At 40.3% G+C, this 45,545-nt stretch carries 36 protein-coding genes and 1 pseudogene; 27 read left to right on the top strand and 10 right to left on the bottom strand.

From position 1 onward, the window contains the following. The first annotated feature begins 108 nt into the window (after positions 1-108). The 5 genes from ACTRWE_RS13975 to ihfA all read left to right on the top strand — a co-directional run bounded on the left by ACTRWE_RS13975 (position 109) and on the right by ihfA (position 5,639). A complete protein-coding gene (locus tag ACTRWE_RS13975; protein ID WP_024603125.1) occupies positions 109-1,164 on the top strand; it encodes a DUF2066 domain-containing protein in 1,056 nt (351 codons plus the stop codon). Continuing rightward, a complete protein-coding gene (gene hda, locus ACTRWE_RS13970) occupies positions 1,164-1,874 on the top strand; it encodes a DnaA inactivator Hda (RefSeq protein WP_024603126.1) in 711 nt (236 codons plus the stop codon). The genes ACTRWE_RS13975 and hda overlap by 1 nt, the downstream gene beginning before the upstream one ends. An 82-nt stretch (positions 1,875-1,956) precedes the next feature. Next, on the top strand, positions 1,957-2,937 hold the full coding sequence (gene pheS / locus ACTRWE_RS13965) for a phenylalanine--tRNA ligase subunit alpha (protein WP_013464600.1): 981 nt from the start codon (positions 1,957-1,959) through the stop codon (positions 2,935-2,937). Positions 2,938-2,952: 15 nt separating this feature from the next. Then, entirely contained in the window at positions 2,953-5,340 is a 2,388-nt protein-coding gene (pheT, locus tag ACTRWE_RS13960) for a phenylalanine--tRNA ligase subunit beta (protein ID WP_350655048.1), read from the top strand. A 2-nt stretch (positions 5,341-5,342) separates the two neighbouring features. Continuing rightward, entirely contained in the window at positions 5,343-5,639 is a 297-nt protein-coding gene (gene ihfA / locus ACTRWE_RS13955) for an integration host factor subunit alpha (protein WP_008114070.1), read from the top strand. 41 nt (positions 5,640-5,680) lie between these two features. Here ihfA and ACTRWE_RS13950 read toward each other — a convergent pair whose 3' ends face one another. Beyond that, positions 5,681-6,478: a DUF2989 domain-containing protein gene (locus ACTRWE_RS13950; RefSeq protein ID WP_350655047.1), complete on the bottom strand. Its 798-nt coding sequence runs from the start codon at positions 6,476-6,478 to the stop codon at positions 5,681-5,683. Positions 6,479-6,650: 172 nt separating this feature from the next. Between ACTRWE_RS13950 and ACTRWE_RS13945 the strand changes: the two genes are divergently transcribed. From ACTRWE_RS13945 to ccoG, 10 genes are all read left to right on the top strand, one after another. After that, on the top strand, positions 6,651-8,093 hold the full coding sequence (locus tag ACTRWE_RS13945) for a glyceraldehyde-3-phosphate dehydrogenase (RefSeq protein WP_350655046.1): 1,443 nt from the start codon (positions 6,651-6,653) through the stop codon (positions 8,091-8,093). Between the two features lie 193 nt (positions 8,094-8,286). Next, on the top strand, positions 8,287-9,414 hold the full coding sequence (locus ACTRWE_RS13940; protein ID WP_350655045.1) for a M14 family metallopeptidase: 1,128 nt from the start codon (positions 8,287-8,289) through the stop codon (positions 9,412-9,414). Positions 9,415-9,788: 374 nt separating this feature from the next. Continuing rightward, positions 9,789-11,291, top strand: a complete 1,503-nt coding sequence (locus ACTRWE_RS13935; RefSeq protein ID WP_024603130.1) for an alanine/glycine:cation symporter family protein — start codon at positions 9,789-9,791, stop codon at positions 11,289-11,291. 123 nt (positions 11,292-11,414) lie between these two features. After that, complete coding sequence (locus tag ACTRWE_RS13930; protein WP_013464606.1) at positions 11,415-11,741, top strand: hypothetical protein; 327 nt, start codon at positions 11,415-11,417, stop codon at positions 11,739-11,741. 1 nt (position 11,742) lies between these two features. Next, entirely contained in the window at positions 11,743-12,024 is a 282-nt protein-coding gene (locus ACTRWE_RS13925; protein ID WP_008114080.1) for a YeaC family protein, read from the top strand. Next, positions 12,014-14,698, top strand: a complete 2,685-nt coding sequence (locus ACTRWE_RS13920) for a DUF349 domain-containing protein (RefSeq protein ID WP_350655044.1) — start codon at positions 12,014-12,016, stop codon at positions 14,696-14,698. Before ACTRWE_RS13925 ends, ACTRWE_RS13920 begins: the two co-directional genes overlap by 11 nt. A gap of 99 nt (positions 14,699-14,797) precedes the next feature. After that, a complete protein-coding gene (locus ACTRWE_RS13915; protein ID WP_350655043.1) occupies positions 14,798-15,352 on the top strand; it encodes a DUF1439 domain-containing protein in 555 nt (184 codons plus the stop codon). A 64-nt stretch (positions 15,353-15,416) separates the two neighbouring features. Continuing rightward, complete coding sequence (locus tag ACTRWE_RS13910; RefSeq protein WP_138563215.1) at positions 15,417-16,718, top strand: ABC1 kinase family protein; 1,302 nt, start codon at positions 15,417-15,419, stop codon at positions 16,716-16,718. 55 nt (positions 16,719-16,773) lie between these two features. Then, the gene (locus ACTRWE_RS13905; RefSeq protein WP_262977197.1) at positions 16,774-18,192 is read left to right on the top strand and encodes a sigma-54 interaction domain-containing protein; all 1,419 of its coding nucleotides are present in this window, start codon (positions 16,774-16,776) and stop codon (positions 18,190-18,192) included. Positions 18,193-18,345: 153 nt separating this feature from the next. After that, a complete protein-coding gene (ccoG, locus tag ACTRWE_RS13900) occupies positions 18,346-19,728 on the top strand; it encodes a cytochrome c oxidase accessory protein CcoG (protein WP_033102667.1) in 1,383 nt (460 codons plus the stop codon). A 44-nt stretch (positions 19,729-19,772) separates the two neighbouring features. Here the strand turns inward: ccoG and ACTRWE_RS13895 are convergent, their stop codons facing one another. The 3 genes from ACTRWE_RS13895 to ACTRWE_RS13885 form a co-directional block, all read right to left on the bottom strand. Then, positions 19,773-20,180 (bottom strand): hypothetical protein, encoded by a 408-nt coding sequence (locus tag ACTRWE_RS13895; protein WP_290156032.1) that lies wholly within the window; start codon positions 20,178-20,180, stop codon positions 19,773-19,775. A gap of 51 nt (positions 20,181-20,231) precedes the next feature. Beyond that, a complete protein-coding gene (locus ACTRWE_RS13890) occupies positions 20,232-21,146 on the bottom strand; it encodes a M14 family metallopeptidase (protein WP_024601173.1) in 915 nt (304 codons plus the stop codon). Positions 21,147-21,268: 122 nt separating this feature from the next. Then, positions 21,269-21,796: a helix-turn-helix transcriptional regulator gene (locus tag ACTRWE_RS13885; protein WP_013464615.1), complete on the bottom strand. Its 528-nt coding sequence runs from the start codon at positions 21,794-21,796 to the stop codon at positions 21,269-21,271. A 183-nt stretch (positions 21,797-21,979) separates the two neighbouring features. On the opposite strand from ACTRWE_RS13885, the gene ACTRWE_RS13880 reads away from it, so the two are divergent. From ACTRWE_RS13880 to ACTRWE_RS13865, 4 genes are all read left to right on the top strand, one after another. Then, positions 21,980-23,032: an RND family efflux transporter gene (locus ACTRWE_RS13880; RefSeq protein ID WP_253944044.1), complete on the top strand. Its 1,053-nt coding sequence runs from the start codon at positions 21,980-21,982 to the stop codon at positions 23,030-23,032. Beyond that, positions 23,033-26,107: an efflux RND transporter permease subunit gene (locus tag ACTRWE_RS13875; protein ID WP_462880152.1), complete on the top strand. Its 3,075-nt coding sequence runs from the start codon at positions 23,033-23,035 to the stop codon at positions 26,105-26,107. Beyond that, the gene (locus tag ACTRWE_RS13870) at positions 26,100-26,405 is read left to right on the top strand and encodes a DUF3240 family protein (protein WP_138626364.1); all 306 of its coding nucleotides are present in this window, start codon (positions 26,100-26,102) and stop codon (positions 26,403-26,405) included. The genes ACTRWE_RS13875 and ACTRWE_RS13870 overlap by 8 nt, the downstream gene beginning before the upstream one ends. Positions 26,406-26,525: 120 nt before the next feature. Further along, positions 26,526-28,799 carry an EAL domain-containing protein gene (locus ACTRWE_RS13865; protein ID WP_462880151.1) on the top strand — a complete coding sequence of 758 codons (2,274 nt, stop codon included), beginning with the start codon at positions 26,526-26,528 and terminating at the stop codon, positions 28,797-28,799. Between the two features lie 117 nt (positions 28,800-28,916). Here the strand turns inward: ACTRWE_RS13865 and iadA are convergent, their stop codons facing one another. The 3 genes from iadA to ACTRWE_RS13850 all read right to left on the bottom strand — a co-directional run bounded on the left by iadA (position 28,917) and on the right by ACTRWE_RS13850 (position 34,568). Next, a complete protein-coding gene (gene iadA, locus ACTRWE_RS13860; protein ID WP_013464620.1) occupies positions 28,917-30,083 on the bottom strand; it encodes a beta-aspartyl-peptidase in 1,167 nt (388 codons plus the stop codon). Between the two features lie 12 nt (positions 30,084-30,095). Continuing rightward, positions 30,096-31,499, bottom strand: a complete 1,404-nt coding sequence (gene yfcC / locus ACTRWE_RS13855) for a putative basic amino acid antiporter YfcC (protein ID WP_462880150.1) — start codon at positions 31,497-31,499, stop codon at positions 30,096-30,098. 141 nt (positions 31,500-31,640) lie between these two features. Then, entirely contained in the window at positions 31,641-34,568 is a 2,928-nt protein-coding gene (locus ACTRWE_RS13850; protein WP_350607895.1) for a TonB-dependent receptor domain-containing protein, read from the bottom strand. 350 nt (positions 34,569-34,918) lie between these two features. Between ACTRWE_RS13850 and ACTRWE_RS13845 the strand changes: the two genes are divergently transcribed. Beyond that, positions 34,919-36,619: a cyanophycinase gene (locus ACTRWE_RS13845; RefSeq protein WP_350607894.1), complete on the top strand. Its 1,701-nt coding sequence runs from the start codon at positions 34,919-34,921 to the stop codon at positions 36,617-36,619. Positions 36,620-36,709: 90 nt separating this feature from the next. After that, positions 36,710-37,261, top strand: a complete 552-nt coding sequence (locus ACTRWE_RS13840; protein ID WP_350607893.1) for a flavodoxin family protein — start codon at positions 36,710-36,712, stop codon at positions 37,259-37,261. A 58-nt stretch (positions 37,262-37,319) separates the two neighbouring features. On the opposite strand, the gene ACTRWE_RS13835 is transcribed toward ACTRWE_RS13840, so the two are convergent. Next, positions 37,320-37,913, bottom strand: coding sequence for a hypothetical protein (locus ACTRWE_RS13835; RefSeq protein ID WP_013464625.1), 594 nt, complete (start codon positions 37,911-37,913; stop codon positions 37,320-37,322). A 388-nt stretch (positions 37,914-38,301) separates the two neighbouring features. Between ACTRWE_RS13835 and ACTRWE_RS13830 the strand changes: the two genes are divergently transcribed. Continuing rightward, on the top strand, positions 38,302-39,795 hold the full coding sequence (locus ACTRWE_RS13830) for an acetyl-CoA hydrolase/transferase family protein (protein ID WP_013464626.1): 1,494 nt from the start codon (positions 38,302-38,304) through the stop codon (positions 39,793-39,795). Positions 39,796-39,834: 39 nt separating this feature from the next. Here the strand turns inward: ACTRWE_RS13830 and ACTRWE_RS13825 are convergent, their stop codons facing one another. Then, positions 39,835-40,194, bottom strand: a complete 360-nt coding sequence (locus ACTRWE_RS13825; protein WP_350607892.1) for a winged helix-turn-helix transcriptional regulator — start codon at positions 40,192-40,194, stop codon at positions 39,835-39,837. A 121-nt stretch (positions 40,195-40,315) separates the two neighbouring features. On the opposite strand from ACTRWE_RS13825, the gene ACTRWE_RS13820 reads away from it, so the two are divergent. From ACTRWE_RS13820 to ACTRWE_RS13800, 5 genes and pseudogenes are all read left to right on the top strand, one after another. Further along, positions 40,316-40,897 (top strand): NAD(P)H-dependent oxidoreductase, encoded by a 582-nt coding sequence (locus tag ACTRWE_RS13820; protein ID WP_109874855.1) that lies wholly within the window; start codon positions 40,316-40,318, stop codon positions 40,895-40,897. Between the two features lie 11 nt (positions 40,898-40,908). Continuing rightward, entirely contained in the window at positions 40,909-41,460 is a 552-nt protein-coding gene (locus tag ACTRWE_RS13815; RefSeq protein WP_010392826.1) for a redoxin domain-containing protein, read from the top strand. Between the two features lie 91 nt (positions 41,461-41,551). Next, the gene (locus ACTRWE_RS13810) at positions 41,552-41,800 is read left to right on the top strand and encodes a hypothetical protein (RefSeq protein WP_350607891.1); all 249 of its coding nucleotides are present in this window, start codon (positions 41,552-41,554) and stop codon (positions 41,798-41,800) included. A gap of 141 nt (positions 41,801-41,941) precedes the next feature. Next, a pseudogene (locus tag ACTRWE_RS13805) lies at positions 41,942-43,178 on the top strand (IS256 family transposase). Positions 43,179-43,315: 137 nt separating this feature from the next. Further along, entirely contained in the window at positions 43,316-43,858 is a 543-nt protein-coding gene (locus tag ACTRWE_RS13800) for a methyltransferase (protein WP_350608482.1), read from the top strand. Between the two features lie 17 nt (positions 43,859-43,875). Here the strand turns inward: ACTRWE_RS13800 and ACTRWE_RS13795 are convergent. Then, on the bottom strand, positions 43,876-45,545 hold a 1,670-nt coding region (locus tag ACTRWE_RS13795; protein ID WP_462880149.1), incomplete at its 5' end, for a putative bifunctional diguanylate cyclase/phosphodiesterase.

Raw genomic sequence — 45,545 nt, 5'->3', positions numbered from 1 at the left:
GAAAGTTCGACTTAATCAGCAGCTTTAGTCACTGTAAAAATATAATTTTGCTTTGTTAGTGGCTTTGATTTAGGATCAAAACAGTTTAAAACCAAGAATGATTTGCCTGTGTATAGATTATTAATTAGCGCCTTATCCATTTTCTTTTGTGTTTCTGTATCTGCAGTTGAAGTAACTGATCTATATCAAGATATTTTGGTCGTAGAAGATAAATCTCGTGATGCGCGTTTAGACGCTAGTCGCAAAGCGCTTCTTAACGTACTAGTAAAAGTGAGTGGTGATAAAAGTGCAGATGAAAATCAGATAGCACAGCAACGCACCAAAGATATATCTGATTATATGCTGAAATTTGAATACGATGAGCGTATTCCTGGAACGCTTAAGTTACTAGTTAAATTTGAAGCGCGAAAGATCAATGCACTAATAAAAGATCTTAATTTGCCTTTGTGGGGAGCTCAACGTCCACTGGTTGCCATCTGGTTAGGCATTGAAGATAACAGGCAGCGAGAGCTGGTTACTCAAGAGAGTTATCCTCAGTTAGAGCAACTGATTTACGACAAAGCAAGCCGCCGCGGTTTACCGGTTGTTGTGCCTTTACTCGATTTACAAGACAGACGGCTTGTTGGTGTCCCTGAAGTTTGGGGAAATTTTTCTGGGCCTGTAGAAGAGGCATCTAAACGCTACAGTGCTGAGCGAAGTATTACTGCTAGAATGTATCAAGCGTTTAACTCTGATAATTGGGTACTAGATTGGCGCTTTACCAATGATGAAATGTTTGAATCTAACCGTATCACTGGCTATAGACAGCAAATTGTTGCGCAAATGATTGATGATTTAGCACAAGGTTTAGCTGGTGAATATGCGATTGATCCTAATGCTTATTATGAGCAGCGTACTGCCAATTTAACTTTAAAAGGGACTGAGAGCTTTGTTGATATTGAATTGGCTAAGCGCCGCTTAATGAATCTAAGCGTAGTAACTCAAGCTGTTATTTTACGCAAAACACCCGATTCGGTTGAGTTTGAGCTTCATCATACGGGGACTGTGAGTGACCTTAAAAAAGCCCTTGGCCTGGATAACGCCTTTAAAGACTATGTTGATCCTCGTGCTTTTTATCACATAGTTGATGAGCAAAGCCTAGAGTATCAATGGGTTGTAAATTAATGCTAACTCAAGAGCCAATACAAATGGCATTGCCGGTTACTTTACCGGACGATGAAACATTTGCATCCTACTTTGGCGGTGAAGACTCACTCGAGGTAAATCATCTCAAAGATAGCTTTTCTAAGCTTGCTCACTCTTTTCAGTATACCTATTTGTGTGGCTTAGGAGATTCTGGTAAATCTCACTTACTATATGCCACTTGTATTCAGGCACAAGAGCGTGGCTTATCTAATATGCTGCTTTCCATGCGCGAGGTCATTCATTTTGGACCAATGGTTTTAGATGGGCTTGAAGCATTGGATGTATTGTGTATTGATGATGTGCACTTGGTAGCAGGCAATGATGCATGGGAAAAAGCGTTATTTAACTTTTTTAATCGCTTTAATGAGCCCAATAAAATGCTGGTAGTGACTGCCGATTTACTGCCTAACATGCTTAATATTAGCTTGCCTGACTTAGAATCCCGTTTAAAGTGGGGCACTACGTTTCAAATTCGTTCTATGAGTGACGATGATAAAGCACAGGCGCTGGTTAAGCGTGCAAATATGCGTGGGCTTGAACTGAGCGATGAATGTGCGCGATTTTTATTAACGCGTTTGAGTCGTGATATGCGTGCTTTATTGGATGTATTAGACAAATTAGATCACGCATCCATGGCTGCACAACGAAAATTGACTATTCCTTTTATAAAATCAACGCTAAAGCTGTAGTAGGTCTAGAATCTAGACCCTGCTTTCAGTTATCATTAGCTAACTAAATTGTAATCACCTTCTGTGAAAGATCAGGTATCGAATGAACTTAGAAAACATATTAGCGCAAGCACTTGAGGCGGTAGCCAGTGCAAGTGAAATCGCGCAGCTAGAAGAGATCAGGGTTAACTATCTTGGTAAAAAAGGCGAAATTACCAGCTTACTTAAAACGTTAGGTAAAATTGCCCCTGAAGAACGTAAAGAAGCAGGCCAAGTAATTAACCAAGCTAAGCAAGACGTGCAAGTTGCGATTAATGACAAGCGTGAATTGTTAGCAAGTAAAGCATTAGAAGAAAAACTAGCGGCAGAAACAATCGATGTAACTTTACCTGGGCGTGTTATGCCATCGGGTGGTTTGCACCCAGTAACTCGCACCATTGAGCGTATTGAAAGCTTCTTTGGTGAACTTGGGTTTGCTGTTAAATCAGGCCCTGAAGTTGAAGATGATTTTCATAACTTTGATGCGTTAAATATTCCAGAGCATCACCCAGCTCGCGCCGATCACGATACCTTTTACTTTAATCCTAAGTTGGTTTTACGTACTCAAACCAGTGGTGTACAAATTCGTACTATGGAAACTGAGCAACCGCCACTGCGTATTATTTCGCCAGGGCGTGTATACCGTAACGATTACGACCAAACACACACGCCTATGTTCCATCAGGTGGAAGGGTTGATGGTTGATACTGATGTAAGCTTCACTGAGCTTAAAGGTATTTTACATGACTTTTTACGTAACTTTTTTGAAGAAGACATGGAAATTCGTTTTCGTCCTTCATTCTTCCCGTTTACAGAGCCTTCAGCAGAAGTGGACGTGATGGGTAAAGACGGTAAATGGTTAGAAGTATTAGGCTGCGGCATGGTTCATCCTAACGTACTTAAGTCTGTAGGCATCGATCCTGAAAAATACACAGGTTTCGCTTTTGGTATGGGTGTTGAGCGCTTAACCATGTTGCGTTACGGCGTAAACGATTTACGTGCGTTTTTCGAAAATGACTTAAAATTCCTAAACCAGTTCCGTTAAGAGTGAAGAGATAAAATGAAATTTAGTGAAAAGTGGTTAAGAGAGTGGGTAAATCCTGCAATTGATACGCAAGCTCTTTCGGAACAGCTTTCAATGGCTGGTTTAGAAGTAGATGGCGTTGAGCCGGCAGCAGCCAAATTTAATGGCGTTGTGGTAGGTGAAGTGGTTGAGTGTGGCCAGCACCCTGATGCAGATAAACTACGTGTAACAAAAATTAATGTTGGTGGTGATGAACTGCTTGATATTGTTTGTGGTGCACCAAATTGCCGCCAAGGTATTAAAGTTGCAGTTGCCACTGTTGGCGCAGTGTTACCAGGCGATTTCAAAATTAAAAAAGCCAAACTTCGTGGTCAGCCTTCACACGGCATGTTATGTGCGTTTGATGAGCTAGGTATTAGTGAAGAAGGCGATGGCATTATGGAATTGCCACTTGATGCGCCTATTGGTGCCGATTTACGCGAATATTTAGCGCTTGATGACAACATTATTGACGTAGATTTAACACCTAACCGTGGCGACTGTTTAGGTATTAAAGGGCTTGCCCGCGAAGTCGGCGTACTTAACAGTATTGATGTAAATACATTAAGCATTCCAGCGGTAACCCCGACAATTGAAGACAAAGTATCTATTGAGTTGGTTAACGATGATGCCTGTCCTCGCTATTTAGGGCGTGTTATTAAGGGCATTAACCTAGACGCTGAGACGCCATTATGGATGGTTGAAAAGCTACGTCGTAGTGGTGTACGTTCAATTGATCCGGTTGTTGATGTGACTAACTTTGTATTACTAGAGCTTGGCCACCCAATGCATGCATTTGATTTAAATGCGATTGATGGTGGAATTAAAGTACGTAGTGCAACCCCAGGTGAAGAGCTGGTTTTATTAGACGGTAATACGGCTAAATTAAATGAATCGACATTAGTGATTGCCGATCATCATAAAGCGCTAGCCATTGCTGGTATTTTTGGTGGTGAGCAATCTGGCGTTACTGACAAAACAGCTGATATCCTGTTAGAAAGCGCATTCTTTAACCCTGTGGCTATTGCAGGACAAGCACGCAGCTATGGTTTGCACACTGATGCATCTCATCGCTATGAGCGTGGCGTCGACTTTGCACTACAACACGATGCCATGGAGCGCGCTACAGCGTTACTTCTGGAGATTGTAGGTGGTAACGCAGGTCCAATCGTTGAAGCTGTTGCTACAGATAAACTACCAAAAGTAACTGAAGTGCGTTTACGTCGTTCACGTTTAGACCGTGTTATTGGTCATCACATTGACGATGCTAAAGTAACCGATATACTTACGCGTTTAGGTCTTGATGTTAAATTTGACAATGATAGCTGGAGCGCTGATGTACCAAGCTACCGCTTTGATATTCGTATTGAAGAAGATTTAATTGAAGAAGTAGCACGTGTATACGGTTACAACAGTATTCCTAATGTGGCACCAACTGCAAAACTTAAAATGACCACACATGATGAGTCAACTGTTGCACTGAGCCGTTTTCGTAATGCGCTAGTAACCCGTGGCTATCAAGAAGCCATTACTTACAGTTTTGTTGATCCTAAAGCGCAAGCTATTTTACATCCAGAGTGTAACGCATTGGTATTGCCGCACCCAATTTCAATTGAAATGTCAGCGATGCGTGTAAGCTTAATGCCTGGCTTATTGGCATCTGTTGCGTATAACCAAAACCGCCAGCAGCCACGTATTCGCTTATTTGAACACGGCCTTAAGTTTATCAGCGATGAAAGCGCAGAAAATGGCGTTTACCAAGTGCCGGTTATTGGTGGTGTTATTACCGGGCTTGTGCATGGCGAACATTGGGTTGAAGAAAAACGTAACGTTGATTTTTACGACCTAAAAGGGGATGTTGAAGCATTACTTGCTATTACCAACGATGTTAGCCGCTTTGAAATTAAAGCCGAGCAATCAGATGGCCTTCATCCTGGTCAATCAGCCGTTATTTATGTTGATGGAAAAAAAGTAGGTTTCTTTGGTGCATTACACCCTCAGGCGCAAAAATCGTTAGATATCAATAACGCTACTTTTGTGTTTGAAATTGAAATGTCGGCATTAGAAAAAAGAAATTTACCGCAGGCTGTTGGGGTGTCTAAATTCCCATCAAATCGCCGCGACATCGCTATTTTAGTACAAGACAGCGTTAAAATAGGTGATATTTTAAACGTCATCGGAAAAGTTGGCGGAAATCAATTGGTTGACCTAAACTTATTCGATGTGTATAAGGGCAAAGGTATTGAGCCAAATTATAAGAGTTTGGCGATTGCTCTAACACTGCAAGCGGTTGATAGAACACTCGAAGAGAAAGATATCAATCAGGTAGTTGATAACGTGGTGGCCGCACTGGCCGAACAGTTTAATGCATCGTTGAGGGACTAGATATGGCGCTTACTAAAGCCGACATAGCTGAACACCTATTTGAAAAGCTCGGGATCAATAAAAAAGATGCCAAAGATTTAGTTGAAGCGTTTTTTGAAGAAATCCGCTCAGCGCTTGAAAAAGGCGAGCAGATTAAGCTCTCTGGATTTGGTAACTTTGATCTTCGAGATAAGAAAGAAAGGCCGGGACGTAACCCGAAAACGGGAGAAGATATCCCAATTTCAGCACGTCGCGTGGTTACCTTTAGACCGGGGCAAAAGTTAAAAACCCGTGTTGAAGTAGGCACAAGCAAGAAATAAACAAAAAGGCAGCGTAAGCTGCCTTTTTTGTATCTGTTTTATTATTTCCGGGGGGAAATAAACTTTCCTTGATCTATTTGCTGCAAAGTCTGCTCGGCTAACCTATCTAAACTCTCTAAATTCTTTCCTTGTGCTATTAATTGTTGCTCAATTAACAGTATATCAATATGTTCAATACCAGAGAGCTGAGCTATTTTGGCAAAAATATAAGCATGTTTATATTGTTGATGTTTATAAAACAGGCTGATCAAAGACATATATATTTCAGGGTTCGGTTCATTCTTGGCTTTATTCAGCGCTAGCGTGTTGTATAAAAAATTAATCGCTTTATCTTCATCAACCTTAATGTAATAAGACGCTAAGTAAAATTGCATCTCAGCACTTTGTTCAACTTCTGCAGTATGTTCTAAAGCGAGCAAACGTGTTAATGCACTTTCGTCATTGTTTCTTGACCAATGATAATAAAGCAAGCCCGGATGGCTGGTGTGTTTTGTCTGTTGATAAATCCGCGCCATTTCCCTCATGCTCGTTAAGTGGGCACGTCGGCGAGCCGTGGTTTTGCTTTTTAATTTTATGTGCTGAATGTTGGCTGCCAAAGCAATACATTGATTGTAATGCTCAAACGCTTTGAGTAATTGATATTTGTGCTCATCGGTATGTTGTAAAGATTCAAGGTGACGAGAAAAAATAGTATGTTCTCGCTGCGCTTTACAGTGACTATCTTGGTTAAGATCATTACACATGGCAGGCGATTGAACGCAAATATCTTCAACGGTTAAAGATTCTTCACAGCCTGTAAGCAAAATTGCAAAGGCGAGGGTTATGCGCTTAAAAGCCATCCGAGTCTCTCAATTATCAATAAAGTATTATTCTAGCCTAAACTTTAGTCTCTAACAGTGGAGAATAAAATGAGATTAAATTAGAATAGGCCTGCCCGAAGGAATGTGTTGCTCTCAAAATTCGATACATTCTTAGGCTATCCGTTCAAAATTGTTTAATTAGGTAAAAAAAATGACCTCATCTCACGAGTTAGAATACACAAGTAGCTGGCAAGAACGTCAAGATTACGCTGAAAGCATGCAACCAATTATTGGTAAATTGTACCGTAATCGTGGTATTGAAATCGCTGTTTACGGCCGTCCATTAGTAAACTCAAGCACTATAGATATTATTAAGTCTCACAAATCAGTAGCTCAGTTTGAAGGAACTAAACTTCGCCTACGTGAAAGCTTCCCATTCTTAGAAGCTATTAGCAAAATCGAATTAAATTCTGCCCGTATCGATATTGGTAAATTAGCATACAGCTATTTATACACAGATGCTGCGAATGGCCGTTCAGTAGAAGAGTTCGTTAAAGACGAGCTAGCTGAAATTGTTGATTCTGAGCCTAAAGCGCCACGTGACGTAGTACTTTACGGCTTTGGTCGTATCGGTCGCTTATTAGCACGTTTGTTAATTGAAAAATCAGGCCCTTATGCGGATCTAAACCTACGCGCTATTGTTGTGCGTGGTGGTAAAGACGGCGATTTGGAAAAACGTGCAAGCTTATTGCGTCGTGATTCTATCCATGGTCCGTTCAATGGTTCAATTACCATTGATAAAGAGCGCAATGCAATTAAAGCGAACGGTAGCTACATTCAAGTTATCTACGCTAATTCGCCAAGCGAAGTTGATTACAGCGCTTACGGTATCGAAAACGCACTTGTTGTTGATAACACAGGTATTTGGAAAGATGAAGCTGGTCTTGGTCAACACTTAGAATCTAAAGGTGCTGCAAAAGTATTATTAACAGCGCCAGCTAAGGGCAACATTAAAAATATCGTTTACGGTGTAAATAACCAAGATATTTTACCGGAAGACAAAATTGTATGTGCTGCAAGCTGTACAACTAATGCAATAACACCAACATTGAAAGCATTAAACGATCAGTTTGGTATTAAGAATGGTCACGTTGAAACAGTTCACTCATACACTAATGACCAAAACTTAATTGATAACTACCACAAAGCAGAACGTCGTGGTCGTGCTGCGGCACTTAACATGGTTATCACTGAAACAGGTGCAGCAAAAGCGGTATCTAAAGCATTACCAGAGCTTGAAGGTAAACTAACAGGTAACGCAATCCGTGTACCTACACCAAACGTATCGTTAGCTATCTTAAACTTAAATCTTGAAAAGAGCACGACGGTTGAAGAGCTTAATGCGTTTTTACGTGAAACAGCACTTCACTCAGACCTACGTGATCAAATCGATTACACAGCGTCAACTGAAATTGTATCTACCGATTTAGTAGGTAGCCGTTACGCAGGTGTTGTTGATTCTCAAGCAACCATTGTTGATGATAACCGTGTTGTACTTTACGTATGGTACGACAATGAGTTTGGTTATAGCTGTCAGGTAGTTCGCTGTATGCGCGACATGGCAGAAGTCTCATTCCCAAGTTTACCTCGATAAACACATGAGCAATTAAGAAAAGCCAGCACTTGCTGGCTTTTTTAGGTCTGAAGATTTTTAAAGTGAAGCGGTTATGGTACGCTTTATTAAATTGGGTACGCGTTTATACACTTTTAAAGTGCAGTGACACGTATTTACCTCTTGGCTAAATGCCTTAGTCAAAGACACACAGTTAACTAATAGGTTTGTTGTAATGAAAATCAGTAGCAATTTTGACAGTGGTAATATTAAAGTTATTGAAGCCACCGATCCGTTAAATATTCAGTTAGAAATTAATAAAGATTATCAGTCTGAGTTTTATCAGTGGTTTCACTTTCGTCTTGAGACAACGCCTTATCAATTTCATCAGTTAAATATTAATAATCTTGATAAGTCTGCATACCCTGATGGTTGGGTAGACTACCAAGCTGTCGCTTCATACGACCGTCAAACATGGTTCCGTGTACCGTCTTCGTATGAAAATGGCACATTAACATTTGAGCTTGAGCCTGAGTGCAGCAGCGTTTACTTCGCCTACTTTGCACCTTACAGCTACGATCGTCATTTAGACTTATTAGCATGGGCGCAAAGCCAAGAAATTTGCCAACTAGAAACACTAGGTCAAACGCTTGATGGGCGTGACATGAGCGTGCTTAAAATTGGTCAGCCAAGCGCCGATAAAAAAGTAATTTGGATCACTGCTCGTCAACACCCAGGTGAAACAATGGCAGAGTGGTTTGTAGAAGGCTTAGTACACAAGCTACTTGATGATGAAGACCCTCATGCAGCAGCGTTACTATCAAAAGCGGTATTTTATATCGTGCCAAACATGAATCCAGATGGCAGTGCGCGCGGTCACCTACGCACTAACGCTAAAGGGGTTAACTTAAACCGTGAATGGCAAACACCCAGCATGGAAAACAGCCCAGAAGTTTACTTAGTGCTTAATAAAATGCGCGAAGCCGGCTTAGACATGCACCTAGACATTCATGGTGATGAAGCCATTCCATATAACTTTGTTGCCGGTAGTGAAGGCATACCAAGCTATGATGCACGCCTAAAAGGCCTAGAAGATAGCTTTAAAGCCGCGCTTTTAACTATTACTCCAGAGTTTCAAGATACGCATGGCTACGATAAAGACGAACCAGGTCAAGCTAACTTAACAGTAGGTTCATCAGCGACAGCAGAAGAATTTAAAGCACTGACTTACACAGTAGAAATGCCATTTAAAGATAATAATGACTTACCCGATCCAGATTATGGTTGGTCAGATCGTCGTTCATATCAATTTGGACAAGATACTTTAGCAGCCATTGTTAATGTTGTAGACAACTTAAGATAAAACGTTTGTTTCAAAGGGTATCAATAATATTGATACCCTTTTTACTTTTAGCTAAACCAACCGCACCAAAAAATAAGAATCATTTACCCACCACAGCACTAAAACGTTTCAATACACCTTCTCGACAGATTTAATACCATATAGTCTAAATCAATTTGCACTTAGTTAAACCTTGTCTTAGCAGGCTCAATATAAATAAACAATAAGCTGTTTTGAAAATTAACTGTTAACAAGGTTGGGCACTTAAGTTAATATCGATTGAACAATAAGAAAAACGGAAAAGATTAACCCCTTATTTCGTAAAGCTTATGACAGGTATTCTGAGTAGCAGAGTATGGTAATTAATAATAATAAATATAACTGTGAGGATGTTCATGGAAGCTTTTGTAAGCGCCGTTAATGATGTTGTTTGGAGTGATGCACTCATCTATTTATGCCTAGGCGCAGGCTTATTTTACTCCGTACTAACTCGATTTGCTCAAGTTAGACATTTTAAAGAAATGTGTAAGCTATTATTTAGCCCTAACACCTCAGAAAAAGGAATTTCATCTTTTCAAGCTCTTGCTGTTTCATTATCTGGCCGAGTAGGGGTTGGTAATATTGCCGGTGTGGCAGCCGCAATTGGTTTTGGTGGCCCTGGCGCTATTTTCTGGATGTGGGTTGTTGCTTTTTTAGGTGCAAGTACTGCATACGCAGAATCAACATTAGGTCAAATTTATAAGTTAGAAGAAGACGGCCAATACCGCGGTGGTCCAGCGTATTATTTTGATCGTTGTTTAGGGCAAAAGTGGCTGGCTGTATTATTTGCTGTGTCGGCAATTATAGCGTGTGGGGTTTTCCTGCCGGGCGTGCAAGCAAATGCTGTGGGCAACGCATTCACTCAAGTATTTGGCGATGGCACTATGGTGTCTACAAGTTTTGGTGACGTAGGTAGTTTTAAACTGGTTGCGTTGGCCATTATTCTAATCGTTTTAGCGTTTATTATCTTTGGTGGTATAAAGCGTATTGCTAATTTTACGCAAATTGTAGTGCCATTTATGGCGCTTGGTTACATCGTACTGGCCTTAATTATCGTATTTTTAAACATAGACAAAGTACCAGGCATTTTCTCGCTTATTATTGGTGATGCATTTACAGCTCAAGCAGGCTTTGGCGCTGCAATTGGCTGGGGTGTTAAGCGTGGTATCTATTCTAATGAAGCCGGTCAAGGTACAGGTCCTCATGCAGCGGCGGCAGCAGAAGTTGATCACCCTGCACAGCAAGGTTTAGTGCAAGCTTTTTCTGTTTATGTTGATACACTTTTTGTATGTACAGCAACGGCATTAATGATTTTAATGACGCAGCAATACAATGTAGTCGGCACTTTGCCAGAAGGGCAGTTTATAATCCAAAATGTGGATGCGGCAACTGAAGTGGGATCAGCAGCATTCACCCAAATGGCGTTGTTTAGTGTATTCGGTAGCTTTGGAGAAGCGTTTGTAGGTATCGCTTTATTCTTCTTTGCTTTTACCACCATACTGGCTTATTACTTCATTGCTGAGACGAATATCGCGTACTTAAATCGCTACTTTAAAGGAAGTATTCCGCTTGTAGTGGTAAAACTTATGATTATGTTTATGGTAGCCTACGGCATGGTTAACAGTTCCGGTTATATTTGGACTATTGGCGACATAGGCGTTGGCTTAATGGCGTGGATCAACATATTGGGTATATTAGCCATTTTCTTTGTCGCTAAACCGGCCTTAACATGTTTGAGTGATTATGAAGACCAGAAGAAAAAAGGTGGCCAAATCACATTTGATCCCGTTAAGTTAGGGATTAAAAACGCCACCTTCTGGGAAAAGCGCCTTGAAAAGCAATCAAAAGACGCTGAATAAACAGACCCTAATAACCTAATATGAACTATTGGGTTAAATTCAAAAAAGACAAAGAGCAATAAAACAAGTACAATGAAAAGCGCCGAGAGGCGCTTTTTTTATGCGTAGTATGGAGAGAGATGTATGGCGATTATTCGTTGCCCCAAATGTGCAAAATCAATTTCAGATAAACATTCGCAGTGTCCACATTGCCAAAGTAACGTTGCTGAATTAAATGCCGAGCAAGTTCAACAACTTCAACGTGAGCAGCGAATTAAAAAGCAGCAAATGTTTATGAACCACTCCTTTTTAGCGCTGATCTTATTTTTAGGTGGCTTCTTTTGTTTGTACTTCCTACAACCTCAAGAAAAAACACTTCAGTGGTATGCGTATACCTCAGCGATAGGCATTGGCTGTATTTGGTACCTTATTAACCGTATTATTTTAGTGACTCTGAAAAAGAAAAAATGACATGAATATTGACAACTTAGTACAGAATATTACTCCAGAATTATTTGAGCGCCTACAATATGGTGCATCAACAGGAAAGTGGCCAGATGGCACACCTTTATCAGATGAACAAAAACAACAAACAGTCCAACTTGTGATGTTGTATCAAGCAAAAGTAGCACAATCAAACGAGCAGTTTACCATTGGTGCAGATGGAGAAATGATCCAAAAAACCAAAGCGCAACTACAAAAAGAATTCAAATCAGATAACGAAATAGCTAGGTTCAGTGAAAATGATCTTTAAACACCTTTTTACACCAAAATGGAAACACCCAAAGCAACAAGTTCGTTTAGATGCGATTGAAAAACTTGATGTGGCACGTGACGTAACAATTTTAAGCACCTTAGCCCTTGAAGACTCATCGGCTGAAATTCGTCGTAAAGCACTGCAAAAAGTAAACGACTTACCACTGTGGTGGAAAGCTTACAAACAAGATCAGGCATTGAAAGATGTTGCTGAACAACAAATCTCATCGGCTGTATTAAACAGTGAAAGTAGCTTGTCGGCGCAGATTAAAAATGAGTACATTGAACGCTTTGCACCGGTTAAAACCCTTGAAAAACTAGCATTTGCTGAAAAAGAATTGCAAGTGAGAGTTAAGCTATTAAAACGCCTAGCTAACCCTAAACTGATTGAAAAAGCCTTTAAAGAAGCAAACGAAGAGCTGCAAAAACAGTTAGTTGATTTAGTCATTACTCAGCAGTTAACTAAAGCACTGTTAAAGCATGCTCAAGGTGAAGCCAAAGTTGCGCTAGAAAGTCATCTTGAAAACGAGCGTTTAGCGCTTGAAATGCCATCGCAAGTTGAAAACGCAACCCGTGTTATTTTAGCCAAGCTTAATGCATTGCGTGATAAAAATGACTACGCCATTGTTGACTCACAAGCTGCAGAACTCATGGCGCAGTGGCAAGCTCTTGAATTAAAATGGCTAAGTGAAGAACATGTAAAAACCCTTGATGCTAAATATATATCAATTACCGATAAGCTTGATGCACACATTGCAACCTTAAAAGCGCAACATGAAATAGAGCAGCAACGCGTAGCGCAGCAACAGCGCCAAGTGTTAGCGTTAGCTACGTTAGAAGCATTAAGTGAAGAAATTGAAAATGCATTGCAACTTGGATTAGAAACCCCAGAGCAAATTCAGCAAGATTGGCTTAATGCAAAAGTAGCACAAGCAAAAGACACACTAGATAAAACGCAATTGATGGCTGATCAGCAATCAAAACAAGTGATTAATAAGCTTGAGCAACTATTTTTACAAGTAGCCAAGTTACCTGAGCTAACTACGGCGATCAAAGAATATAAAATTGCCTACAGTACGCTTATTGAAATAAAACCTGCAGAGCAACTTAGCGATTACGATCAACAGTTAACAGCGTTCAATGACACATTTAAAACTGCACGTAGTCACCTAAATGTACTTAGCACTGATTTACAAGCGTCATTCAAAACTCAGCTTAACAGCCATAAAAAGCAATTTTTAGCCGCAATGAGCGAACTCACTAAGCCGCTTGAAAAAACGCAAAGCCAAGCTAAACGCAAGGCACGTGATGTAAAACGTTTAATTGAAGAAGGGCGCTTTAACGTTGCATTTGGTGTATTTAAAGGCTTCGAAGAGTTATTTAATGCCCTAACTGAGAAATACCAACAGCCGCTGGTTAACTTAAAAGCAGACCTAGAAGCGCAATTAGCCGATGCTAAAGATTGGCAAAAATATGCGGCTGCACCAAAACGTGCAGCACTTTTAGAAGAAGTAACAGCGTTAGTTGATGAGCCGTGTAACGATCCACAACAGCGCGCTGATCAAGTTAAAGTACTTCGCAAGCGTTGGAACGAGCTAGGACGCCTTGATACAGAGCAAGAGAAACAACAGGGCAACGAGTTTGATGAAAAAATTGAGCTTTTATTTGCCCCTTGTCGCAGCTACTTCGCTGAGCAAGAAGTGCAACGTGAAGCAGCAAAAGCAGAGCGCGAGCAATTGATTGCTGATATGAATGCGCTGCATTTACAAGCAACTGATACGGCTGATTTAGATTGGAAACAACTAGAAAGCAACTATAACCGTTTGCAAAAAGCATGGCGAAGTGTGGGTAAAGTTGACCCGAAAACATACCGCGTATTAAACGAGCGTTATAAAGCAGAGCAGCAACAGGTTGTAGCGTCACTTAACGCGTTTCATAAAGGCAATGCCGCACTTAAAAATGAGCTCGTTGAACAAGCACAGCAATTATCACAAAGCGATAATTTAGCAGACGCTTGTCAACAGCTAAAACAGTTACAGCAACAGTGGCAAACCATAGGGTTTGCAGGCTTAAAAGCTGAAAACGCATTGTGGCAAAAATTCCGTCAGTTTAATGATGCAACTTTCACTAAACGAAGCGAAGAATTTGAACAGCAAAAACGCGAACAAAGTGAGTCAGATAAGCTGGCAACAACTGAACTGAATGAGCTTGAAGCAGCATTAAATAGTGTAGAAGGTAAAGCCCAATTACTTGATTTACAAACCAAAGTTAAAGGGTATACACAGTTTAAATCGTTAACCCCTAAAGTGTCTGCTTTGTTATCAGCCATAGATGAAAAGCTGACAGGCTTAGCGGCTAAAAATGAGCAAGCTAATTTAGATGCTTTATTTGTTGCACTTGAGAACAACGAGCCAGTCCCGAGCCAATTCAATGGTACCGTTAAAACAGCATTGAGCTGTGAGCAGCTGCTAACGCGCATGGAAATACTTGCGAGCGTAAGTTCGCAAAACTCAGCGCAAAGAATGGTAGAGCAAGTAGCCATGCTTGATGATAAGCACCGTGGCGAACACGCTGATTTAAATTATTATTTAAAGCAGTTATTAGCACTCAGCGAGGGTTCAGTCACAGCTGACACACTAGCAAGGTTAAAAGTTATTTTTGCTGTAAATTAAGCGCAATCACTTTTATCAACTAAAATGAAAAAGCCGCTATTAAAGCGGCTTTTTATTATGGCTACTTACTGCCTATACGATTAACCAATAGGGTTTTGCATGAAAATTTTTGTTTTTATTTCACTACTATTTTTAACTGCCTGTAACAGTACGCAGGGTATTTCGGTTTATTCATTTACAAATTCAGAGGTTGAGTCGTTACTAAATAAAGAGTTACCTAAATTAAGTGAAAAAGTTAGCCTGATGGGCTTACCTGTGCAGTTTGATGTGAATGATTTAAGCGTTAATATTGGCCCAGATAATAGTGATTATGTTTTATTAGGTGCAGATTCTAGCGCCGAGATTAATGCTTTTGCATTAAAGTACCCAGTGCGCTTAAAGCTGCAAATACAGGGTACCCCTTTTTATGACAGCGAGAAAAAAGCGGTATTTTTACGTAATGTTAAGTTACTCGACTCAAGCATTGATGCGGGTGGCTTTAAAGGTAATTTAGAAGTGCTGGATAACGAGGCCATGGATGTAATGAATGCCTTTTTAGCCGTTAACCCCGTTTATAAGTTAAATATGAAGGATCCTAAAATGGCATTATTAAGTAATTTACCTTTAGATTTAAAAGTAGTGGAAGGCGCTATTAAGCTAGTCCCTCGGTTATAATTTAGATCCAATAGGCGTAATAAAACGTATTAGTTGACCTTATTATTAATAGATTAGGTTAATTATGGCTAATGAGCGATCCGTTCCCACATCTCGACTTTCACGTTTTGCAAAGTTAGGCTCATTAGCCACTGGCGTCGCCACGAATATGTTAGTGGGCGGGGCTAAAAGTGCGCTTTCTGGTAAAGGCTGGGATAATAAAAGCTTATTGCTTCAGCCTAAAAATATTGAAAACCTAGCCACTCAACTCTCACACCTGCGCGGTGCGGCAATGAAGCTTGGGCAGCTGCTTTCAATGGATGCTGGCGACTTACTAACCCCCGAACTTGCTCAATTGCTGTCTTTATTGCGCTCCGATGCCAACCCGATGCCACACAAACAACTGGTTAGTGTTTTAAAAGAGCAGTGGGGAGAGGATTGGTTATCGCGTTTTTCTCATATTGAGCTTAGGCCGTTTGCGGCGGCGTCCATTGGTCAGGTTCATTTAGCTTATAAAGAAAATGGCGCGCAGCTGGCAGTTAAAATTCAATACCCTGGAATCGCAAAAAGTGTAGTGAGTGACGTAGATAACGTGATCACTTTACTTACCTTATCGCGGTTATTACCTAAAGAGCTGGATATTAAACCCTTAGTGGCAGAAGCCAAAGCACAGCTATTAGCCGAGGCCGACTACACTCGAGAAGCTGAGTATTTAGCACGTTACAAAAACCTGTTAGCAGATAACGCGCATTTCAAAGTCCCTAGCGTGTATCCCCAGCACAGTACTGCGCAAGTGCTAACTATGGAGTATGTAGATGCCAAGTCTATAGAGGGCATTACATATTTACCACAATCAGAGCGAAGTCGGGTTGCTGAGCAACTGATTGATTTATTTTTTAAAGAAATGTTTGTCTTTAATTTAATCCAAACCGACCCTAACTTTGCAAATTTTCATTACCAACCTGAATCACAAAAAATAGTATTATTTGACTTTGGTGCCACACGAGAAATTACCCCAGCACTAAGTAATGCCTATCTAGCTTTATTTAAAGCTGGTAGTAATAACGATCGTGAGGGGGTGCTCAATGCCGCCACCGATATTGGCTATTTTAAAGATTCGCTCAAAGACAATTACAAAGAAAAAGTGATTGATTTATTTTTAATGGCCTGCGAGCCACTGCGTTATCACGGCGAGTTTGATTTTAAAAACAGCGCGCTTGCTAGCAATATTAAAGATGCTGGCTTGCAGTTAAGTGCACAGTCGCAGCAATGGCATACGCCTCCTGTTGATGCGTTGTTTATTCACCGTAAGCTAGCGGGCTTGTATTTAATTGCAGCACGGCTAGAAGCAAAAATAGATATTAAGGCATTATTTAGCCATTACTAGGTGCTAAAGCAGGAGAGAATTGGCATAATACTCGCGATATTTCGCGAGGTCTGCAATGATAAAAAACTTTTTAAACGATCCTACTTTATTACTTAATGCGGTAGGTGAGGGCATATACGGATTTGATTTATCTGGTAATGCGGTGTTTGTAAATCCAGCGGCAGAGCGAATGACGGGTTGGACAGCCGATGAATTGCTGGGTAAAAAAATACATCAATATCATCATCACAGTCATGCAGATGGCACGCCTTACCCTGCCGATGAATGCCAAATTTACTGCACCATGTTTGATGGTAAACGCCGCGAGGTTAAAAACGAAGTATTTTGGCGTAAAGATGGCAGCGCCTTTGCTGTTGAATATACCTCCACGCCCGTTTATAAAAATAGCCAGCTTATCGGAGCCGTAGCCGTTTTTCGTGATATATCAGCGCAGCAGCGAACCCAAACCGCGCTCCAAGATGCTTTAGCGCAAGTAAAGCATTTAAGCGAGCAGCTCAAAGATGAAAACGACTACCTTACTGCCGAGCTAAATCAAGATTGGCAAGACTCAGGGTTAGTAGGGCGCAGTGATGTATTTCAACGTATGTTGCAGCAAATACAGTTAGTGAGCGAAACCGACAGTACGGTGTTGATACTTGGTGAAAACGGTACTGGCAAAGAGCTGGTGGCACGTAACTTACATAGATTAAGCAAGCGCAATGAGCAGGCGTTTATAAAAGTTAATTGTGCGGCGTTTACCCCTAGCTTATTAGAATCGGAGTTGTTTGGACACGAACGAGGCTCGTTTACCGGCGCAAATGAGCGACGTAAAGGGCGTTTTGAACTTGCTGATAAGGGCACTTTATTTTTAGATGAAGTGGCAGAGCTGCCGTTAGAGTCACAAAGTAAATTATTACGAGTATTACAAGAGCGCGAATTTGAGCGAGTAGGGGGCAGCCAAACCCTAAAAGTTGATATTCGTATCATTGCTGCAACCAATCGTAACTTGTGGGAAATGGTACAAGCAGGGCAGTTTAGAATGGACTTATATTATCGTTTAAACGTGTTTCCTATCAAAGTGCCAGCACTAAAAGAGCGAAAAGAAGATATACCTTATTTATGTCAAAACTTAATTGTGCAAATTAACAAGCGGCTAGGTAAGCAATTACAGGGGTTAAGTAACAAAGCTATTAGGCAACTACAAGCCTATGACTGGCCAGGCAATATCAGAGAGCTGCAAAACGTGTTAGAGAGAGAAGCTATTTTATCTACACAGCCCACACTGCAGTTAAGTCAGCCGCTAAAAGCTGGTAATGCGAATGCTGTTAACCCAACGCTTACACTGGATGAGGCGCAAAGGCAGCATATTATCTCCGTACTGATGTTATGTAACTGGAAAATTGCAGGCGAACAAGGCGCGGCAAATAAGTTGGGCTTACCAGAGAGTACGCTTCGCTCAAAAATGCGAAAATTAGCAGTGCATCGTACTCGTTAACTCGCGATATATCGTGTATGTCGTTAAATGTCGCGAATTTTCGCTTTGGTGTTATGTGTATAATCATTTAATATCAATAAGTTAAATTAACTTTCACTGTGGTCTGAAAGTTGCAAAATCGTACTTAATACCCGTCACTATTAAGTAAGTAACATGAAGTTTGATATTAAAGAAGAAGACATGATCATTAAGCCCTACAAAGAAGAAGGGCCGATTTATATACGCGAGCAAAAAGGGTTTTTTCAGCGTATACGCCGTAATTTAGGTTGGCTGCTAATGCTCAGCTTTATCGCCATTCCTTGGATTCAATATAACGGTCAGCAAGCGGTGTTATTGGATGTGGCCACCCAAAAGTTTACTATTTTTGGCCTAACCTTACTACCTCAAGACTTTATGATTCTCGCCATGCTATTTATGGTGGGGGCGTTTGCGTTATTTTTTGTGACTAATTGGCTTGGCCGTGTGTGGTGCGGCTATACTTGCCCGCAAACAATTTGGATGTTGATGTTCTCTTGGGTGGAACAACGTATTGAGGGGACGCGTAACCAGCGTATTAAGCTTGATAAAAGCCCATGGGATATTACCAAGTGGCGTAAAAAAATTACTAAGCACAGTGCATGGCTGGTTATTTCACTCTTAACTGCCACTTCTTTTTTAGCGTATTTTATTCCAGCTAAAACCTTATACCTAGAAATGGTTAATTTTGAATGGTCTGGGATCACCAGTTTTTGGGTGTTTTTATTTGCATTTTGTACCTATGGCAACGCAGGTTTTTTACGAGAAAAAATGTGTACAGTGGCGTGTCCGTATTCGCGCTTTCAATCAGTGATGTTTGATAAAGACACGCTGGTGGTAACCTATGATAGCGAACGAGGTGAAAACCGCGGTCCACGTAAACGTAAAGCCGATCCTAAAGCGCTTAATTTAGGTGACTGTGTAGACTGTAACTTATGTGTTGAAGTATGTCCTGCTGGGATTGATATTCGCAATGGACTGCAATATGAATGTATTAACTGTGGCTTATGTATTGATGCCTGTGACGATACCATGGATAAGTTTGGCTACGAAAAAGGCTTAATTAAATACGCCAGTGAAAAGCAAATGGCGGGGCAAAAAACTAATCCATTTAGGCTCAAGTTAGTGGGCTATGGCGCTTTAACTGCGCTGTTAATTATTTCTATGTTTGCTTGGATGCTACAACGTACGCCTATCGAAGCCTCAGTACTTAGAGACAGAAACGCACTGTATCGGGTAAATTATGAAGGGTTAGTAGAAAACCCTTATACACTCACCATCATTAACAAAACGCAGCAACCTTTGCATTATTCTATTTCAATTAGTGGGTTAGAAGGTGCGAGCTTGCAAAGTCCTAACGCTGTGTTGGTAGAGCCAGGGTTGATGAAAAGTGTTCCTGTAACGGTTACTGCCGATGGATATGATATACCCACGAAGGTGAGTAAGCTGCAGTTTAAAATTACCGCACAAGAGGACAATAGCATTTCAATTACTAAAGAGAGTCAGTTTTATAAAAACTAGCCCATTTGGTTTTTCGTTGACTATACCTCGGTCGTGTAATTGATTTACTCGGCTGAGGTAAGCTGACTTTTTATAAATGCCTTAGCGCTTGGCAAGTCATCAAACAAGCATTCTTGTAAATGAGCGTCACGGCCTGAGCTGTGCATAATACGTTGTAGTTGCCTTATGGCTATGGGAGAGGTGAGTATAAAGGCACTCATTATGCAATTATTTATCCCCATTGTTTGGCTAACATCGATCATATTTTTTTCAGCGTCAGGGGTGGCGGCCACAACGTCGGGCGAGTGGCTAATATAGCCCCAAGGTTGATGTTTAAACGTTGCAATGGTGTCTAACAGAGCGGCTTTAAAGTGATTTAATAACTCAGGGTTTAAGTTGCCTTTAAATTGCGCAATAACAATATTACCCTCAAGATAAAAACTGTAACTGCCGTAATTATTTTTAAATTCCAATAGCCGCTCCTTTGTCTGCACCTTACTATGTGCTGATGAATACCATAACTATTACTTATTAATAATGTAGTCCAACGCACCCGAAATTGCCGCAACTTGCGCTAATATGCACTCTTCAGGGTTGGCCGTTGCACTATCTGGGTAAACTTCCGTGGTTGTAACGTAGGTTGCATCAGATAACCCCATGCATAAACCTAACTCTTTTGCTGCATAGTTTATTACCCCAAATTGTTCTTGAGGTACACCAATTAATTGTTTATTTTCATCGCTTGGAGCGATGTGTGTGACCTTTTCAACACATTCAATAATAGCTTTTTGAAAAGCAGGCTCTGGTTTGTTGCTGTCAGCGACTAAATAAAAACCGTCTGGAATATTCCAATTAGTATTTACTTTACCTTCGCGCGCTGCAAGTGCAGGGCGAAATTCACTGTTATCTGAATCAGTGGTTTCATGCAAATCGATATGCGCGATTAAATCAGTATTTAAAGATTGCACATAATTCATTACCAATGCAGATTCTTGCGCTGGGCTGCCTTCATAAAAAGAACGGTTTGGATCAATTGCCTCTGGGTTCCAGCGGTTTATTGTTTCATAACCCCATGGGCTAATGCAGGGAGTAATCACCAGATTAAATTTCTCTGCGTATTGAGTTGCCAATGTTTTTGCAAACCTTAACGCACCGTGTACTCCGCTGGTTTCGTAGCCATGTACGCCGCCAGTGATTAGCACTGTGTGTTTATTTTTATCAAAGTGTTGGGTTTTTAATGCAAACAAAGGGTAACTGTTTTGAGCATAATTAAGTTCACCATATTGCTCTACAATAAGCGTATCTTTTAGCTCATTAATTAGCGTTAATACTTCATCGTTATAACTACGTTTAATTTTCTGGGCTTCAAGCCATTGGAGTTTATGATTGTTATTCCACTTTTCACCAGGATTGCCAATAGGGTAGGTACTGTTATTCATATTAAACCTTTACGTTGAATTATCTCTGCGGGCTATAGAGCGCATAGACCATAATGACGAAAATAAAGCGTTAGCTTAACGCTGACTAAAATAGCGCGCAAGTATATGCGATAGTCACTGCATTAGTTAATGGCTGAGCTTGAATGCGGATAGTGCCTTTGTTGCATAAAGTCTTCTAAAAACCATGCGGCAAACTCATGTCTGCCCTCTACATCGGCTTTACTATAGATGTCTGATGCTTGTTGGCGTACGGTTTTTTCTTTTGTGTTTCTTAGTGCGCTTATTTCTTTAAAGCTTAAGCCTTTAAGTAATAACATCGCGACTTCTTGCTCGCTACGAGTGAGTGTCCACTGAGAAAACTGCGTTTGTATAACACCACTGTATTGATGACGCGCGTCTTTCATTTCCTGCGATATGTTGTTTAACTGAGTCACAGAACTGTGTAATTCGCGCTTAAGGTTAATAATTTTTTTAGTTCGCGCGTTAATATCTTTAATTAAATACAGAGCACCCAAGGCAGAAATAATCACAATTAAGCTCTCAGTAAAAATATGCCACTGCGGCACCCCTAATTTTAAATCCATGATCACGTCAAAAAAATTTAACACCATGATCACCAATAGCGTTGCTGCGATTATTTTATCTCTCATTAAGTTCTCTAATATCAGTAGGTTAAATTTGCAATGGACATATGTACTGTACTGTCAAAATCAGGGTTTATAAGCATATTAAGGCGTTTGCCTGATGATTTAACCGTCTAAAAAAGTCATGGTTGATTCTATAAAATTAATCAAATGTGAACAAACTAAATGCTGTTAAATTTTACAAAAAAAATGCGTCATTTTTTGCGTATTCAATATACGTTATTTTTCTTCTTTACGGTGACTTTATTAACATTTAATCCTGTGTTTGCTTCGCAAAATTTAGCACCTGTAGGGCTTTCGTCACTCAGTGGTTTTGATGTTGAATTTGCGCCGATTCAAAAAACAGAGTTTATTAACGGGCAAAGTTTAATTGGTGAAGTTAATTTCAAACCTGGGGTCAATTATACGGTGCTGTTTGCGTTTGATGTACAGCAGGTTCGTTACTTATACCCTAACGGCCGCATGGTTGAAAAGGGCGCCACGATTGCAAGCGTTGAGGGCAGTGATGTACACCATTTTTTAGATGCCTATCAATCAGCAAAAGACATGCTCGCTATTGCTAAAAGCCATTACGACATAAATCAACAACACTTAAAAAACAAAATAATAAGAAGTTCTGAATGGGTTGAAATCACAAAAAGCTACTTTGAAGCCAAGCTAAATTTTGAACATATGCAACATCAAATGGCATTTTTAAACATTGATGATAATGAAAACGTGACCTTAGTGAGTCCAAAAACAGGCATTTTAAAACTCACTAATGAGTCGGGAAACCGTGTGATGGGTGACACCGCGTTTGATATTATCGATGCAAGTAGTATTCGCGTTAAGATTAAAGTTCCTCTTAGTTTTACCAACACGTTAGCGCATTTCAAGCTGTCACAAAGTTGCAGCTTAAATATTGAAAGCTATGACAGTATTGCAGATAAATACCATCAAATAGTGTGGGCGTCGCCAAGCTCAAATGAGTGCCAGCTTAGACTGGGGCAAACTATCAAAGTCACACCGGTAAATAAATTAACGGGCTTTAAAATAGCAAAGTCAGCGGTGTTTGAATTTGAAGATGTTAATTACATTGCTTTAAAGTCTGGCGATAACCTTGAGTTACTTCCGATTGAGCTCAAAGGTACACAAGGCAAAGACTATGTATTTACTGCTAACAAAAACCTAGATGATCAGCAGGTACTAATAAGCTCGGTAAGTGCGCTACAAGGTATGTTGCTTCACTTAGGGAGAGAGTAAATGTTAAACCTGCTTATTAAGTTTTCACTTACTCAGCGTTTGTTTGTGAGTATTTTTGTTATTGTTGCTATGGCCATTGGTGCTAAATCTTGGTTAAGTATTCCGGTGGATGCTTTTCCAGAAATATCGCCCACCCAAGTTAAAATAGTGTACAAATTACCCGGCATGAACGCCCTTGAAATAGAATCGCAAGTAACACGGGTGATTGAAACCGAATTACTGGGTATTCCGTCACAGCAAATGCTGCGCTCTACCACTAAGTATTCTATTACCGATATTACCATTGACTTTGAAGAGGGCACCGACATTTATTGGGCCCGTCAGCAAGTTAATGAGCGTTTATTAAATATTTTACCCACCTTGCCCAGTAATATTAGTGGCGGCATGGCGCCAATGAGCACGCCTTTGAGCGAGGTGTTCATGTTTACTATAGAAAGTACTCACTTATCGCTGATTGAAAAAAGAGAGCTTTTAGATTGGCAAATTCGTCCATTACTGCGCACTTTAACCGGCGTTGCAGATGTAAATAGCCTTGGCGGCTTTTCAAAAACCTATGAAATACTTCCCAATACTTTATTGATGCAACAGCATCAAGTCAGCTTTGATGAAATGAAGTTGGCAATCACGCAAACGAATCAAAACGGTGGCATAGGGCGCTTAGAAAAAGGCAACGACACCTTAATTCTGCGCACTGAGGGCAAATACACCGATATAACCGCCATTGAAAATACCGTGATTAAGTCCACTCAAAATAAGGTTATTCGGTTAAGTGATATTGCCACGGTACATGTTGGCAGTTTAACCCGTTATGGCGCAGTCACTAAAAACAGTGAAGAGGCGGTACAAGGGCTTATAATTGCGCTTAAAAATAGTAATACAGCGCAAGTTGTTGCAGATGTAAAAGATAAACTTCGCACCATTGAAGCGTCATTACCGCAAGGCACAAAAATTAATGTGTTTTACGACCGCTCTAACTTAATAAATACCGCAATTAGCACCATTACCAGCGCACTAGGCCAAGCAATTATTCTAGTAATAGTGTTACTTGCCTTGTTTTTAGGTGATATTCGCTCTTCATTGGTGGTGTCTTTGTCTTTACCTATGTCGGCATTGCTGACGTTTATAATGATGAAGCAGTTTGATTTATCGGCTAATTTAATGAGTTTAGGCGGCTTAGTGATTGCCATTGGTATGCTGGTGGACTCATCGGTAGTTATTGTTGAAAACATAGTGAATCGGTTGGCTAACAATCAGCACCTCCCTCGGCTGCATGTTATTTATCGCGCCTGTAAAGAAGTCGCGGCGCCAGTGTTCTCAGGCACAATTATTATTATTATCGTGTTTTCACCGCTATTAATGTTAACAGGGTTAGAGGGCAAGTTATTTACCCCAGTGGCGCTCACTATCGTGTTTGCCATGCTAAGTGCGCTGTTGTTGTCGTTAACGGTTATTCCAATTTTAGCCTCATTGTTATTAAAAAATGAACCCGTAACCCAGCCTAAAATGGTCACGCTATTACAAGGTTTTTATACTAAAACACTTGCCCAAGCAATTAAAAAGCCGGTGGCTATTAGTGTTATATCAGTTGCTGTTTTAGTGCTCAGTGGGGTGTTATTTCAGGGACTTGGTAAAAGCTTTATGCCCGTTTTAGATGAAGGCGACATTATTGTGCAACTGGAAAAATCGCCGAGTATTTCCTTGCAAGCCTCGCTGGATATAGATAAACAAATTGAAGCCACACTGTTAAAAAACACCCCAGAAATCGTACAAATTGTTGCCCGTACCGGATCCGATGAACTCGGGCTTGATCCTATGGGATTAAACGAAACCGATGTGTTTATGGAATTAGCGCCAAAAGATACGTGGCGTTTTGACTCCAAAGCGCGGCTAATCGAGGATATTCGACAAACACTTGCGCAATTTCCAGGGGTAAATATTGGCTTTACTCAACCAATACAAATGCGGGTATCAGAAATGCTCACCGGTGGCACCGGTGATATTTCGATTAAAGTATTCGGTAATGACATTGCGACACTTGCCTCATTAGCTGAAAAAATCACGGCACTTGCCACTAACATTGACGGAGCAAGTGATGTGCAAATGGCGCTTATTGAAGGGGGTAAATACGTAAATATTAAACTCATTCCTGAGGTTGCTAGTCAGTTTGGTTTAACCACCGAAGGATTAAGCGATTATTTAAAGTCGCAATTAGAAGGCTTACAGGTATCTGCACTGCAAGAAGGAAACCGCGTGATCCCTATTGTGTTTAATGCACAAAAAGGCGACAGCGCAGCACACTTTGAGTTATCGTCAATGAGCGCATTAAAACAAAAGCTAATTTTAATGCCCGACAACAGCCTACTACCACTTGAAGAGGTGGCTAATATTAGCTTTAAAACGGGGCCATTGTTAATAGAGCGAGAAAAAGCAAAGCGCTTTGCTTCTGTAAGCGTTAATGTGGATAACCGCGATGTGGTTAGTTATGTAAATGAACTGGAAGCTAAAATTAATAGCAGCATAAAGTTACCCAGTGGTTTTACCTTGTCGTTTGGTGGCGAATTTGAAAGCCAGCAACGTGCAACACAAAACTTGCTGGTGCTTATTCCTGTGGCATTAATACTAATTTTCATTATTTTATTTACCACGTTTAAATCCTTATCTAAATCAACGCTGATAATTGCTAATATTCCGTTTGCGTTAATGGGGGGAGTGATTGCCCTGTTTATTAGTAATGAATACCTGTCGGTGCCTGCATCGGTTGGTTTTGTTGCTTTACTTGGCGTAGCGGTACTCAATGGTATTGTGATGATCAGCTACTTTGAGCAAATGAAAATGTTTTCTGCCAATGTAACGCAGCGCATTTTAGATGGCGCAAGCAGACGCCTTCGCCCAGTGTTAATGACAGCCACAACCGCCATGTTTGGTTTACTGCCACTGGTATTTGCCACCGGCCCTGGCGCTGAGATTCAAAAACCATTGGCGATTGTGGTTATTGGCGGGTTAATTACCTCAACAATTACAACACTTTATTTATTACCTATCTTTTATGGTTGGTTGGAGAAAAAACATGGCTGAACAGTTACTTTTTACCCTAAATGTACCCACAAACATAAAAGATGACGTGGTTGATATATTAATTGGCATAGAGTGCATTACCGGCTTTAACTTAAAAAACATTGAAGGCTACAGTAAAGAGCACAGTGAATTTGACATTGCCGAGCAAGTAGAAGGGCATCGCAGCTTTTATCAGTTTGAGGTGCATATATTATTACCTGAACTTGCCATAGTAAAAACGGCGTTAAGCCCTGTTTGTAAGTACACGCCGTTAAAATATTGGGTTACGCCTATAGTTGAAAGCGGGCATATTGTTTAGCTTTTTGTATTAGGTTTATTTTATAAGCTACTTCAATTGGATTGATATTTGAGCTTATTTAATTGATCTTAACAACTTATCAATGTTTAATGAGGCGATATGTCTTAACTGATTTTTATTATGCACTTTCTCAATAAGTACTTCTTACTTAACGATCATCATACTGCCCATGATGAAGTCGCACACTGGCGGGTGAGTGCACTACGGATAATTTTAACTCTCGTTACTTTGCTCTGTTTTTTGGTCGTTTGTTATACATACACCCGCGCAATTGAATTTAACCTAATTTATATTGCAGTTATTACTATTAGTTTTTTCACTATTGCTTTTAGTCTTTTATTAGCAAGTAAGCGATTTTACACATTTAGTGCAAATGCACTTCTATTAACTATCGTTGCCGGTAGTTTATCAATGAATTTATTTTTAACTGACTTAGAGCTTGCCAAGGTGGGTTCTATGTTTATGTATTCATGTCCCATCATTGCTCTTATGCTACTCGGTTACAGAACGGCTTTGGCCTACGGTATTTTAAACATCATACCTTTTTACATGATTATTAATAATGTTGATTTATCCGGCTATTCAGGAATAGCAAGCCAATTACCAGAAGCTGACTTATATATTACAGGCCTGATATTTTTATTTTTTAATATTTGTATCCCACTTGCCACTGCGCGAACAATTGTTGCTGCCAAACGTTTAAACAAAACCATGTTAAATGCTAATAGCTTCCTTAAAGATAAAAACGAGCTTTATCGCACCTTATTTACTGAATCTAATAAAGCTAAAATTATTGTCGACGAAAATTTAGTAATTACAGATTTAAATCAACATGCTATTGAAATGTTTGGATTAAAAAACAGCTTGAAAGAAAAGGCTGTAAGAATTGATGGGTTATTCCCTGCACTTAATAGCAAAGAGTTAAATATAAAAAATCAAATCATAGAATATAAGAGTCGCTACTATAAGAGTAATTATCAGCAAATAGCAATGAGTACAAATTACCGAGTGTATGACTTTTATGATTGCACGCAAGAGCAGTTAATTAAACAAAATTTGTCTATGATGGAGCAAGAGAACAAACGTCTAAGGTTTAGAGACTCGCAAACGAAATTGCCTAATCGAGAGTGGTTTGAGATGCAATGCGATAGGTTAACGTCTAAATACCAAAAAGGGTTTTATATTGTCGTTACACAAAGCGCAAATAGTGAATATTTAAATTTAAAACTTAACAAAGCTGACTCGCAATCATTGTTAATTACTGCTTATAAGCGCTTAAAAGCAATGTCAGAGGGACCTTTGCTTTGTGCGTATATAGAAGGTGGCAAACTTGGCTTTATTATTGGTTCAAGCTCAAGTGAACAGCAAAACAAGTTATTAATACAAATTAAAAGCACCTTAGATCAAGCTTATGATGTGCTTGGTACTAATTACCAGCAATCATTTTTATTTGGTTTTGCTAAGTGTCCTGAGCATGGTGAAAATAGTGCGATTGTTCTTAGTAATGCGTGTGAGGCGCTTAAACTCGCAGACTATAACTCGCCATTTAATGGTTACAATCAAAAACAATCACAGGCCTTTATGGAAAAGTATGAAATTTCCATGTTACTTGATGAAGCTTTGCAACAAAATGATCTGTCAGTACATTATCAACCTAAAGTGAATGCAAAAGGTGAATGTATAGGGCTTGAAGCATTAGCTCGTTGGCATAGCTCTGTACTTGGCAGTGTATCGCCCGCTGTATTTATTCCTATTGCAGAAGAGTATAGAATGATTAGCCGATTAACGGACTTAATTATTCAAAAAGTCTGCGCTCAAATTGCCCAATGGGGTAAAGTTGGTTTGCCACTTTTACCCGTAGCAATAAACATATCTTTGCTCGATTTTAGCCAAGCTGATTTTATGTCAAAGTTGGTAAAATATTTGGCGGATTTTAATGTAAAACCGAATCAAATAGAATTAGAGCTTACTGAAACGTCACTTGAGGCTAACCAAGTTCACTCCTTAAAACTTATGCAAACTCTGCAAGATTGGGGGTTCACTATTACAGTGGATGATTTTGGTGTTGGATACTCGAATATTGCACGACTTGCTGATTATCCCATTGATAAACTTAAATTGGATCGCTCTTTAATAAGTAAGGTTACAAGCTCTACACGCCAAAAAAGCTTAGTTAAAGCCGTGCATGTGATGTGTGATGAACTTAATATTAAGTGTGTAGCCGAGGGAGTAGAAACCGAAGAACAGGTCCTAATAATGTCCGAAATGGGATGTAAAGAGTTTCAAGGCTATTACTTTTCTAAACCTATGAGTGCTCAGGTCTATGCTGAATATATAAATCAAAATGGTCTGCTTTTTACGACAAAAAACTTAGCTACGGCGAAAAGTAGCTGAATTTAACAACTAGGTTCTAGTGACCTTGTTGGATTGATATTTGTTTAAACTAGGGTAATAAACTCTTTGGTGTTAAATGCTGCTGAAATATCTCAGCAGCATTTTAGCTGTACTAGCTTATTCAAACACTCCTTTTATAACTGCATGGGTGTTTTGCACCATTAATGTGCCGTTAGCCCATACATACTCAGGGGTTAGGGTCTCTTTATCGAGAAGGACAACATCCGCGTCGCTCGCTGCTTTAAGACGGCCTTTATCAACTCCTAAAATATCGGCAGGATTACTGGTTATGCTCATTAAAGCGTGTTCAATAGGGACGTTATATTCTTTGACTGCTTGCTGAAACGAGGTTAATAAAGATGCCTCTTTGCCCACCTCAAGCCCTAATAAATTAAAGTCTTTATCAAAAATAGGTAAACTGGCATGGCCATCTGAGCTCATAGTGAGTTGATTTGGTGCTACGCCTTGTTCTAAGCAGTAGGCAAGGGCATGGGCTGCTGCATATTCACCATGGGCTAAATCATAGTCGGTTGTGCTGGTGGTAAAGTCGATAGTACCGCCCTGATCACAAAAGTGAATACCGGCATCAAGAAGTGCTTTATTGCGGTTCATATGCGTAGGGTAAAACTGTTTAAGCTTAATATCACTTTGCTCAGCCACCTGATGTAAAATAGTTAAATGGCTATCAACAGGACCGACATGAATACTCACGGTGCCTTTTTTACCACTGAGCATACCGGCTACTTTAGCCTCTGCTGCCAATTCTGCTAATTGCTGTACCGTAGGTTGGCTACTACGATGATCAGAAATCGCCACTTCGCCAACACCTATAAATTCTTCTATATACATGATGTCGTCAGTAATTGAGTGGGTGAGTGTTTTCGCGGGTAAATGATACGAACCGGTATGGCAAAATACATTCAGCCCTTGCTCTTTAAGGCCTTTTGCTTTGGCAACCAAATTGGTCAGCGTACGTGAGCTTGAATCGGTACCCAGTGCGGCCACCACCGTGGTGGTGCCCGATAAGGTTGCATCGGTTAGGTTCATTTCAGGGGTGCGGCTGGCAAATCCAGCCTCGCCACCGCCACCGGTAATATGCACTAACGAATCAACAAACCCCGGCGCAACCAGCTTATTTTTACCGGCAATCCGTTTGACGAGTACACTGCTGTCGAGGGTTATATTTTCGTCAATAGCAATGATTTTACCACCGCCAATTAAAACATCTTGTGTGCCTAGGAAGGTGGGTGCATAAACGGTTGCACCTTGAATTAAAGTTAACATAACAAATTCTTTTTATTGATAATTAATAAAGTAAGCAAGAAATATAAAGCCGCTTGCTAATACAAAAAGTGCTAGGGCAAAGCGCCAAATAAACGCAGCCCATTCTCCCCAATCTAATTTCACTACCCCTAAACAACCAATTAAACTAGCTGAGGTGGGAATTAAAATGTTGGTTAATCCATCGCCTAATTGAAAGGCCAATACCACAATTTGCCTTGATACATTGAGCAAATCGCCAAGTGGAGACATCAGTGGCATAGTGATGGCAGCTTGCCCTGAACCCGATGAAACAAAAAAGTTAAATACACTTTGAAACACCAGCATTCCCCAAGCTGCAATGTAATCTGGCACGCTGGCTATGCTGCTTGCACAGTAATAAAGTAGGGTGTTAAGGGGTGAGGGAGTGGTTAAATCACTACCCCCTAATAGTAATACAATGCCTTTAGCCAATGCGACCAATAACGCCGCTGGCAATAATTCTTGTGCACCGTGTTTAAACGCATCCGCGCACTCATTCGCGGTTAGCTTTTTAAACACGATGGCAATTATTGCACTGATAAGGCCAATACAAAAAAACTGTGCAGCAAGCTCAGGAATATAATATTGGCGCGCCATCACCCCCCATACAACCCAAGCTATGCCCAATACAAACACTAATAATGTGAGTGCATCGGCTAGGCTAAGTTTAATTGTTGGCTGATCACCCGTTTTTTGGGGTTGTGTTTTTATCCGTTTTGCATAGCGCATAGTAAACACAAGGCCTACAAGGGTAAAACAAGCCCATGCTAACATACGAAAGCCCGCACCTGAAAACACTGGGATTTCAGCTATCGATTGCGCTATAGCAATGCTAAAAGGGTTCATCCATGAGGTGGCAAAGCCTATTTGCGTGGCCACATAAGTTGTAAGTACAGTGACTTTAGCGTCGTAGCCAAGTTGTTGCATAATAGGAAGCAGCACAATACAAAAGGCAATAGCTTCTTCGCCCATACCAAAAACCGCGCCGCCTAACGAAAATAGTAAAAACAGTAAGGGAATAAACAGCCATTCAACCCGTTGGGTCTTATTAATAAGTGCCATAATACCGTTATTAATCGCACCGGTTTTCATAATAATGCCAAAGGCACCGCCAGTGATTAAAATAAACGCCATTACGCCAATCGCTGCACCATATTTATCACCCGACACGAGGCCTTCAAACAATACATTAGCTAAACCAACCTCGCCACCTTGTGCAAAAACAGGTGGTGATTGTTGGTCGTTAACGGCTTGATATTGTGAAAGCTGCACAGTATGGCTGTCAGGCTCTGCATTAAATACCCCAGGGGTAATAAATACCGTGGCCATATAGGCAATCACTGCCACGCAAAGCAAAATGATGCTTGCATCGGGCATAGAAAATTGTTTTTGTTTCATAATTTCACTTTAATAAAAGGTCATTGTGTTGATGCGTAAATAAACGCTTAAACGTACTTTAGCACTTAATAGGCAGTGTCACTGTAGCCATGACCTGTAATAAAAGGAATGCCGCAAAGCGTTTGCTTTGCGGCTAAGCGGTTAAAAACGGTAGCTAATACTTAATTTGTAATTAGCACCTAGGGCATTATGGTTGATTGAATCAAAGCCACGGCTTGAACCATAAAGTGTGGGTGGCTCTTTATCAAAAATATTATTGATGCGCGCGCGCAAAGTCAGCGATTTATTAACATAGTAACCCGCAGATAAATCCCAAACGAGCCAGTCATCAACCTGATGCTCACCTTTTGAGTCTAATACGCCAAGTGAATCTAGCTCATCAATTTCACGGCTACGCAGGCCTTCTATATCATCTTCGTAGCTGCTGGTGTAGTTTGCACCTAAGTTAAGGTAGTAACTTTGCGCTTCCCAATCTATTGACATACGCGCAATATTTTCAGGATAACGATAAGTTCCCACCAGCTTCTCTAACGAGTCAGACCCCGGTTTATTACGTTCAAACTCAAGGTAATGAGTGCCGTCAAACGCAAAGGTTAAATCGCCGCTTGGTAATACAAACCTATGGTCAAACTTAAAGTCTATGCCAGCTAATGTTTGTGTACCAGTGTTTTCAAGTGGGATTGCATGATCGCGAAACAGCGGTAAAAATAGCTCGTCATCACGTGGGTTAAATTCATCTATATAACTGCTTAAAATCTCAGTTAAATTAGCGCCGTCTTGCTCTATGTTTAAACCACTGTTGTCGGTGACATCACATAATGCTTCATCGTACGATATGCCTTGCTCGCCCGGTGGTACAATGCCACAGTGACGAAGTGACGCATCGGTTATGGCGCGATCTAACACAGCGGTCATGTTGGTATCGATTACTTCTTCATGATCAAACTGCCAATAATCAATGGTTAAATTAGTATTAGCCGAGGGACTCCATGCAAAGCCAACACTAATAGCCTCAGATTCTTCTGCATTTAGATTTGGATTACCTAACTCTAACGAATTAACACTCACTTGGGTGCCATCACCCATACAGTATAAATCGGCTACAGCTTGGTTTGCACCACAGTCAAAAGTAGATTGTGTGGTTCTTAATTTAACGCCAGCCTGCGTTAATGATGGTGCTCTAAACGAGGTTGACCATGAACCTCGAACAACCAACGAATCAGTTGGGCGATAGCTCAAACCTATTTTAGGATTAAAGGTGCCACCAAAGTCATCGTAATGATCGTATCGACCTGCTGCTTGCAGCTCTATTTGCTCACTCAGTGAAATACTTAATTCAGCAAACGCTGCATATTGAGTGCGATCGGCTTCTGATAAACTAGAGCCAAAGCCAAATACATCAACAAGATAGTCTTTATCTGCTTGAGCTTGTGAATTAAGCGAAGGAATGTCGCTTAACTCTTCACGGCGTGCTTCTACCCCAAATGAGGCATAGGCAGGTAGGTCGTTAAAGGTAAATAGCTCACCATTAAAATTAGCATCCCAGCCGTAAACTGTACTTTCTCCGCTGCGTGTTGGGCGAGCTTGCGCTGTTGCCAAAACGGCATCATTAGCGGCGTCGCCTTGAAGGAAAGGGTTGTAAAAAGGCAGCAGTTCTCCCGATGCACAGTTTAAGTCAGTACCGTCATAACTTGCCAGCGTACCGTCTGAACATAGCTCGCCGGTGATAGCGCCATGGAACTGGTAACGATTATAAACCCCTGCAATCGCTTCTTGCTCTGAACGTGAGCGAGAAAAGGTTACCCCAGATTCCCAACCCCAATCACCAATTTCACCACTTAGACTGCTTACCAAGCGAAAGTTTTTCGTTTCTACTTCCACCGTTCTTGGGGCATTAAAGCGCGCATCAAATGCAAAACCATACACTTCTCGACCACTTTGGGTATCAAATGGGTCAATGTAGAGTTGATCTAATAAATCATTACTACCATCGGCATTATCGTAAATAAATAAGGCGTCTTCTAAAACATACGGGCCATCGTCGTCATTAATTTGGTTAATAGGTGAGGGCGATGAGTACGCTTTTGCCTTGGTCTGACTGTAAAAAAAGTCAGTATGCCATTGCATACCACCAAGCTCACTATTAAACATAAAGCCGGTTGAAAGGCTTTCAAATGGCGTTTCTAGGTAATCATCTTGATTAGGGTAGTAAGCACAAATTTGTTCATCAAATTCAGTAGTAACTAATTCGGTTTTGCAGTTTGGTGATGGAAGTTCGTTCCCATCTCGGCTGCTGAAGTAATAAACATTAGGTGAGTTCTCCAGCTTAGGTAAATAGGAGTAACCATTCGCTAAAGAGGGAGAGGCCGTGTAATTACGATCGGTCGCTTTAAAAGCGTTACGGTCATATATATCAGCAAATACCGTTAAATTACTTTCGCCTATTTTTGTACCATAAACTAAGTTTAATTGTTTTTTACTTTCGTCATGCTGATCAAAGCTATCGGCAAACGAAGTATTGATTTCAGCGCCTTCAAAATCATCTTTTAAAATATAGTTAATAACACCTGCCACAGCATCGGCACCATAAACGGCTGATGCGCCTGTGGCTAAAATATCAATGCGCTCAATGGCGGCTAGTGGAATAGAGTTTACATCTACAAAGTTTTCAGTACCTGCAGCAAATGAACTAGGTGCAACTCTTCGCCCATTTATTAATGTCAGCGTTGCTGATGGCCCCATGCCTCTTAAGCTCGCTGCTGATTGACCCGCTGGTGTTGAAGTAGACGTACCGCCACTTTCAGAGGTTGAAAATGTGCCGCTTCCGCCCTTAAAAACAGATAAATCTTTGAGTAATTCATGAATGGTATTAGCGCCAGAGCGTTTGATTGCATCTTGGTCTAGTACGGTTAATGGGATAGTTCCTTCAAGATCAACGCCTTTTAAGCGAGATCCTGTTACTTCTACTCGTTCAATGTTGGTGTCGGTGTTGGTTTCTTGTGCATGTGCAAAAGTGATCGGGTTCAGTAATGCGCTTACTGTGGCCGCAATTGTTAGTTGACGAAACATCTTAAATACCTTTTGTCTTTTTAAGCGCACAAAAACATACAAACAGATCTGTGGCTTTTAATTGTTATATTTTTAGACAGGGCAGTGGTGAAATGACACGCTAAGCCCCTCACTGTGAAAAAGTGAGGTGGAGGGCTACTCGTCAAACCACTCCGAAAGGTAGTGTGGTGAGTAGAAATATGTTGTAAGCAAACGTGCTTTTTTAAACATAATTCTCATTCCAAAAGGTTTTTGACAAAGCCAGCAAAGGGGTGCTAGCTTACTCGCGTTTTAAAGTTCCTTTTTTTTATAGCAAGTGAGAGACGCTCTCGCAAGTTATTTCTTATAATTTTTTACATGAGTATAACATAATGGAACGAATATATTTACCAAACAAACGGTTAGCTAAATCACGCATAATAACGGCTGTTTTTTCGTTTTTTATTGCTTTTTCGCTGCAGTTAAGCGCAAAAGAATCTGAACAAACGTTAGTATTAGTCGGCGGTGCACTCACAACGTGTGTTAGTTTAAGCCCTAAAAATTGTGAAAAAAACACACAAATTCCGGGTAAAATACATAATGTATTTGCGCTCTCCCACGCTAAAATTAGTCAAATAAAGCAACAATGGCCAAGTAAAAATACGCAAGCTAAAAACAAAACTATTAAAAATTTAGCAACAATGCAGGCTAAATCATCACCCACATTGTCAAAAAAAGAGCTGTTATGGTTATGGCGCGATATTGATAGTAAACAGCTCAATAGTTTAACGGATCAAGAATACAATTTTGTAATAGATATGCTTGAAGTAGCGCAGCTGCAGAGCGACAATACGCGACTAAAAGAGCAGGTCAATACCGCGCTTAATAGCGAATCCGCCGCGACAGATATTTTGCAATTTATATCGGGCAGTTTAAAAGTAAAAAGTACTAACCCGAGCATACTAGCCATTACCGCCTCAAGCAGAGACCCTTATGAATCTGCTGATTTTTACGAAGGATTACTTCGTTTTCCCAATATAAATTCACAATGGCTTGCATTAACTCCTGCGCTTGCTAAAGCAATAACTACCAATAAATGTGATGATTTAAACACGCTTAGGCACTCTGAAATGGGGCTATATCAACGTGAACATATTTACCCTGATCGCACTCAAGCAGAATATTTGCTGTGTAAAAACGGCACAGACGCTTTAGTGCAGCTAATCAAAAATAGTACCGGTGTTATGTTTAATGGCGGCGATCAAAGCTTAACGCGCAAGGTATTGTTTGATGAAAATAATCAGCCATATCCATGGACAAAAGCGTTACAGTCTCGCCCTGTTGTTGTAGGTACAAGTGCAGGCACCGCAGTGCAAAGTGGCGGGCAAGCGCACGGTGGTAATGTGGTTATGATCACTAATGGCACAAGTTTATCGGCATTGAAAGAAGGCGCGCAAGCCATTGATGCACCCAGTGAGCGCTCAAACAGCGATAGTTTAACTTACAACCGCTTTGGGGGTTTAGGCACATTTAGTTACGGTGTACTCGATACACACTTTAGTGAGCGAAACCGTACATTAAGACTAGGCACCTTGCTCGACAGCTTCAGTGCAAATCAAGCTCAACCCGCATTTGGTTTTGGTGTAGACGAAACCACCGCCTTAGTGGTTATTAAATCTGAATCAGGGAATTTAATGACCGTAATTGGTAAAAATGGTGTGGTGATGGTTAAATCAACAGGGCAGGCTCAGGCTGAAACTAAAACCTACAGTTACTCGTACTGGCCTGCTGGCAGTGTGATTGATATTAAAAATAATGATTTTACCTTAAGTCAGCGCAGTATTAGCCAAGCATTGCCAGCAATTAAAATACCGCCTTTGCCGGTTCAGCGTTTCGGCAGTATTTTAACGGATGCCAAATTGCGCTCTTTAACGCAAGCCATGTGCTTGAGCCAAGAACAAACAGCTGTTGGTCAGCAAGATGCGTTTATTATTAGTCTATCAACTAAGCCTGAGTCGGCTTATCACCGTATTAGTGCTGAGCAGTATGGCTGTGCGGTGAGTAATTTAGAAATTTCAGTGAGTACCTTTTAATTTAATTAAACACGCTGCTTAGTTGATTTTAGATTAAGCGGCCATACTATATTTAAAGCGTGTTATTAAATCACAACAAAAGGAAGGTTCATGAGTAAAGTAGCGGTTATTTATTTTTCTGGATATGGCCATACCAAAAAAGTGGCGGAATTTGTGGCTGATGGAGCAAACGCTCAGCTTATTGCAATCGATGAAAATGGTGATATTAAAGACACCGATTGGGATGCATTAAACAATGCAGACGCCATTATTTTTGGTGCACCTACCTATATGGGCTCATACCCTTGGCAGTTTAAAAAGTTTGTCGATGCCACCTCTAAAGTGTGGTTTACCATGGGTTGGAAAGATAAAGTGTTTGGCGGTTTTACTAATAGCGGCAGCCTAAATGGCGACAAACAAGTCACCCTAATTAGTATGCAAACGTTAGCTTCACAGCATGGTGGAATTTGGGTAAGCCTAGGGTTACCACCCGCCAATAAATTGGAATCAACCCGTCAAGACATCAATAACTTAGGCGGTTCGGTTGGCGTATTAGTACAATCACCTACTGATGCAGATGAATCTGCAATTCCATCAGGCGATTTAGAAACGGCTCGTTTATACGGTGAGCGCGTTGCTGAAATAGCAAAACGATTAAAGTAAAAATGACCTAAATTTAGTTTATTTAATCCGTAAAGCCACACTTAATTAGTGTGGCTTTTTAGTTTGATAGCCCCAGTTCTTGCTTATGCTCAAGTTGATATAAGCTTGAATATTCACGTTTATGCACTTCAAATAAATACGCTCTCAGCTGCTCTTTACCATGGTGAATATGCTTTATTTTAGCTGCTATGCCACACTCACTGTGCCTAACGGGTTCTATGTCTAATGATATAGCCGCTTCATTGGGTAAAATAAATTGCATATTTTGTAACTCATCAAGTTCACTGTTTATTGATGTGGGTTTTAAAAATATTCCTGTGCTTGAGATAGATTCAATGCAAAAACCTTGGCTTTGAATATTTAATTCACTTAATCGCCAGCTACGTTGAGTGCCTTTAGTATCAATCACTTCTGGGGCAGCTAACACAGTACTGAAATGGCCTAATTCATCAGTTTTAAATTGAAGTGGAAACCACAGTTGGTAATGAGCTACTTCTGCTAATAGGGTTAATTTAGCCTGACCAAGTAAATGCGCAATACCATCTGGTATTGATGTTTGTACTGTTAGTTTTGTTTCATTAATTAATGCTGTACTTTGACTAGGTTCAAACAACCCAGATAAAAAGTTAATTTCTTCGTCAGACAAATCCATGTATTTTCCTTAATACGTAAATCCTAGATTCTATTCCTTACAAGGTTACTGCCCAATGAATGACCAGTTTATTATTTTGTAAGATTTGGCCTGTACGGCTTTATTTTTATACAATTTATAATTTCAGCTTTCCTGGCTGAATTTATAAGCAATTGATTTAACTTAATTATATTTTCTTTTAAGCTTGTTTAGTTAAATCACTGAATAAATCTTTTGGTATTCTAACCCCAATAACAGCAATAAGTTAAGTAATAAAGTGTACAAAATTAAAGCGCTCTGCAACGTTTTTATACCAACTATGCGTAAATGAGACTTAGGTCTAGCTTACGAAGCATAAGGAAATACTTAGAATAGCGCCCAAATAATAATGGGGTTTAAGGGGTTCCAAATGCAATTAGAACGAATTCGTCGTAGTGACTTACACAACAAAGTGATGTCTGCAGAGCAGGCCAGTTTATTTATTAAAGACGGCATGACCGTGGGCATGAGTGGCTTTACTCGTGCTGGTGAAGCGAAAGCTGTACCACGTGCACTTGCCGAGCGTGTACGTGAAAACCCAATGAAAATTAACCTAATGACGGGCGCGTCATTAGGTAACGACTTAGATAAGCTACTTACTGAATCAGGTGCGTTAGCGCGTCGTATGCCATTTCAGGTAGACAGCACATTACGTAAAGCAATTAACAACGGTGAGGTCATGTTTATTGACCAGCATTTATCAGAAACTGTTGAACAGTTACGTAATCATCAGTTAACTATGCCAGATGTAGCGGTGATTGAAGCCGTTGCTATTACAGAAGAAGGCCACATAGTACCTACAACGTCAGTGGGGAACTCAGCAAGCTTTGCTATTTTTGCTAAAGAAGTAATTGTAGAAATTAACATGTTACATCAGCCAGAGCTTGAAGGGCTGCACGACATATACATTCCGTCGTATCGTCCTACGCGTACTCCAGTGCCGCTAGTAAAAGTAGATGACCGTATCGGTAGTACTGCTATTCCAATCGATCCGGCTAAAATTGTGGGTATTGTATTTACCAATCAAAGTGACTCATTTTCAACAGTAACCGACCCAGATGCCGATACCGCCTCTATTGCACGCCATTTAGTTAACTTTTTTAAAGAAGAAGTAGCGCAACAGCGCATGCCTGCAAACTTAGGCCCATTACAAGCGGGTATTGGTAACATAGCCAATGCAGTCATGATGGGTTTATTAGACTCAGATTTTAAAGACCTCACTATGTACTCAGAGGTACTACAAGATTCTACCTTTGACTTAATTGATGCGGGTAAACTTAATTTTGCCTCTGGGTGTTCAATTATTTTATCAGAGCGTTGTAACGCACAAGTATTTAATAACCTTGAAAAGTACCGCGATAAGCTAGTACTTCGCCCACAAGAAATGTCGAATCACCCTGAAATTGTGCGTCGTTTAGGTATTATTGCAATTAACACGGCACTTGAGTTTGATATATATGGCAACGTTAACTCAACTCATGTGTGTGGTACTAAAATGATGAACGGTATTGGTGGTTCAGGCGACTTTGCACGTAATGCGCATGTATCGGTGTTTGTAACTAAATCAATTGCTAAAGGCGGCGCTATTTCAAGCGTGGTACCTATGGTAAGCCACGTCGATCATACCGAGCACGATGTTGATATTTTAGTGACCGAGCAAGGCCTTGCTGATTTACGTGGATTAGCGCCACGCGAACGGGCTGTTGAAGTAATTAAACACTGTGTACACCCAGATTATCGCAACGCCATGCTTGACTACTACGAGCGTGCATGTGTTCGTGGCGGTCATACGCCTCATATTTTAGAAGAGGCATTCAGCTGGCATACCCGCCTTGAGCAACAAGGCACAATGAAGCAAAGCTAATACATAAAACCCCGCATCTGCGGGGTTTTTATTTTGTAATTAGTCTAAAATATTAGACTCAGACCAAACTCTAAGATCGTGAAGAATTCCTAGTGCAGAGCGCCCAAACTCAGTGAGCTCGTAGGTGACAGCAATAGGTCTAGTGCTGATCACCGTCCTTAAAACCATCTTATTGACCTCTAACTCTTTTAAACGTTGATCTATCATTTTTTTGCTCGCTCCACCTAACATTCGAGTTAGATCATTAAAGCGAACAGGTTCATCTTTTAAGTGATAAATAATAGAACTTGTCCACTTCCCGCCAATTAAGCGCATTCCTTTTTCAATAGCACAAGGTTCTAAGCAGGCATTTAAAACTTTTTTTCTTCCCTTACTATCTGTTTCTATAGAGCTTTCCAAAATTTAACCTCTAAAATAGGGTGGTTACTAAAAGTATACTAATTGAATCTATTCTTCAGGTAACTATTATATACCACATTAAAGTAAAGACCAATTTTTGTACTATTTTTGGAGAGATCACATGAGCAAGGTACTCATTATAAATGCACACCAATATTATTCTTTTTCAGAGGGCAAATTAAATGCCACCCTAGTTGATGTAGCATCATCGATACTGATAGAAAAAGGCCATGAAGTTAAAACCGTAACTATGACAGATAGTATTGATGTAGAGGCACAATTAGCACTTCATCAATGGGCTGACGTTGTCTTACTGCAATCACCTATTAACTGGATGGGCGTGCCATTTTCGTTTAAAAGATATATGGACGAGGTGTATACAGCCGGTATGGGTGGCGCCATGTGTAATGGCGATGGTCGTCACCAGGACGACCCAAAAAGCGGTTATGGCACAGGTGGCACACTTAAAGATACTAAATATATGATGTCACTCACATTTAACGCACCAGAGGAGTCATTTAACAATTCAGAAGAATTTTTTAATGGTAAAAGTGTTGACGACTTAATGTTCCCAATGCATATGAACTTTAAGTTTTTTGGTATGACAGCAATGCCTACCATTGCTTGTTTTGATGTTATGAAAAACGCCGATATAGATACTGACTTAGCGCGCTTTAAAGCACATATAAGTACACACTTTTGAGAGGAAACACAATGACTAATGCATCACAGTATACAAATAAACTTCTTCCGGGGAGTCGTTTCCCAAAGATTAATTGCCCTGTACTAAATAGTAACGAAGTAGAGTTAGGGCGTGTCCAGCAAGACGCTGCTTGGCAAATGGTGGTTGTGTATCGTGGCCAGCATTGTCCTATGTGTACGCAGTATCTAAATCAGTTAGAAGAAATTAAACAGTCATTACAAGACATTGGAGTTTCTTTAATTGCTGTATCGGCCGACAGCGAAGCGCAGTTGTTAACACATAAAGAGAAGTTATCAGTGAGTTACCCCATTGCGTTTGAATTAAAGCCTGAACAAATGAATGCGTTAGGGCTGTATGTTTCTCAACCTCGCAACGCTCAAGAAACAGACCATTTATTTGCTGAGCCTGCTGTGTATGTAGTGAATGAACACGGTACAGTACAAGTTGTTGATATCTCAAATAATCCATTTGTAAGACCAGATCTGTCTACTTTATTGCGAGGTATAACTTGGATTAAAAACCCTGATAATAATTACCCTATTCGTGGAATGCATAAAGGTTAATATTTGATGGTTTAAGTTTGCCACTATGATCTGTAAAATAACTGCATATTATTTACAGACTCGCTATGGCGAGCAACACAGAGTAACCATAATGGAAAACAAACTAACTGCAATCGATACACTCGCTGAACTTGAAATTTTTTTACTGCAAGTGGAAAACGGCGGTTTAGGTTTAACTGGCGTAGCAGGCGTGGGCATGGCAACTAATAATGCCGACGGCAGCCGTTTTGTCGCGGTGTTTGATGACAAGCAACAACTTTTATTAGCCCGTGAAATTACCGAAGAGATTTTTCAAAGCGGCCAAGATATGGTGCGCAACGGCGTAGGGCGTAAGCATTAATTCCTTGCTACTAATCTAAAAAGCGCCAAATGGCGCTTTTTTTGTGGTTTATTTTAAACAGTTGTTAAATATAAAATAATTTATAGGTAGTGTTTAGAAATCTGTGTCATTTCAGTATTATTAAGAAAACAGGAGTGACACATGACTCAATCTTTCGACTTCAGCAAAGCATTAGCTGAACTTCAAGCTGGTAAAGGTCTTACTGGCGAAGACGGTGTTCTAACACCATTAATCAAACAACTCACCGAAGCGGCTCTTAAAGCTGAATTAGAGCAGCATTTAGAATCTGAGACCGAAGTTAACCGTAAAAATGGTTCAACCAAAAAAACAGTTAAGTCATCCATAGGTCAATTCGAACTTGAAACGCCCAGAGACCGTTCAGGTTCGTTTGAACCTCAGCTTGTTAAAAAGAACCAAACCAAGTTAACGCCTGAAATTGATGAGAAAATTCTATCTATGTTTGCTTTAGGTATGAGCTACCGAGATATTCGAGGCCACATACAGGATATGTATGGCGTTGAAGTATCAGAGGCCACCATCACTGCCGTAACAGACCAACTGATACCAGAGCTTAAAGCATGGCAAGCGCGCAGCTTAGACACGCTTTACCCGTTTATCTGGCTTGATGCCATTCATTATAAGATTAAAGAAAATGGGCGCTACGTGAGTAAGGCTATTTATACCGTACTAGGTGTCAATATCGAGGGCCGCAAAGAGTTACTTGGTTTATATGTCTCTGAAAGTGAAGGGGCTAACTATTGGTTATCAGTATTAACAGATTTACATAATCGTGGTGTATCCGATATTTTAATTGCCTGTGTTGATGGACTAAAAGGTTTCCCTGAAGCAATAGCAACAATCTATCCTGACGCCGAAGTACAGGAGTGCGTTATTCATCAAATTCGTAATTCGATGAAGTATGTTGCTTCATCGAATTACGAATTTGATGAAGTATGTTGCTTCAAAGCACCAAAAAGAGTTTATGACTGACTTGAAACCCGTTTATAAGGCTGCCACTAAAGATGCAGCAGAAGCCGCTCTTACCGAGTTAGATGCCAAATGGGGCAAGTTATACCCTATCGTTATCGAGTCTTGGCGTCGTAAATGGGGCAATCTGTCGGTTTACTTCAAGTATCCAGATTACGTGCGTAAAGCTATTTATACCACAAATGCAATTGAAGCTGTACATCGCCAGTTTAGACGACTCACCAAGACTAAGGGAGCATTCCCTAATGAAAACAGCTTGATGAAATTATTGTATGCAGGCATATTGAATGCCTCGAAGAAATGGACAATGCCAATCCATAATTGGAATCTGACATTGTCGCAATTGGCCATCCACTTCGAAGGTAGGTTAGATGGTGTGCTAGATATTTAGCAACTTAGGCTGACACAGAATTCTGAACGCCCTCAATTTATACTAACGGTGCTCTTTGTAATGGTTTTACTATATAGAAACAAATAATCGATAAGGTGAGATTATGATGATTCAACCGTTATCAGGTGTTAGTTAGTATGGACTTTATTGCTATCGGACTTTTCTTTTTAGTTCTTCTAATCGCTTTATCTATTGTTTGGAGCACGCTAAAAACGGGAATTTCACCGATGATGAGCTCAAGCAAAGCGCGCCAAACTATGCTTAATGCAATAAGCATGGATGAAAAAGGCGCATTAATTGATTTGGGTTCAGGTTGGGGGACACTCGTTATAGCGGTTGCCAAAAATCAGCCTAATAAACAGGTTATTGGCTATGAGTTATCGTGGTTTCCTTGGATGGTTTCAGTGCTTTTTAAATATAGTTTGGGTTTAGGTAATCTTACCCTCTATCGTAAAGACTTCAAAAATGCCGATCTTAGTTCTGCGTCTACTTTGGTATGTTACTTGTTTCCTGGTGGTATGGTAGCGCTTGAAGATAAGTTAAAGCATGACAAAATTAAAAATAAAATCACTATTGTGAGTAACACTTTCGCTTTACCTTCATTTAAACCAACTAACGTTATCAAGCTTAAAGATTTTTACCAAACGCCAATTTATGTATATCATTGGCAATCCAAATAGAGGGATATTATTTATGGTCAGTGTTTAGTTGATGTCATATTTTTTATCCATAAGTTCATGTTATCTGCAGACATTGGTTTGGCAATATAATAGCCTTGCCCATGATAGCAACCCATATCTATAAGTACTTTTTCTAGCTCTTGCGACTCGATCCCCTCTGCTATTAGGTTAAACCCAAATGCTTTACTTAGCGCCACGATACACGTAACTATGGACTTGTCTTCATGGTCTGATAGGAGCTTTTTAACAAAGCTTTGATCTATTTTTAATGTATCTAAAGGTAATTTTTTTAAGTAACTCAAAGAGGCGTAACCTGTACCAAAGTCGTCTAACGCAATACTTACACCTAAATTTCTACAGCCATTGAGAACGTCGACTGCTTGGTCAACGTTTCCAATTGTAGTGCTCTCTAAAATTTCTAATTCGAGGGTTTTTGGTTTTATATTATTAGTGCTGATGAGTAACTCTCTGAGGTTTTCAACAAAGCCCTCACTAAGTAAATGAGCTGGAGAGATGTTTACACTCATAGAAAGATGATTTCTTGTCCAAATTTTATGTTGTTTTAAGGCCTCAGCAAGTACCCATTCACCAATTAATATACCAATGTGTGGGTGCTCTAATGCCTCTGAAAAGTGACCAGGGTAAAGTAAACCCAAAGTAGGGTGATTCCAGCGTATTAAGGCTTCAACGCCAATTAACTGGTGATCCATTAAATTTACCTTTGGTTGATAATGTAAAATAAACTCTTTACGAGCAATGCCTTTTTCAGCAGCCAATAACAAATCATGTCTTGCATGCCTTAGGCTTTCTTCCTCTGGATCAAAAAACAGAATCCGGTTTGTTCCTGATCTTTTTGCTTGGTACATAGTTTGATCGGCTCTTCGTAAAATGTCATCACAAGTTAAGCCATCATCACTGGGAAGTGCAACGCCGATGCTGACTGAAATTTGAACGGAGCACGAAAACTCTGCTAATTTTATAGGGTCGTTTACCTCAATCAGCACGTCTTGTAACAGAATCTCATATTCTTGTATTGTGTGCGCAGCCCCTCTTAATAAAAGGATAAACTCATCTCCACCAATACGCGCTAGTGTATCTTCCTTGCGTAATGTGTTTTGTAGCCTTTGGGCAATGGTTTTCAACACGAAATCACCGGTTTCATGACCATATTTGTCATTAATGGGTTTAAAGTTATCTAAATCTAAATAGGCAACGGCGAGCTTTTGCTGAGATGTAATGGCCTGTTGAAGTTGATCAATTAAAATTGGGCGGCTTGCTAAGCCTGTTAGGCTATCGTAATGTGCCATGTTATGAAGTTTTTTTTCTAAGCTTGCGCGTTGAATGGAACTAGATATAGAGTGTATCAACTGATCGCTTTTTAATTGGTTTTTAAGTAAATAATCGCTTGCCCCTAGGCGCATAGCTTCTGCTGCTATTTTTTCATCCCCTAAGCCCGTGATCATAATCACAGCACAGTGGTTATTTACAGACTTTCTAATATTATCCAGCAGAGTAAGCCCCGATCCGATACCTAATCGGTAATCAACTATGACGCAATCAAATTCCCTATGCTCAAGGTAAGACATAGAGCTTTCAATAGAAGATGCTTCTGAAATTTTAGCCTGTATATTAGAGCGTGATATCATACGGCGTATTTGTTCTCTATCAACCGCATCGTCATCAACAA

Source organism: Pseudoalteromonas sp. G5_S1_54_S4 (genome assembly GCF_054968565.1).
The sequence above is the reverse complement of the archived record's forward strand: the minus strand, read 5'-3'. Positions and strand labels throughout refer to the sequence as shown.

Excerpts from the sequence above, each read along its gene's own strand:
- hda (WP_024603126.1), top strand. The coding sequence starts at position 1,164 with ATGCTAACTCAAGAGCCAATACAAATGGCATTGCCGGTTACTTTACCG.
- pheS (WP_013464600.1), top strand. The coding sequence starts at position 1,957 with ATGAACTTAGAAAACATATTAGCGCAAGCACTTGAGGCGGTAGCCAGT.
- pheT (WP_350655048.1), top strand. The coding sequence starts at position 2,953 with ATGAAATTTAGTGAAAAGTGGTTAAGAGAGTGGGTAAATCCTGCAATT.
- ihfA (WP_008114070.1), top strand. The coding sequence starts at position 5,343 with ATGGCGCTTACTAAAGCCGACATAGCTGAACACCTATTTGAAAAGCTC.
- ACTRWE_RS13950 (WP_350655047.1), bottom strand. The coding sequence starts at position 6,478 with ATGGCTTTTAAGCGCATAACCCTCGCCTTTGCAATTTTGCTTACAGGC.
- ACTRWE_RS13945 (WP_350655046.1), top strand. The coding sequence starts at position 6,651 with ATGACCTCATCTCACGAGTTAGAATACACAAGTAGCTGGCAAGAACGT.
- ACTRWE_RS13940 (WP_350655045.1), top strand. The coding sequence starts at position 8,287 with ATGAAAATCAGTAGCAATTTTGACAGTGGTAATATTAAAGTTATTGAA.
- ACTRWE_RS13935 (WP_024603130.1), top strand. The coding sequence starts at position 9,789 with ATGGAAGCTTTTGTAAGCGCCGTTAATGATGTTGTTTGGAGTGATGCA.
- ACTRWE_RS13930 (WP_013464606.1), top strand. The coding sequence starts at position 11,415 with ATGGCGATTATTCGTTGCCCCAAATGTGCAAAATCAATTTCAGATAAA.
- ACTRWE_RS13925 (WP_008114080.1), top strand. The coding sequence starts at position 11,743 with ATGAATATTGACAACTTAGTACAGAATATTACTCCAGAATTATTTGAG.
- ACTRWE_RS13920 (WP_350655044.1), top strand. The coding sequence starts at position 12,014 with ATGATCTTTAAACACCTTTTTACACCAAAATGGAAACACCCAAAGCAA.
- ACTRWE_RS13915 (WP_350655043.1), top strand. The coding sequence starts at position 14,798 with ATGAAAATTTTTGTTTTTATTTCACTACTATTTTTAACTGCCTGTAAC.
- ACTRWE_RS13910 (WP_138563215.1), top strand. The coding sequence starts at position 15,417 with ATGGCTAATGAGCGATCCGTTCCCACATCTCGACTTTCACGTTTTGCA.
- ACTRWE_RS13905 (WP_262977197.1), top strand. The coding sequence starts at position 16,774 with ATGATAAAAAACTTTTTAAACGATCCTACTTTATTACTTAATGCGGTA.
- ccoG (WP_033102667.1), top strand. The coding sequence starts at position 18,346 with ATGAAGTTTGATATTAAAGAAGAAGACATGATCATTAAGCCCTACAAA.
- ACTRWE_RS13890 (WP_024601173.1), bottom strand. The coding sequence starts at position 21,146 with ATGAATAACAGTACCTACCCTATTGGCAATCCTGGTGAAAAGTGGAAT.
- ACTRWE_RS13885 (WP_013464615.1), bottom strand. The coding sequence starts at position 21,796 with ATGAGAGATAAAATAATCGCAGCAACGCTATTGGTGATCATGGTGTTA.
- ACTRWE_RS13880 (WP_253944044.1), top strand. The coding sequence starts at position 21,980 with ATGCGTCATTTTTTGCGTATTCAATATACGTTATTTTTCTTCTTTACG.
- ACTRWE_RS13875 (WP_462880152.1), top strand. The coding sequence starts at position 23,033 with ATGTTAAACCTGCTTATTAAGTTTTCACTTACTCAGCGTTTGTTTGTG.
- ACTRWE_RS13870 (WP_138626364.1), top strand. The coding sequence starts at position 26,100 with ATGGCTGAACAGTTACTTTTTACCCTAAATGTACCCACAAACATAAAA.
- ACTRWE_RS13865 (WP_462880151.1), top strand. The coding sequence starts at position 26,526 with ATGCACTTTCTCAATAAGTACTTCTTACTTAACGATCATCATACTGCC.
- iadA (WP_013464620.1), bottom strand. The coding sequence starts at position 30,083 with ATGTTAACTTTAATTCAAGGTGCAACCGTTTATGCACCCACCTTCCTA.
- yfcC (WP_462880150.1), bottom strand. The coding sequence starts at position 31,499 with ATGAAACAAAAACAATTTTCTATGCCCGATGCAAGCATCATTTTGCTT.
- ACTRWE_RS13850 (WP_350607895.1), bottom strand. The coding sequence starts at position 34,568 with ATGTTTCGTCAACTAACAATTGCGGCCACAGTAAGCGCATTACTGAAC.
- ACTRWE_RS13845 (WP_350607894.1), top strand. The coding sequence starts at position 34,919 with ATGGAACGAATATATTTACCAAACAAACGGTTAGCTAAATCACGCATA.
- ACTRWE_RS13840 (WP_350607893.1), top strand. The coding sequence starts at position 36,710 with ATGAGTAAAGTAGCGGTTATTTATTTTTCTGGATATGGCCATACCAAA.
- ACTRWE_RS13835 (WP_013464625.1), bottom strand. The coding sequence starts at position 37,913 with ATGGATTTGTCTGACGAAGAAATTAACTTTTTATCTGGGTTGTTTGAA.
- ACTRWE_RS13830 (WP_013464626.1), top strand. The coding sequence starts at position 38,302 with ATGCAATTAGAACGAATTCGTCGTAGTGACTTACACAACAAAGTGATG.
- ACTRWE_RS13820 (WP_109874855.1), top strand. The coding sequence starts at position 40,316 with ATGAGCAAGGTACTCATTATAAATGCACACCAATATTATTCTTTTTCA.
- ACTRWE_RS13815 (WP_010392826.1), top strand. The coding sequence starts at position 40,909 with ATGACTAATGCATCACAGTATACAAATAAACTTCTTCCGGGGAGTCGT.
- ACTRWE_RS13810 (WP_350607891.1), top strand. The coding sequence starts at position 41,552 with ATGGAAAACAAACTAACTGCAATCGATACACTCGCTGAACTTGAAATT.
- ACTRWE_RS13800 (WP_350608482.1), top strand. The coding sequence starts at position 43,316 with ATGGACTTTATTGCTATCGGACTTTTCTTTTTAGTTCTTCTAATCGCT.